Source organism: Streptomyces sp. NPDC019443 (assembly GCF_044389785.1).
Taxonomy (GTDB): domain Bacteria; phylum Actinomycetota; class Actinomycetes; order Streptomycetales; family Streptomycetaceae; genus Streptomyces.
Genome location: NZ_JBIRYJ010000024.1, coordinates 1 through 55,838, shown reverse-complemented (window position 1 = coordinate 55,838; position 55,838 = coordinate 1). Strand labels below are relative to the sequence as shown.

56 protein-coding genes are annotated in these 55,838 nt (G+C 70.3%); 31 read left to right on the top strand and 25 right to left on the bottom strand.

All coding sequences use genetic code 11. The features are described from left to right. Window positions 1-201: 201 nt before the first annotated feature. Window positions 202-387, top strand: coding sequence for a hypothetical protein (locus ACH492_RS37420; protein WP_398993491.1), 186 nt, complete (start codon window positions 202-204; stop codon window positions 385-387). A gap of 201 nt (window positions 388-588) precedes the next feature. On the opposite strand, the gene ACH492_RS37415 is transcribed toward ACH492_RS37420, so the two are convergent. Then, window positions 589-927 carry a hypothetical protein gene (locus ACH492_RS37415; RefSeq protein WP_398993490.1) on the bottom strand — a complete coding sequence of 113 codons (339 nt, stop codon included), beginning with the start codon at window positions 925-927 and terminating at the stop codon, window positions 589-591. Window position 928: 1 nt separating this feature from the next. Here ACH492_RS37415 and ACH492_RS37410 point away from each other — a divergent pair, with 1 nt between their 5' ends. Continuing rightward, entirely contained in the window at window positions 929-1,495 is a 567-nt protein-coding gene (locus ACH492_RS37410; protein ID WP_398993488.1) for a L,D-transpeptidase, read from the top strand. Window positions 1,496-1,519: 24 nt separating this feature from the next. Continuing rightward, window positions 1,520-2,383, top strand: a complete 864-nt coding sequence (locus ACH492_RS37405) for a hypothetical protein (protein WP_398993486.1) — start codon at window positions 1,520-1,522, stop codon at window positions 2,381-2,383. Window positions 2,384-2,407: 24 nt separating this feature from the next. Here the strand turns inward: ACH492_RS37405 and ACH492_RS37400 are convergent, their stop codons facing one another. Further along, window positions 2,408-3,529 carry a hypothetical protein gene (locus tag ACH492_RS37400; protein WP_398993484.1) on the bottom strand — a complete coding sequence of 374 codons (1,122 nt, stop codon included), beginning with the start codon at window positions 3,527-3,529 and terminating at the stop codon, window positions 2,408-2,410. A gap of 188 nt (window positions 3,530-3,717) precedes the next feature. Here ACH492_RS37400 and ACH492_RS37395 point away from each other — a divergent pair, with 188 nt between their 5' ends. From ACH492_RS37395 to ACH492_RS37385, 3 genes are all read left to right on the top strand, one after another. Further along, entirely contained in the window at window positions 3,718-4,137 is a 420-nt protein-coding gene (locus tag ACH492_RS37395; RefSeq protein WP_398993482.1) for a hypothetical protein, read from the top strand. Between the two features lie 284 nt (window positions 4,138-4,421). After that, entirely contained in the window at window positions 4,422-5,159 is a 738-nt protein-coding gene (locus tag ACH492_RS37390; protein WP_398993480.1) for an RNA polymerase sigma factor, read from the top strand. Next, entirely contained in the window at window positions 5,159-6,187 is a 1,029-nt protein-coding gene (locus tag ACH492_RS37385; protein WP_398993478.1) for a hypothetical protein, read from the top strand. Before ACH492_RS37390 ends, ACH492_RS37385 begins: the two co-directional genes overlap by 1 nt. A 197-nt stretch (window positions 6,188-6,384) precedes the next feature. Here ACH492_RS37385 and ACH492_RS37380 read toward each other — a convergent pair whose 3' ends face one another. Beyond that, entirely contained in the window at window positions 6,385-7,284 is a 900-nt protein-coding gene (locus tag ACH492_RS37380; protein WP_398993476.1) for a peptidoglycan-binding protein, read from the bottom strand. A 193-nt stretch (window positions 7,285-7,477) separates the two neighbouring features. On the opposite strand from ACH492_RS37380, the gene ACH492_RS37375 reads away from it, so the two are divergent. Both ACH492_RS37375 and leuE read left to right on the top strand, forming a co-directional pair. Next, window positions 7,478-9,058, top strand: coding sequence for a methylmalonyl-CoA mutase (locus tag ACH492_RS37375; RefSeq protein WP_398993475.1), 1,581 nt, complete (start codon window positions 7,478-7,480; stop codon window positions 9,056-9,058). A 76-nt stretch (window positions 9,059-9,134) separates the two neighbouring features. Next, window positions 9,135-9,788 carry a leucine efflux protein LeuE gene (gene leuE / locus ACH492_RS37370; RefSeq protein ID WP_398993473.1) on the top strand — a complete coding sequence of 218 codons (654 nt, stop codon included), beginning with the start codon at window positions 9,135-9,137 and terminating at the stop codon, window positions 9,786-9,788. On the opposite strand, the gene ACH492_RS37365 is transcribed toward leuE, so the two are convergent. Continuing rightward, complete coding sequence (locus tag ACH492_RS37365; protein ID WP_398993471.1) at window positions 9,775-11,202, bottom strand: FAD-dependent oxidoreductase; 1,428 nt, start codon at window positions 11,200-11,202, stop codon at window positions 9,775-9,777. The genes leuE and ACH492_RS37365 overlap by 14 nt on opposite strands. Before the next feature lie 29 nt (window positions 11,203-11,231). Between ACH492_RS37365 and ACH492_RS37360 the strand changes: the two genes are divergently transcribed. Further along, window positions 11,232-11,882, top strand: a complete 651-nt coding sequence (locus ACH492_RS37360) for a TetR/AcrR family transcriptional regulator C-terminal domain-containing protein (protein ID WP_398993520.1) — start codon at window positions 11,232-11,234, stop codon at window positions 11,880-11,882. A gap of 192 nt (window positions 11,883-12,074) precedes the next feature. On the opposite strand, the gene ACH492_RS37355 is transcribed toward ACH492_RS37360, so the two are convergent. Together ACH492_RS37355 and ACH492_RS37350 are read right to left on the bottom strand one after the other, a co-directional pair. Then, window positions 12,075-13,406 (bottom strand): alpha-2,8-polysialyltransferase family protein, encoded by a 1,332-nt coding sequence (locus ACH492_RS37355; RefSeq protein WP_398993469.1) that lies wholly within the window; start codon window positions 13,404-13,406, stop codon window positions 12,075-12,077. Continuing rightward, window positions 13,406-14,389, bottom strand: a complete 984-nt coding sequence (locus tag ACH492_RS37350; RefSeq protein WP_398993468.1) for a glycosyltransferase family 2 protein — start codon at window positions 14,387-14,389, stop codon at window positions 13,406-13,408. Before ACH492_RS37350 ends, ACH492_RS37355 begins: the two co-directional genes overlap by 1 nt. 187 nt (window positions 14,390-14,576) lie before the next feature. Here ACH492_RS37350 and ACH492_RS37345 point away from each other — a divergent pair, with 187 nt between their 5' ends. The 13 genes from ACH492_RS37345 to ACH492_RS37285 all read left to right on the top strand — a co-directional run bounded on the left by ACH492_RS37345 (window position 14,577) and on the right by ACH492_RS37285 (window position 28,781). After that, window positions 14,577-15,902, top strand: coding sequence for a DUF6716 putative glycosyltransferase (locus ACH492_RS37345; RefSeq protein ID WP_398993466.1), 1,326 nt, complete (start codon window positions 14,577-14,579; stop codon window positions 15,900-15,902). Between the two features lie 50 nt (window positions 15,903-15,952). Next, entirely contained in the window at window positions 15,953-17,260 is a 1,308-nt protein-coding gene (locus ACH492_RS37340) for a cytidylyltransferase domain-containing protein (RefSeq protein WP_398993464.1), read from the top strand. Between the two features lie 13 nt (window positions 17,261-17,273). Further along, the gene (locus tag ACH492_RS37335) at window positions 17,274-18,197 is read left to right on the top strand and encodes an N-acetylneuraminate synthase family protein (protein ID WP_398993462.1); all 924 of its coding nucleotides are present in this window, start codon (window positions 17,274-17,276) and stop codon (window positions 18,195-18,197) included. Between the two features lie 105 nt (window positions 18,198-18,302). Next, window positions 18,303-19,385, top strand: a complete 1,083-nt coding sequence (locus tag ACH492_RS37330) for a hypothetical protein (RefSeq protein ID WP_398993460.1) — start codon at window positions 18,303-18,305, stop codon at window positions 19,383-19,385. Between the two features lie 162 nt (window positions 19,386-19,547). After that, window positions 19,548-20,771, top strand: a complete 1,224-nt coding sequence (locus ACH492_RS37325) for an amidohydrolase (RefSeq protein ID WP_398993459.1) — start codon at window positions 19,548-19,550, stop codon at window positions 20,769-20,771. Between the two features lie 481 nt (window positions 20,772-21,252). Next, entirely contained in the window at window positions 21,253-22,299 is a 1,047-nt protein-coding gene (locus ACH492_RS37320) for a BMP family protein (protein WP_398993457.1), read from the top strand. Window positions 22,300-22,478: 179 nt separating this feature from the next. Then, a complete protein-coding gene (locus tag ACH492_RS37315; RefSeq protein ID WP_398993455.1) occupies window positions 22,479-24,071 on the top strand; it encodes an ABC transporter ATP-binding protein in 1,593 nt (530 codons plus the stop codon). Further along, the gene (locus ACH492_RS37310; RefSeq protein WP_398993453.1) at window positions 24,068-25,174 is read left to right on the top strand and encodes an ABC transporter permease; all 1,107 of its coding nucleotides are present in this window, start codon (window positions 24,068-24,070) and stop codon (window positions 25,172-25,174) included. Before ACH492_RS37315 ends, ACH492_RS37310 begins: the two co-directional genes overlap by 4 nt. After that, window positions 25,171-25,302, top strand: coding sequence for a hypothetical protein (locus ACH492_RS37305; RefSeq protein ID WP_398993451.1), 132 nt, complete (start codon window positions 25,171-25,173; stop codon window positions 25,300-25,302). Before ACH492_RS37310 ends, ACH492_RS37305 begins: the two co-directional genes overlap by 4 nt. Beyond that, window positions 25,299-26,564, top strand: a complete 1,266-nt coding sequence (locus tag ACH492_RS37300; RefSeq protein WP_398993449.1) for an ABC transporter permease — start codon at window positions 25,299-25,301, stop codon at window positions 26,562-26,564. The genes ACH492_RS37305 and ACH492_RS37300 overlap by 4 nt, the downstream gene beginning before the upstream one ends. Next, window positions 26,561-26,962 (top strand): cytidine deaminase, encoded by a 402-nt coding sequence (locus tag ACH492_RS37295; protein WP_398993447.1) that lies wholly within the window; start codon window positions 26,561-26,563, stop codon window positions 26,960-26,962. The genes ACH492_RS37300 and ACH492_RS37295 overlap by 4 nt, the downstream gene beginning before the upstream one ends. Window positions 26,963-27,067: 105 nt before the next feature. Further along, window positions 27,068-28,345 (top strand): thymidine phosphorylase, encoded by a 1,278-nt coding sequence (locus tag ACH492_RS37290; protein WP_398993445.1) that lies wholly within the window; start codon window positions 27,068-27,070, stop codon window positions 28,343-28,345. Between the two features lie 154 nt (window positions 28,346-28,499). Continuing rightward, window positions 28,500-28,781, top strand: coding sequence for an STAS domain-containing protein (locus tag ACH492_RS37285; RefSeq protein ID WP_398993443.1), 282 nt, complete (start codon window positions 28,500-28,502; stop codon window positions 28,779-28,781). Here ACH492_RS37285 and ACH492_RS37280 read toward each other — a convergent pair. The 3 genes from ACH492_RS37280 to ACH492_RS37270 all read right to left on the bottom strand — a co-directional run bounded on the left by ACH492_RS37280 (window position 28,778) and on the right by ACH492_RS37270 (window position 31,939). After that, complete coding sequence (locus ACH492_RS37280; RefSeq protein ID WP_398993441.1) at window positions 28,778-29,776, bottom strand: sigma-70 family RNA polymerase sigma factor; 999 nt, start codon at window positions 29,774-29,776, stop codon at window positions 28,778-28,780. The genes ACH492_RS37285 and ACH492_RS37280 overlap by 4 nt on opposite strands. Before the next feature lie 67 nt (window positions 29,777-29,843). Beyond that, a complete protein-coding gene (locus ACH492_RS37275) occupies window positions 29,844-30,512 on the bottom strand; it encodes a L,D-transpeptidase family protein (protein ID WP_398993518.1) in 669 nt (222 codons plus the stop codon). A 158-nt stretch (window positions 30,513-30,670) separates the two neighbouring features. Continuing rightward, window positions 30,671-31,939 carry an MFS transporter gene (locus ACH492_RS37270; protein WP_398993439.1) on the bottom strand — a complete coding sequence of 423 codons (1,269 nt, stop codon included), beginning with the start codon at window positions 31,937-31,939 and terminating at the stop codon, window positions 30,671-30,673. Between the two features lie 62 nt (window positions 31,940-32,001). On the opposite strand from ACH492_RS37270, the gene ACH492_RS37265 reads away from it, so the two are divergent. Next, window positions 32,002-32,955, top strand: a complete 954-nt coding sequence (locus tag ACH492_RS37265) for a LysR family transcriptional regulator (protein ID WP_307661516.1) — start codon at window positions 32,002-32,004, stop codon at window positions 32,953-32,955. Window positions 32,956-32,975: 20 nt separating this feature from the next. Here ACH492_RS37265 and ACH492_RS37260 read toward each other — a convergent pair whose 3' ends face one another. Further along, the gene (locus ACH492_RS37260; protein ID WP_398993516.1) at window positions 32,976-33,656 is read right to left on the bottom strand and encodes an alpha/beta hydrolase; all 681 of its coding nucleotides are present in this window, start codon (window positions 33,654-33,656) and stop codon (window positions 32,976-32,978) included. A 295-nt stretch (window positions 33,657-33,951) separates the two neighbouring features. On the opposite strand from ACH492_RS37260, the gene ACH492_RS37255 reads away from it, so the two are divergent. Both ACH492_RS37255 and ACH492_RS37250 read left to right on the top strand, forming a co-directional pair. Next, window positions 33,952-35,106 carry an adenosine deaminase gene (locus ACH492_RS37255; protein WP_398993437.1) on the top strand — a complete coding sequence of 385 codons (1,155 nt, stop codon included), beginning with the start codon at window positions 33,952-33,954 and terminating at the stop codon, window positions 35,104-35,106. 125 nt (window positions 35,107-35,231) lie between these two features. Beyond that, the gene (locus ACH492_RS37250; RefSeq protein ID WP_398993435.1) at window positions 35,232-35,636 is read left to right on the top strand and encodes an ATP-binding protein; all 405 of its coding nucleotides are present in this window, start codon (window positions 35,232-35,234) and stop codon (window positions 35,634-35,636) included. Between the two features lie 110 nt (window positions 35,637-35,746). On the opposite strand, the gene ACH492_RS37245 is transcribed toward ACH492_RS37250, so the two are convergent. From ACH492_RS37245 to ACH492_RS37220, 6 genes are all read right to left on the bottom strand, one after another. Next, on the bottom strand, window positions 35,747-35,947 hold the full coding sequence (locus ACH492_RS37245) for a PspC domain-containing protein (RefSeq protein WP_398993433.1): 201 nt from the start codon (window positions 35,945-35,947) through the stop codon (window positions 35,747-35,749). Window positions 35,948-36,041: 94 nt separating this feature from the next. Continuing rightward, window positions 36,042-36,611, bottom strand: coding sequence for a VanZ family protein (locus ACH492_RS37240; RefSeq protein WP_398993431.1), 570 nt, complete (start codon window positions 36,609-36,611; stop codon window positions 36,042-36,044). A gap of 109 nt (window positions 36,612-36,720) precedes the next feature. Further along, the gene (locus ACH492_RS37235) at window positions 36,721-37,362 is read right to left on the bottom strand and encodes a hypothetical protein (protein WP_398993429.1); all 642 of its coding nucleotides are present in this window, start codon (window positions 37,360-37,362) and stop codon (window positions 36,721-36,723) included. Next, complete coding sequence (locus ACH492_RS37230; protein WP_398993427.1) at window positions 37,359-38,927, bottom strand: ATP-binding protein; 1,569 nt, start codon at window positions 38,925-38,927, stop codon at window positions 37,359-37,361. Before ACH492_RS37230 ends, ACH492_RS37235 begins: the two co-directional genes overlap by 4 nt. Before the next feature lie 43 nt (window positions 38,928-38,970). Further along, window positions 38,971-39,648 (bottom strand): two-component system response regulator AfsQ1, encoded by a 678-nt coding sequence (afsQ1, locus tag ACH492_RS37225; protein ID WP_175257369.1) that lies wholly within the window; start codon window positions 39,646-39,648, stop codon window positions 38,971-38,973. A 130-nt stretch (window positions 39,649-39,778) separates the two neighbouring features. Then, on the bottom strand, window positions 39,779-39,997 hold the full coding sequence (locus ACH492_RS37220; protein ID WP_398993425.1) for a hypothetical protein: 219 nt from the start codon (window positions 39,995-39,997) through the stop codon (window positions 39,779-39,781). A gap of 603 nt (window positions 39,998-40,600) precedes the next feature. Here ACH492_RS37220 and ACH492_RS37215 point away from each other — a divergent pair. Further along, complete coding sequence (locus ACH492_RS37215) at window positions 40,601-41,335, top strand: SigE family RNA polymerase sigma factor (protein ID WP_356223015.1); 735 nt, start codon at window positions 40,601-40,603, stop codon at window positions 41,333-41,335. Window positions 41,336-41,712: 377 nt separating this feature from the next. Here the strand turns inward: ACH492_RS37215 and ACH492_RS37210 are convergent, their stop codons facing one another. Beyond that, the gene (locus tag ACH492_RS37210; protein WP_398993423.1) at window positions 41,713-42,354 is read right to left on the bottom strand and encodes a uridine kinase; all 642 of its coding nucleotides are present in this window, start codon (window positions 42,352-42,354) and stop codon (window positions 41,713-41,715) included. A 120-nt stretch (window positions 42,355-42,474) separates the two neighbouring features. On the opposite strand from ACH492_RS37210, the gene ACH492_RS37205 reads away from it, so the two are divergent. Beyond that, window positions 42,475-42,876, top strand: a complete 402-nt coding sequence (locus tag ACH492_RS37205) for a hypothetical protein (protein WP_398993421.1) — start codon at window positions 42,475-42,477, stop codon at window positions 42,874-42,876. Window positions 42,877-42,989: 113 nt separating this feature from the next. On the opposite strand, the gene ACH492_RS37200 is transcribed toward ACH492_RS37205, so the two are convergent. The 3 genes from ACH492_RS37200 to deoC are packed head-to-tail and all read right to left on the bottom strand — an operon-like array spanning window position 42,990 to window position 46,277. Next, the gene (locus ACH492_RS37200; RefSeq protein WP_398993419.1) at window positions 42,990-43,904 is read right to left on the bottom strand and encodes an aldehyde dehydrogenase family protein; all 915 of its coding nucleotides are present in this window, start codon (window positions 43,902-43,904) and stop codon (window positions 42,990-42,992) included. After that, window positions 43,897-45,333, bottom strand: coding sequence for an aldehyde dehydrogenase family protein (locus ACH492_RS37195; RefSeq protein WP_398993513.1), 1,437 nt, complete (start codon window positions 45,331-45,333; stop codon window positions 43,897-43,899). Before ACH492_RS37195 ends, ACH492_RS37200 begins: the two co-directional genes overlap by 8 nt. After that, window positions 45,333-46,277, bottom strand: a complete 945-nt coding sequence (gene deoC / locus ACH492_RS37190) for a deoxyribose-phosphate aldolase (protein ID WP_398993418.1) — start codon at window positions 46,275-46,277, stop codon at window positions 45,333-45,335. Before deoC ends, ACH492_RS37195 begins: the two co-directional genes overlap by 1 nt. A gap of 137 nt (window positions 46,278-46,414) precedes the next feature. Between deoC and ACH492_RS37185 the strand changes: the two genes are divergently transcribed. Continuing rightward, window positions 46,415-47,050, top strand: coding sequence for a PH domain-containing protein (locus ACH492_RS37185; protein WP_398993416.1), 636 nt, complete (start codon window positions 46,415-46,417; stop codon window positions 47,048-47,050). Between the two features lie 85 nt (window positions 47,051-47,135). Here the strand turns inward: ACH492_RS37185 and ACH492_RS37180 are convergent, their stop codons facing one another. The 4 genes from ACH492_RS37180 to ACH492_RS37165 all read right to left on the bottom strand — a co-directional run bounded on the left by ACH492_RS37180 (window position 47,136) and on the right by ACH492_RS37165 (window position 51,745). Then, entirely contained in the window at window positions 47,136-48,341 is a 1,206-nt protein-coding gene (locus ACH492_RS37180; RefSeq protein ID WP_398993414.1) for a hypothetical protein, read from the bottom strand. 135 nt (window positions 48,342-48,476) lie between these two features. Further along, window positions 48,477-50,171: a phospho-sugar mutase gene (locus ACH492_RS37175; RefSeq protein WP_398993412.1), complete on the bottom strand. Its 1,695-nt coding sequence runs from the start codon at window positions 50,169-50,171 to the stop codon at window positions 48,477-48,479. Window positions 50,172-50,374: 203 nt separating this feature from the next. After that, complete coding sequence (locus tag ACH492_RS37170; RefSeq protein WP_398993410.1) at window positions 50,375-51,205, bottom strand: purine-nucleoside phosphorylase; 831 nt, start codon at window positions 51,203-51,205, stop codon at window positions 50,375-50,377. A gap of 102 nt (window positions 51,206-51,307) precedes the next feature. After that, complete coding sequence (locus tag ACH492_RS37165; RefSeq protein ID WP_142214025.1) at window positions 51,308-51,745, bottom strand: gamma-glutamylcyclotransferase; 438 nt, start codon at window positions 51,743-51,745, stop codon at window positions 51,308-51,310. Between the two features lie 164 nt (window positions 51,746-51,909). On the opposite strand from ACH492_RS37165, the gene ACH492_RS37160 reads away from it, so the two are divergent. Both ACH492_RS37160 and ACH492_RS37155 read left to right on the top strand, forming a co-directional pair. Continuing rightward, window positions 51,910-53,349 (top strand): NAD(P)H-quinone dehydrogenase, encoded by a 1,440-nt coding sequence (locus tag ACH492_RS37160; RefSeq protein WP_398993408.1) that lies wholly within the window; start codon window positions 51,910-51,912, stop codon window positions 53,347-53,349. A 155-nt stretch (window positions 53,350-53,504) separates the two neighbouring features. Next, window positions 53,505-54,467 carry a DeoR/GlpR family DNA-binding transcription regulator gene (locus ACH492_RS37155; RefSeq protein ID WP_398993406.1) on the top strand — a complete coding sequence of 321 codons (963 nt, stop codon included), beginning with the start codon at window positions 53,505-53,507 and terminating at the stop codon, window positions 54,465-54,467. A gap of 240 nt (window positions 54,468-54,707) precedes the next feature. On the opposite strand, the gene ACH492_RS37150 is transcribed toward ACH492_RS37155, so the two are convergent. Beyond that, entirely contained in the window at window positions 54,708-55,319 is a 612-nt protein-coding gene (locus ACH492_RS37150) for a TetR/AcrR family transcriptional regulator (RefSeq protein WP_398993404.1), read from the bottom strand. A 100-nt stretch (window positions 55,320-55,419) separates the two neighbouring features. Between ACH492_RS37150 and ACH492_RS37145 the strand changes: the two genes are divergently transcribed. Then, complete coding sequence (locus tag ACH492_RS37145; protein ID WP_398993402.1) at window positions 55,420-55,566, top strand: hypothetical protein; 147 nt, start codon at window positions 55,420-55,422, stop codon at window positions 55,564-55,566. Window positions 55,567-55,838: the final 272 nt, after the last annotated feature.

Genomic DNA, 55,838 nt, shown 5'->3' with positions numbered 1-55,838 from the left:
GGGATGCTCATCGCCCTCACAGACAAGAGGCCCGGGTCCGCCCTCGCCAGGCACCGGGCCTTCTGCCGGAACGGACTTCCGGTGGTGCCGGCCCCTGTGGTTGCACAGGCTTGGCGGGGCGGGGCGGCGCGGGCTCATCTCGCCAGAGCGCTCAAGGAGTGTGCGGTGGTGTGTTGCTACACGGACACGGAATGGCGGCGCGTGGGCGAGCTGATCGGGAGGGCGGAGCTGCCTGCCAAGAAGCGTCCCGATCCCGTTGACGGGCTGGTCGCGCTCACCGCGCTGCAGATCGGTGCCGCGTTGGTCGCGACGTCCGATCCCGGGGACATTCAGGCGTATCTGAATCAGCTGCCCGGCGCGGAGCCGATCATTCCCGTAGGTATCTGAGCACGTCGGACGGTGGCGGGGCCGGTGGACACCGAGACCATCGGATGCGGGGCGTCAAGTGACGGATGAATTCGGGCGCTTCGCCGGAACGTCCGCGGGGATTGGTCCGAAAGGTCCTCAGGTTCGCATCCTGGCGTCGGCTTGGTATATAACCAGCCAGATTTCCCCGCGTTCGGCCGACCACGACCAGCAACCGAAGGATTACATCGTGCTGCCCTCGTCCCGTAGGTTCTCCGCCGCACTGGCTGCCACCGGCGCGCTGTTCCTGGTGTCGGCGTGCGGAGGCCAGGGCGAGACTGCCCCGGCCGCGGATGTCGCAGCCAGTGCCGAGAGCGCGGCGACGCCGGACGTGTCCACCTCGTCCGCCTCTCCGAGCAGTTCCCCTTCCGCTTCGGCTTCCCCCTCCGCCTCTGCGTCCGCGTCGCCGTCCGGCAGCGCGTCGCCATCCTCCAGCGGCTCCCGCGCCGCGGCGGCCGGCGGTGCGGAGAAGGGGCAGTCCTCCGCGGCACCCGCGGCGCCGAACTTCCCCGTTCCGGTCAACGTGGGCAATGCCACCCAGGTCATCACTGTGAAGGCGAGCGGCTCGTACGCCACGGTGACCGCCTGGGCCAAGGGTTCGTCCGGCTGGAAGTCGGTCATCTCCGACAGCGGCCGGGTCGGGTCGAACGGCGTTGTCGATGGCGCCACCCGCAGGCAGAGCACTTACACCACGCCGTCGGGCACCTACACCATCACCGAGGGCTTCGGCGTTGAGTCCAGCGGCACGAGCATGCCCTACACGCGGGTCAACTCCAGCCACTGGTGGGTCCAGGACCCCGAGTCGAAGTTCTACAACCAGATGCACACCGAGGCCGGGGCCGACTTCCCGCTCACCGAGAGCGGCGAGCGGGGCAGCGAACACCTCATCAACTACCCGACGCAGTACGCCAAGGCCCTGGTCATCAACTTCAACCGCTGGCCGGCCACGCCGGGCCGCGGAGCCGGGATCTTCCTGCACGTCAACGGCAAGGGGGCGACCGCGGGTTGCGTATCGGTGCCGCGCGGCACCATGGACCGGATCATGGGCTGGATCAAGCCCGGCGCGCACCCGCGCATCGCCATCGGCTGACCCGCCGGCCGAAGGAGCGTGAACATGCGAGTGAACTACAGACTTGCCGCGCTGATCATCCCGCTCTCCGTTTCGTTGATCGGTTGCTCTGCGGAAGGGGAGCCGACGGAGTCGGTCGAGTCGGCTGAGTCCACGAGCCCCGGAGTAAAGACAACGAAGCCTGCGAAGCCGGTCACCGCAGAGGACTTTCTTGACCGAGCCGAAGAGGCGATGTCAGCCCAGGGCGGCTGGACGTTCGCGGTGAAGGGCAGTGAGAGTCTCGTCTTTCAGGGGCAGACGAGCGCCGCTTCTTACGAAGCCACCGTGAGGCGGACCCAGGCCCCTGCGGCTTTCCATTCCTCAGGGTTCGTCATCAGTAGGGGGAAGCGTAAGCCTGAAGAGATCTTTGTGATCGGTGGTACGCAGTACGTCAAGGAAGGAGGGGACGCCTGGAAGCACGGCCCCGTCTCCGACCCGGACATGAAGAACAAAGTGGAAGACCCTGTGGCTGCCATAGGGGAGTTCAGGAAGTACCTACAAGAGTCGGGGGATGACGTCACGCTGACCAAGGCGGGAGGGAAGATTCGACTCCAAGTCCGCTCCGGTTCACGGAAGTTGTCGGAGGTGAGGGACCGGTCCTTTGCCGAGAAGGTTGTACGCGAGCTGAAGCCGACCCTGAAGCAACTCCAGAAGGCCGGGGTTTCAGCGACCGAGGACCAACTCACCCTGTCCCGGCTGGAGGAGACGCTGATCCTCGACCCCGAAACGTACAGAGTCGAATCCCACCGGTTCCGTTTCGGTTTTCTGATCCCCTATCGCGGACAGGACATCACCTATGGCCAGGATGTGAACGAGGAGAACGGGGGGGTGTTCGACGGGCGCATCGAGCTTCCTACAGGGGTGAATTGAGCGGGGAGAGACGTTCCCTCACGGCTACTCAACGTCGGCCAACGGCTCGAAGTCGATGTGGTCCAGCGGGTCTTTCACCCGGCCGAGACTCGGCAGGCCCTCCGTGGCGAACCGGCCGCGCAGCCACTCAAGCAGGGTCTCGGTGAGCCTGCCGGTCAGCGGCGGGCCCTGTTCGGCGTGGCGTGGGTAGACGATCAGCGGCCAGTCGTCCGGTGTGGGGCCCTCGGTGAGCCAGCCCAGTCGGTCGCCGTCGATGGAGTCGGCGAACGGGAGGAAGCCGCCCGGCTCCGGCCAGACCGCCAGCGGCTGGAACTGCGGGTGTTCGGCGCGCAGTCCACGGTAGGCGTCGCAGACCCACCTGACCTCCTCGGCAAGTCCGTGCTCGCCGGTGCTCAGAGGGGCGCTGACTCTGAGCCAGTTCGTCCAGCAGCCGCCTCCGTACGTCTCCATCAGGGTCACGTACTCCGCCGGCAGCCGCGTGCCGAGGTGCTCGTACAGCCACTCCCATGTGCCGTCTCCGAGAAACGGCTTTCGCGGCGGCGGTACGAGTGCGGTCAGCGCCGCCAAGCCCATGCCCTCGGTGAGCGCGGCGCGCTGCTGCGGGGTCGGTGCCGGGCGCGGGACCGGCGGGGTCCACGGGCCGGGGTCGACTTCGGTCAGGAAGGCCGTGCGGCTCGCGCTCGGCCGGAGGCCCTCGCCGATGAGCGTGGTGAGGGTGGGCAGCAGTGGAGTGCTGTAGCGGTGCCAGGGGTCCGCGCCCGCGCGAGCCCCGTCCTTGTGGAAGGTGACGACCGGCCACTCGTCGGGGTCGTCGGACGCCGTGGTGTCCCAGTACAGAAGGTCGCACATCCGGGTCTCGCCCCACGGGAGCAGTCCCTCTGGCGCCTCCCGCCGTGCGCCCTCCAGCCAGTTGCCGTACTCGAACCAGCCCGCCCTGGCGCACGGTATGTGCAGCCAGAGGAACTCCCCGATGTCCAGCGGACCGTACGCGGAGGCGATCGCCTTGTAGTCGGCGGGCAGCCGCAGTCCGAGCCAGGACTCGACGGTGTCCCAGTCGACGGGGACGGGGGCGGGAGCCGGGGCGGCGGCGGCCGGGGGTTGGCCGAATAGTTCCGCGAAGGCGGTGACGTATGAGGCCGGTGTCATGGGGCGCATCCTGGCACGTTGGCGTGAATGGTGAGGGTGGACGACGCCCGAGCCGTGAAAATGGTTGTACGGGTGGCTTGAACTCATGCGTGAGAACGAACACTTCAGCTTGGCGTGATGTTCTTCATGCACATGCCGCTGGGTCTGGCATGGATACGGACTTTGGAGTGCTGCCAGGTGCTGCCGAGATGCGCGTCTATGCCGCCGGGGTCGTCGACCGGCTGACGGCGCGCAGCCGGCTGCCGCTCGACTACTCCGTTGCCAGTCTGCGGATCGTCGACTTCATGGTGGACGGGGTACGGCGCGGCCGTCCGGAGATCGGGCGGGTCGCCGGGCTCCTCCAGGGCCTCGGGGCGTACGCGGGAGAGGTGATCGTCCGGCGGGCCGGCGCCCGGTGGGTGGACCTGGACCCGGAGCAGCGGGAGCTGTTCGGCCAGCCGGTGGGGATCCGGATGCCCGACGGGCGCGTGTGGAATCCGCTCGGCAAGGTGGTCAACCGCTTCGAGCTGGGCGGCCCGGAGGAGTCGATGCAGCGCTTCTATCTGCTGCTGCACGGGCGGGCGCGCAAGGCCGCCGCGCCGGATGCCCCATCGGTCGTGTGCTGCTGACGGAGCGGCCCTGACGTAGAAGGAGCGGCCCCGGACGTAGAAGGACGACCGGGGCCGCCACCCCCCACAGGAGAGGCCCCGGTCGTCTTTCGCCGGGGCGGCAGAGCCGCCCCGTACTTCTCTCAGCGCCGAGCGTGCGGTTTCTGTCACACCCCGCTGTGTCGGCACGTTGTTGCTGGTTGTACAAATTATGGACGTGGCACCCTGCAAGCACGTAGCGTGCTGATTCGCGCAGGGCGGCGCGGCAGTGATGACCAGCTGCGATTTCAGGACAGGTTGGGGTAGTGCTGGGGGACGACGCGGAGTTGACCGCCGCGGTGCTCGCGGCACAGGACGGGGACGAGAGTGCCTTCCGTACTGTGTACCGCGCCGTGCACCCGCGGCTGCTCGGCTATGTACGCACTCTGGTAGGCGAACCGGACGCCGAGGACGTCGCGTCCGAAGCCTGGCTGCAGGTCGCCCGCGACCTCGACCGGTTCAGCGGCGACGCGGACCGCTTCCGCGGCTGGGCCGCACGGATCGCCCGCAACCGCGCCCTGGACCACATACGCATGCGCGGCCGTCGCCCCGCCGTCGGGGGCGACGAGACCGAGCTCACCGGCAAGGCAGCCGACTCGGACACCGCTGACGAGGCCATGGAGGCTCTCGCCACCGGCAACACGATGGCCCTCATCGCCCAGCTGCCGCAGGACCAGGCGGAGGCCGTCGTTCTGCGCGTCGTGGTCGGCCTCGACGCGAAGAGCGCGGCCAAGACGCTGGGCAAGCGGCCCGGCGCGGTACGCACCGCTGCGCACCGTGGGCTGAAGAGGCTGGCCGAGCTGCTGGGCGAAGAAGCCGCCCCGGCCCTCAGCGAGGACACCGCGCCGGCCCTCTGCGAGGACGGCGGCGAAGCGGACCACGTAAACCCTGGTGCCGACCGCGCGGATCTGAACGGCGTACCGCCGCAGCGCGGCCCCCGACCGGGCGCGACGGCACCCGCCGGTGTGACGCATTCACGCCTGCGGACGCAGAAGGACATGTGATGGCCGACGAGCGGTACGAGTGGCTTGACAGGGAAGCGGCGGAGCGGCTGCTGCGCGGTGAACCGGTCGAGGCCGCCGACGAACACGCCCGTATCCAGGCCGCGCGACTGTCCCGAGAGCTGTACGGAATGGGCAGACCCAGCCACTCCGGCTACTTGGACGGCGGTGAAATGCCCGGCGAGGCGGCCGCATTGGCCGCGTTCCGGAAGTCCAGGGCAGACGCCGACGCGCCCGCGGGGGACATGCTCGGGACCGTACGTCTCACCCCTTCCACGCGCTCCGCTTCCACGCACCGCGCGCCCCGCACGATCTTCGCCCGCCCGGTGCGCTTCGGGCTTGTCGCCGCGGTGGCCGGCTGCGCGCTCGGCGGCGTCGCCGTCGCCGCGGGCACGGGCTTCCTGGGGTCGCCCTTCGGCGGCGATCCGCAGCCCGCGTCCTCCGTCTCGGCCGCCGCGACCCCGGGGCCGCTGGCCTCCGAGTCGCAGACCGGCGGGGGAACGGTCGCACCACCGCCGATCGCGGGCTCGCCCAGTACGCCACCGGTGTCACCCCCGGCGAGTAACGGCGGCGAGCAGCCGGACCCGTCGAGCGGCGCGGACGGCGGCTCGGGCAAGCGGCAGGGCGACCCGGACGACAAGTCCCCCGACCAGAACGCCGAGTCGTACCGCAAGTCGGTCGACGCCTGTCGCGACTACCGCAGTGGCGACATCGCACCCGACCGCAAGCGGCAGCTCGAGGAGGCGGCCAAGGGGGCGAGCCGGGTGGAGCGCTTCTGCGACCGGCTGCTCGACGGCGACACCAAGGGCGGCGGCAAGAGCGACGGTGGCGGCGACAGCGGTGGCGGCGACGACGGCGGCGACAGCGGTGACGACGACGGGAAGGGCCACGGCGCCCCCGCCTTGGAGAGCCACTCGGGCGGCGCTTCCCTGCCGCCCGTCTCCTGGGCGCCACTGCCCGCGGAGCCCGCGCCCCTGCCGTCCGAAAGTGCATCCCTGCCTTCGTCCGGCGTTGCCCTTAACGCATTCTGACCTGCGATTTCCCGGCAGTGACGATTTTCGGCCGCCCAGGTGTGACGTTTTTTGAAGCCACGGCGCAGTAGAGAGTGAGCCGACTGGTCATCGGCTGCGCCAGAGCCGGGGTTCCCCCCGTACCTACGGCTCGGCGCAAACGGCGCGGGCGGGACACGTTCCCCCGGTCCTGCCCGCGCCACATTCACCCCTCGCGCTCACCAATAGATGACGACGCGGTCACCGTTGCGGACCTGCGCGAAGAGCGAGGCGAGCTTCCCCTCGTTCCGGACATTGACGCAGCCGTGCGAAGCGCCGTTGTAGCCCCGCGCTGCGAAGTCCGCCGAGTAGTGCACCGCCTGGCCGCCGCTGAAGAACATCGCGTACGGCATGGGCGTGTGGTAGATCGACGAGACGTGGTGCCGTGACTTCTGGAAGACGCTGAAGGCGCCCTCACGCGTCGGCGTGTACTGCGAGCCGAAACGCACGTCCATCGTCGACTGCACCTTGCCGTCGATCACCCAGGAGAGCGTGCGGGTGGTCTTGCTGATGCACATCACCCGGCCCGTCTTGCAGCGCGGGTCCAGCTTCGCCGACGGCTTGTTGACGGTCCTGCCGTTCAGTTCGTCGCGCGTCGGCTTCTTCGTCATGGCGAGCAGCTTCTGCCAGGTCACGGCGTCCGTGTCGCCCGTCGTCGACAGCCCGCGCTTGCCCTGGAAGCCCTTGACGGACGCAACCGTCACGGGACCGTACGTGCCGGTCGGGGTGTCGTCGAACCAGCCGATCTGAGCCAGCCTGGCCTGCAGCTCGCGCACCCGCTCGCCCTTCGAGCCGCTCGCCATCAGGACCTCGGGCTTCGCGGTCGTGGCGGACTCGCTCGGCTTCGCCGACGGCGTGTCCGGGTCCGACGTGGAAGGCGTCGGCGTCGATGTGTCGCCCGGCGCGGGCGCGGTGCTGCCCGGCTTTGCGTCGGCCGCCGGCCGGCCGGTGGCCGCCTGCGCCATACAACCGGTGGTCACGGCCAGTACGGCGGCCGCGGCGAGCGTTCTGCGTATGACGGTTCTGCGTATGCCGGCTCTGCGTATGACAGCTCTATGTATGACGGCTTTCCGAAGCATGTACGTCCCCCCTGTATTTCCTGTGCCTCATGAGACAGATTCCCGCTCTGCCCGGTTGCGCAATCCCGCGCATTATGGGGAAGAAGCTGTGAGGAAGGCCCCAGCGCGTGGCCCTCCACCCGTACCGGGCCCGCCGCTACAGTCCGTCGCGAGGGTCGGTTACCAACGAGTAGCTTCAGTGGAGGCACACATCATGGCGCGCGAGTCCGAGTCGGGACTGCCCATCGAACCGGTCTACGGGCCGGACGCACTGGAGGGGTGGGACCCGGCCGAGAAGCTGGGCGAGCCCGGCTCGTACCCCTTCACCCGCGGCGTCTACCCGACGATGTACACCGGCCGTCCCTGGACGATGCGCCAGTACGCGGGCTTCGGCACCGCCGTCGAGTCCAACGCCCGCTACAAGGACCTCATCGCCCACGGCACCATGGGCCTGTCCGTCGCCTTCGACCTGCCGACGCAGATGGGGCACGACTCGGACGCGCCCATCGCGCACGGCGAGGTCGGCAAGGTCGGCGTCGCCATCGACTCGCTCGACGACATGCGGGTGCTGTTCGACGGGATCCCGCTGGACAAGGTCTCCACGTCGATGACGATCAACGCGCCGGCCGCGCTGCTCCTGCTGCTGTACCAACTCGTCGGCGAGGAGCAGGGCGTCCCCGCGGACAAGCTCACCGGCACCATCCAGAACGATGTGCTCAAGGAGTACATCGCCCGCGGCACGTACATCTTCCCGCCCAAGCCCTCGCTGCGGCTGATCGCCGACATCTTCAAGTACTGCAAGGCCGAGATCCCGAAGTGGAACACCATCTCGATCTCCGGCTATCACATGGCGGAGGCCGGGGCCTCGCCCGCGCAGGAGATCGCGTTCACGCTCGCGGACGGCATTGAGTACGTCCGTACGGCCGTGGCCGCGGGCATGGACGTGGACGACTTCGCGCCGCGCCTGTCGTTCTTCTTCGTCGCCCGTACGACGATCCTGGAGGAGGTCGCCAAGTTCCGTGCCGCGCGCAGGATCTGGGCGAAGGTGATGCGCGAGGAGTTCGGTGCGAAGAACCCCAAGTCGCTGATGCTGCGCTTCCACACGCAGACCGCGGGTGTGCAACTGACCGCGCAGCAGCCCGAGGTGAACCTGGTGCGGGTGGCCGTCCAGGGGCTCGCGGCGGTGCTCGGCGGCACGCAGTCGCTGCACACCAACTCCTTCGACGAGGCGATCGCGCTCCCGACGGACAAGTCGGCCCGGCTCGCTCTGCGTACGCAGCAGGTCCTCGCGTACGAGACGGATGTGACCGCGACCGTCGACCCGTTCGCCGGCTCCTATGTCGTGGAGAAGATGACGGACGAAGTGGAGGCGGCGGCGCTGGCGCTGATGCAGCGGGTCGAGGACCTGGGCGGCGCGGTCAGCGCGATCGAGCACGGCTTCCAGAAGAACGAGATCGAGCACAGCGCCTACCGCATCGCGCAGGAGACCGACAGCGGCGAGCGCGTCGTCGTCGGCGTCAACCGCTTCACGCTGGATGCCGAGGAGCCGTACGAGCCGCTGCGCGTCGACCCGGCGATCGAGGCTCAGCAGGCGGAACGGCTTGCGAAGCTGCGGGCGGAGCGCGACCAGCAGGCGGTGGATACGGCACTGGCCGCGCTGCGGAAGGCCGCGGAGGGCACGGACAACGTCCTTTACCCGATGAAGGACGCGCTGAAGGCGCGGGCGACGGTGGGCGAGGTGTGCGACGCGCTGCGCGCGGTGTGGGGCACCTATGTCCCCACGGATGCGTTTTGAGCGGATCCGGCACGCCTCATTCCGCGATACGAAAAGCAAAGGCGGAGTGTCGTACCCATGTGCGACACTCCGCTTCATGCTGGGTGTTACCGATATGACGACCTACCTCGTAGGCCTTGTTCTGATCATTCTGCTGCCGGGGCCGAACTCCCTGTACGTACTCTCGGTCGCCGCACGCCGTGGTGTGCGCACGGGCTATACGGCCGCCGCCGGTGTGTGGTGTGGCGACGCCGTGCTGATGGTGCTGTCCGCGGCGGGCGTCGCCTCGCTGCTCCAGGCCAACGCCGTGCTCTGCGGGATCGTGAAGTTCGCGGGCGCCGGCTATCTGACCTGGCTGGCGATCGGGATGCTGCGCGCGGCCTGGTCGATGTGGCGCACCCGGCGCGAGCGGACGATCGAGGAGCCGGCCGCGGACGGTGCTTCCGCGGCCGAGCGGCCCTTCCGCAGGGCCTTTGTGATCAGCCTGTTCAACCCGAAGGCGATCCTCTTCTTCATCGCCTTCTTCGTGCAGTTCGTCGATCCGGGCTACGCCTACCCCGCGCTGTCCTTCGTGGTGCTCGGTGTGCTCGCGCAGCTGGCGAGCTTCCTCTATCTGACTCTGCTGATCTTCACCGGCACCCACCTGGCGGCCGCGTTCCGCCGCCGCAGGCGCCTGTCGGCGGGAGCGACGTCGGCGGCCGGCGCGCTGTTCCTCGGCTTCGCGGTGAAGCTCTCGCTCAGCAGCTCCTGACCCGCTCCAGCCACTCGGTCAGCCCCGCCGCGGACTCGCCCGCCCAGCCGACATAGCCGTCGGGCCTGACCAGGAAGAGCCCCTTTCCGTACGGCTCGTAGGCGTCGATGCGGTGTACGTGCACCAACTGGCCGTCCAGCGGCGGAAGTTCCGCGTCCGTGCCGATCGCGAGCAGCGTGAAGTGCGGGCCGCGGAAGAGGTCGAACAGCCGGGTCCCGCCGGGCAGCGGGCCGTCCGGGGCGCGGTCGCCCGCCTCCAGCGCGCCGCCGGCCCCGATGCCTCCTGAAGCGAGCGGGCCGCCGCGGTAGCCCAGGCCGAGCTGCATGGTGGCCGCGCCGCGCTGCTCCTCGCCGCGGTGGATGCGGGTGGACAGGCCCAGAATCTGTGCGGCGACGGGCAGCCGCTCCTGTTCGTAGGTGTCGAGCAGCGCCTCGGGCGCGCCGTGGCGCAGCACCTGGCCGAGCTTCCAGCCGAGGTTGTACGCGTCCTGGACGCTGGTGTTGAGGCCCTGCCCGCCGGCGGGGGAGTGGATGTGCGCGGCGTCGCCCGCGAGGAACACACGCCCCTCGCGGAAGCGGTCGGCCATGGCGGCGCGCGGCCGGAAGTCCGATGCCCACAGCACCTCGGTGACCTCGTCCGCGGCCAGATGGCTGCGGGCGGCCACCAGCGCCCGTATCCCCGCGGGTGAGGTGTCGGGCCCGCCTTCGGTGAACTGGCCGATGAGCTGGAAGTCGTCGGTGCCCGGCAGCGGGCAGACGGCGAGGTGGCCGGTGCCGTCGCCGGGGAAGATGTGCCAGCTCAGACGGTCCAGCGATGGGATGCGGACGTCGGCGACGAGCATCGGCGCCGGGTCGACGTCCTCGCCGGTCATCGGGATGCCGAGCGCCCGGCGCACCGTGCTTCGGCCGCCGTCGGCGGCCACCGCGTACGACGCGCGGATCTCCCCCGTCGAGAGCCCGGCCGTCACCGTGTGCGCGTCCTGCCTGATCCCGGTCAGGGCGGTGCCGAAGGCGACGCTGCCGCCCAGCTCCGTCAGGCGCGCGTGCAGGATCTGCTGGGTGCGCCACTGCGGGAGCAGCCAGGGTTCTGTATACGGTTCGGCCTCCGAGGGCGCGGGCCGCTCGAACATGTCGTGCTCGCCCTGCCGGGCGCCGTCCTGCCAGATCATGCCGACCGGGGCCCGGCCGCCGGATGCGAGGACCGCGTCCACGACCCCGAGGTCGTCGAAGACTTCCATGGTGCGCGGCTGGATGCCCTTGCCGCGCGATCCGGGGAAGAGCGCGTCCGACTGCTCGACGACGAGGGTACGCACGCCGCGGCGGGCCAGATCGCAGGCGAGAGCGAGCCCGGTGGGCCCGGCCCCGACGACGAGGACGTCCACGTCCTTCGCTTCCTTAACGCTGTTAAGTTCCATGGTTCGGAGGATGCGCTTAACGCTGTTAAATTGTCAAGGTGGCTACGGAACGACTCGACCGGATCCGGGTGGCGAGCACCGCCCTGCGCCTGCTCAACGAAGTGGGCCTCGAAGGGCTGACGCTGCGCGCCATCGCCAAAGAGCTCGACGTCAAAGCCCCCGCGCTGTACTGGCACTTCAAGGACAAACAGGCGCTGCTCGACGAGATGGCGACCGAGATGCTGCGGCGGATGGCGGCGGACATCCAGGAGTCGGACCCGTCGGCCGACTGGCGCGCGGGCCTCGCCGCGGCTATGCGAGGGCTGCGTAAGCATCTGCTGCGCTACCGCGACGGCGCGAAGGTCTACAGCGGCACTCATTTCACCGACATGAGCTACGCGGGACCGATGGAGGCGCATCTGCGCATGCTCACCGGGGCGGGTTTCACCCCGGCGGCGGCCGCGCGCGCCTGGCTCACCGCGTACAGCTACACGATCGGTTACGTGATCGAGGAACAGGCCATGGGCCCGGACCCGGCGACCGGTACGGAGGGCTACGACCTGGCGGCGCGCGCCGAGCGGCTGGCCGAGTATCCGCTGGCCGCGGCGGCGGGCGAGGAGATGTTCGCGGGGCGCGATGCGGGGTTCGAGGCGGGGCTGGCGGCGGTGGTGGCGGGGGTGGGGGCGGTGCTGCTGGGCTAGCGCCTGCGGCGGGCCTGTTCCCCTACCTTCCCCCTACGCCCTGGCGGGCGTGGGGGGGACCCCTTTCCTGAGGCTCCGCCCCTGACCCCGCTCCTCAATCGCCGGAGGGGCTGACAAAGTCAGCCCCTCCGGCGATTGAGGACAACGCCCGAAGGGCGTACCGGGGTCCGGGGCGGAGCCTCAGGAAAAACCTCAGCCCAGCGCCACCCGCTTCAGGCGGCGCGCCCGTCGCACCACCCTGCGCACCGCCGCGTTCCGCGGCACCGGAATCCCGCCCGGCAGACCGAGCACCGTCAGTCGGCGGCGCTTGAAGTAGCGCCAGGTGTGCGAGTCCAGGTGGCCCCTGAGATAGCTCTCCGCCGCCGCGCGCAGATCCGGCCTGAGCTGCGCCTGCATCGCGAAGCCGACCGTGTTGAGCAGGCCGGTCACCGTCTCGTCCGCCTTCCTCGGCGCGCCCGATTCGCCCTCCGCCAGATCGGGCAGCAGCGCGTCGACGATCGTCAGCGGAATCCGGTTGCTGTTCTGGTACGGCGTGAGCCGGTCGAGAAGCGGCTCGGTGCCGATCCGGGCCACCGGGATGCCGTAGAACGTGCTCGCAGTGAACAGCGCGGTCGAGAAGCAGCCTGCCACCAGTGCGGGCCGCAGCTGACGGTAGAGCACTTCGGCGATCAACGGCCGGTCCAGGACGGTCAGTTCCGCCTCCAGCTTCTCCGCCTCACGCTCCAGCGTGCGCGTCCAGGAAGCCGGGGCCGTGGGGTGCGGCTTGAATACAATCCGGCGGTGGCCGAGCGCGACCGCGCCCCGCACCATCCGGACGTGGAGGGCCTCTTCCTCCTCGGGCGTGATGATGCCGAGCGCCGCGAGGTACTGGCCGAGCAGCAGGGCAGGGCCGTCGTCCGCCGCAGTTCCCGCGCCGGGTGCCACATCCGTGACGGCGTCGGAGAGTTCGGCGACGACCTTGACGAACGCCTCCGTCGGGACGACCTGCGGCTGCGCCCCGAACTCCGCGAGCAGCAAAGGCTTCAGGCCCGGCACGAGGTCCAGGTGGAACAGCCTGCGCACCCGCTCGCCGACCAGCGGGTCGATCTTGCTGCGGGTCGGTCCGTAGCTCATCAGCCCGTCCGCGTACACATCCAGCGTCGCGTCCGGGAAGAGCTGCGCGATCGCCAGCGCCGGGTTGACCTGGATGGACTCGACGGCCAGCTCGATCCGGTCGTCACCGAGGTCCCACAGCATCCGCAGATACCGCTCCCACAGCGGGCCGTCGTCCGAGCGCGGGGCCCAGCCGCCCGGATGAAAAGGGGAGATCGCCTCGTTCCAGGAGAGCACCCCGTCGAAGCGGCCGCGCAGCTGCTCGAAGCCGGGCATCGTGTCCAGGGAAGGCGAAGTCTCCGGTGTCGCCGCGTTGTTGGCGACCAGCAGGAGGCGCCGGTCGGCGGTCGCGAAGCAGCCGCTGTCGATCGCCGCGGCCAGCGTGGCGGCCCCGTACAACGAGGACGCGTAGAAGATCTGGGTCGTACGCATCAGGCCGCTGCCTCCCCGGAGAGCGGGGTGGGGCGGCGGCGCAGCCTGCGCAGCCTCGATGCGCGCTCGACGTCCATCGAGTCGAGCGCGTCCTTCAGAATGTCCTGCGGCATCCGCTTCAGGGCCGCCGCGCTCATTGCACGCAATTTCCGCGCCACTGCGGGTTCGAACCTCTCTACTGATCCCAAGTGGTGGGAAATGACGGCACAGTACGTTCGCACGGCTTTTGGCAACAGCCGAGCGGAATCCGGATCCATCGCCGTTTCTTCGAGTACCTGGTCGAATGCCCGGATGAAATCAAGCTGGCGAATGTCACCAATTTGTGTCAGGGATGATGCAACGCCGCGTCGGTAGAAGATCCCCAAGTGGCTGATCGCGGCAAAAGACTCGGCCTCGCGGTGCAGCCGCCAGATCCACGGCCGGTCCTCGGCGGTGCGCAGCCCGTGCGTGAAATGCAGCAGCCCGCGCTCCGCGAGCCGCCGGTGGTACATCCCGGCCCAGGCGAAGGGGTAGTCGACGCCGGTCGACCGGTCGGCGGGCAGTATCGCGTCCCGCGGCCGCAGCACCTCTCCGCGCCGGCCGACCGGGACGCGGTGGACCGTGCGGGCCCTGGCCGTGCACTGGACATGGTCGGTGCGGACGAAGTCGCAGCCGAGCTCCTCGATGGCCGTGAGCAGGCGCTCGTAGTGGCCGGGCGCCAGCCAGTCGTCGCCGTCGAGGAAGGTGAGGTACTCCCCGCTCGCGGCGTCGAGGCCGGTGTTCCGCGCGGTGGCGAGGCCGCCGTTCTGTTCATGTCTGATCAGCCGAGCCCCCGGAACCTCACGCTCCGCGCGCTCCAGGATCTCCGGCGTCCCATCTGTCGAGCAGTCGTCGACAAGCAGGAATTCGAAGTCCTCGCGGGCGTTCGCCTGGAGACTTCTCAGGGTGTCGGGGGCGTATGTCTGCACGTTGTAGAACGGCACGATGACGGAGAGCTTAACCACCCGCGTGAGGTTAGGCCGAGACCCGGCATTCGTTCTGTCGCTGGGAGGGATGGCGGGTGAACGCAGGGCGGCGAGTCCGTTAACCAGCTTGATTCATGGGCATTTTCGCCAACCGTAGACGCGCTGTTAACCAGCTGTTGTGGTCGAGTTGGGCCGTCAAACGGAATGCCTTTCTAACGTCCTCGGCGTGCCATCAAGTACAAGCGAGGCCGTACGGGTCGCCGTACTCGCCGACTCCGACACCCGGTGGAAATGGGGCGCGCTCACCGCGCGTCGTATCGCCCCCGCCGACGCCCCGGACTCCATCGAGCTGAGCGGCTTTCTGCTGCGCGGCCGGGCCACTCCCACGGCCCGCCAGCTCGCCGAAGTCAAAGTGCGCGCCGACGAGCTGCGCGAGGTGACCGGGAACGAGTTCCTGCGGGCGATGAAGGACGAGCCGTACGACGTGGTCGTGCTCTCCCTCGTCGGCGGCGCGGTCCAAGCCATGCTGCACGGGCTCGCCGCGCTGGCGCTGCCCCGCAGGCCCGTCGTCGTCACCGGCTATGTCGGCGTCGTCTACGAGAAGCTCGCCGACGGCCTGCTGCTGCGGCACGGCGCGGACGTCGTCCTCGCCAACTCACGGCACGACGCGGACCGGTTCCGCGCGGTGTACGAGGGCGTGGGCGCCGATGCCTCGTCCGTCACCGAGGCCGCGCTGCCGTTCCTCGGCGGCGCGCCCTACGAGGCCGCGGACGACCGCGACACCGTGGTCTTCGCCGCTCAGCCCTCCGTGCCCGAGTCCCGCGCCCACCGGACCTATCTGCTGCGGCGCCTGGTCGAGCACGCCAGGCTCCATCCGCACCGCGAGGTGCTGCTGAAGCTGCGCTCCAAGCCCGGCGAGCACACCACGCACCTCGAAGAGCTGCCGTACCAGAAGCTCGCCGACAAGCTGCCCGGCGGACTGCCGCCGAACTTCAAGCTGGTCTACGGGCACATGGGCGAGGTCCTCGACCGCACCGACCTGCTGGTGACGGTCTCCTCGACGGCCGCCCTGGAGTCCCTGCACCGGCGCATCCCCACCGCGGTCCTCAGCGACCTGGGTGTGCGCGAGGCGCTCGGCAACCACCACTTCCTCGGCTCCGGGCTGCTGACCTCCTGGGACAGCCTGGACGGCGGCCACCGGCCCGCCCCCGACCCGGACTGGCTGGCGCTGCAGGGCGTCGCCGCGGACGGTACGTACGACACGGCCTTCGACGCCGCCCGCAAGCGCGTCGCCGAGCTGCTCGAGCAGCCCGAGCTCCCGCCGATCGCGCCGTACTACACGCCCGCCACCGCGCCCGGCTATCTGCCCGGCATCCTCGCCCGCCACCACCTGGCCCCCGACGGCACCCCGCGGCCGGGCGTGACCCCGAAGGCAGAGGCCACCGGCATACGGCGCGTGGTGCGCGACGCCATACGGAACGCGGCGCGCGGCGCGTACCGCCACGGCGTGCAGCGCGTCGCCCCCGTCATCCGCCGGATGGGCGAGCTGTGACCCCCGCCGCCCCGGGCGCCTCCCCTCAACTCCCGTACTCAGGAGCACAGATGACCGTTCTCGCCGTGATTCCCGCCCGTGGCGGCTCCAAGGGCGTACCGGCAAAGAACCTGGCCCCCGTCGGCGGCGTGCCGCTCGTCGCACGCGCCGTCCGCGAGAGCCTCGCCGCCCGCCTGGTCACCGATGTCGTGGTCTCCACGGACGACCCGGACATCGCGTCGGCGGCTCGCGGCGCGGGCGCCGAAGTGGTGCTGCGGCCGGCCGCGATCGCCGGGGACACCGCCACCAGCGAGGCGGCGGTGCTGCACGCGATGGACGCGCACGAGGCGATGCACGGCGCGCCCGTGGACGTGGTCCTGCTCGTCCAGTGCACCAGCCCCTTCCTGACGCGCGCCGACGTCGAGGGCGTCGCCGCCGCGGTCGTCGAGGACGGCGCGGACAGCGCGGTCACCGTGGCCCCCTTCCACGGCTTCGTCTGGCGCGAGCAGGGCTCCGACTCCGGCGCCGGGCAGCCCGCCACGGCGGCCATCGGCGCCCAGCGCGTCGGCGGCTCCACGGCAGTGCTCCTCGAGACCGCCCCGGCCCGCGGACACGGCGTCAATCACGACGAGTCCTTCCGGCCGCGCCGCCAGGACCGGCCGCAGGACTTCCTGGAGACGGGAGCCGCGTACGCGATGTCCGCCACCGGTTTCCGCGAGGCCGGGCACCGCTTCTTCGGCCGCACTGCGCTGGTGCGTACCGACCCCGCCCGCGTCCTCGAGGTCGACGACCCGCACGACCTCGCCAGGGCCCGCGCGCTCGCCCCGCTGCTCGACATCTCCGCGCTGCCCACGCGCGACGACGTCGACGCCGTCGTCCTGGACTTCGACGGCACCCAGACCGACGACCGCGTGTACATCGACGCGGACGGGCACGAAACCGTCGCCGTGCACCGTGGCGACGGCCTCGGCATCGCGCATCTGCGCAAGGCCGGCCTGGAACTGCTCATCCTGTCCACCGAGCAGAACCCGGTCGTCGCCGCCCGCGCCCGCAAGCTCCAGATCCCCGTCCTGCACGGCATCGACCGCAAGGACCTCGCACTGAAGCAGTGGTGCGAGGAGCGCGGAGTCGCGCCGGACCGGGTGCTCTACGTCGGCAACGACGTCAACGACCTTCCGTGCTTCAACCTCGTCGGCTGGCCCGTGGCCGTCGCGAGTGCGCACGGCTCCGTACGTGCCGCAGCGCGTGCCGTCACTGCCACGCGCGGCGGCGAGGGGGCGATCCGCGAGATCGCCTCCTGGCTCCTCGGCCCGACTCTCAACACCCCTGCGAACACCCCAGACACCCCTGCCACCTCCCACAACTCCCCCGAGAAGTAAGGAACGACCCCTCATGAGCACGTCCCGTCTGCGCACCCTCGGCACCAAGACCGCGGGCCCCGGTCACCCCGTCTACGTCACGGGTGAGATCGGCATCAACCACAACGGCGACCTGAACAACGCCTTTGCGCTCATCGATGCCGCCGCCGACGCCGGCTGTGACGCGGTCAAGTTCCAAAAGCGCACCCCGGAGATCTGCACCCCGCGCGACCAGTGGGACATCGAGCGCGACACCCCCTGGGGCCGGATGACGTACATCGACTACCGCCACCGTGTGGAGTTCGGTGAAGACGAGTACCGCCAGATCGACGCGCACTGCAAGAAGCGCGGCATCGACTGGTTCGCGTCCCCGTGGGACACCGAGGCCGTCGCCTTCCTGGAGAAGTTCGACGTCCCCGCCCACAAGGTCGCCTCCGCGTCGCTCACCGACGACGAGCTGCTGCGCGCCCTGCGCGCCACCGGCAAGACCGTCATCCTCTCCACCGGCATGTCCACGCCGAGGCAGATCCGGCACGCGGTCGAGGTGCTCGGCAGCGACAACATCCTGCTCTGCCACGCCACGTCGACGTACCCGGCGAAGGCGGAGGAGCTCAACCTCCGCGTCATCAACACCCTCCAGGGCGAGTACCCGAACGTCCCGATCGGCTACAGCGGCCACGAGACCGGACTGCAGACCACCCTCGCCGCGGTCGCCCTCGGCGCCGCCTTCGTCGAGCGCCACATCACCCTCGACCGTGCCATGTGGGGCTCCGACCAGGCCGCCTCCGTCGAGCAGGGCGGCCTGCAGCGCCTGGTCCGCGACATCCGCACCATCGAGACCGCGCTCGGCGACGGCGTCAAGAAGGTCTACGAGTCCGAGCTCGCCCCGATGAAGAAGCTGCGCCGCGTCGCGGGCGTCGTCGCCGAGGGCGGCGACCGCGAGCCGGCCCAGGTCTGACAGGCCTGGCGCCGTGCTGTGCCTCCCCGGGGGCGGGCCCCCGGACCCCCTGTCCCACAAGCAGGCCAGCGGGCTGGCCGACCCGGCACCACGAGGTGAAAATCGGTGAACCTCGCCTTTGTCGAGAGTCCGGTCCAGCTCCTGAACGTCCTGGAGTGGGCCCACGCACAGCACGGTGCGCCGCTGACCGGTGTCCCGACCCAGCCGGCAGGCCCGGCGGGCACGGCACGGACCGGCGCCGCCGACCTCACGGTGGTTGTTCTGTCGCCCACCGACCCTATGTCGCGGGGCCAGCTGCGCCGCATGGCGGAGCTGGCCCGCGACGAGGGGTACACGGTGCGCTGGCAGGAGGCGCGCGGCCGGGCGGGCGCGCCGCTGAAGACGGTGCGCGAGCTGGCCCCGCTGCTGCATCGCGCGGAGCGCATCGTCATCGGGGACCCGTTCTCCCGCTACGTACAGCTGCTGCTGACGCTGGTCGGCAGCAAGGATCTGACCGTGGTCGACGACGGCACCGCCACGATGGAGTTCGTGGCACAGCTCGCGCGCGGCGAGAAGCTGGTGCGCTGGCACCGGCGCGGCAGGCGGGGGCCGCGCGAGCTGGTCCTCGCGCCGGTCACCTTCCTGGCCCGCCGCCGGCTCACCCCGTCGCGCAGCCGCGATGTCGAGGTCTTCACCTCGATGCCGGTCGAGCCGCCGCAGGGGATCACGGTCACTGAGAACCGGTTCGGCTGGACCCGCTCCAGGTTCGGTCCGCCCAAGATCACTCGGGGCGCGGACCTGGTCGGGACGTCGCTGGTGGAGACGGGGGTGGTCGACCCGGACCAGTATGTGGAGGCGGTCGCGGCCCTGGCCCGTACTCACGGCGCCACCCGCTACTTCGCGCACCGCCGCGAGAGCTCGGAAAAGCTCCACCGCCTCGCTGTCGAGACGGGCCTGGAGATAGTGCGCCCGGACCTGCCGCTGGAGCTGATCGCCCGCCGCGGCCCGATAGGGGCCACGGTCCTCAGCTTCCCCTCGACCGTGGTGCACACCCTGCCGCTCGCCCTGGTGGGCACCGGAATCAGGGTCGCGGTCTGCGACATAGCTCCCGAATGGCTCAGGGACAGCGCCTCCCCACGGGCCCAGGGGTTCCTGGCGGGGGTCACGGGGACGGCTCAGGATGTGCAGCGGCTGCCCGCACCCGCTTGAAGGCCTGATCTGCCGGGCGAGAAGAAGGAGTGAGTTTACCCACACGGGTGGACAACCATGCACCTCGGGGCCGTCTTTCCTTCCCCTATCGGGCTGAACTTTTGTTGATCAGTGGCCAGTTGGACCCCACCTGGGCTTACTCTTCAACAGGTGAACCAACTCATGTCCCCCGAGTCAGACGCCGACCTGCGCGGGGAAGCCGCACTGCCCGGCACGCTGTCTGAACCGCTGCGCGCCGAGCTGATTGCCTTCCGCCGCGACCTGCACATGCACCCGGAGCTCGGCAACCAGGAGTTCCGCACCACCGCCGCGCTCAAGGCCCGCCTGGAGCAGGCCGGCCTCTCGCCGCGGGTGCTCGCCATCGGCACCGGACTCGTCTGTGACATCGGGACCTGGGACGGGGTACGTCCGCTGTTCGCAATCCGCGCCGACATCGACGCGCTGCCCATCCCCGACACCAAGACCGGGGTGCCCTACCGCTCCACCGTCCCCGACCGCGCCCACGCCTGCGGGCACGATGTGCACACCACCACGGTCCTCGGCGCCGGGCTCGTCCTCGCCGAGCTCGACCGGCAGGGTCTGCTTCCGCAGCCGGTCCGGCTGATCTTCCAGCCCGCCGAGGAAGTGCTGCCGGGCGGCGCGCCCGACGCCATCGAGTCCGGTGTGCTGGACGGCGTCGGCAAGATCATCGGGGTCCACTGCGACCCCAGGGTCGACGCGGGTGTCATCGGGCTGCGGTCCGGACCCATCACCTCCGCCTGCGACCGGCTGGAGGTCACGCTCGACGGCCCCGGCGGTCACACGGCCCGCCCGCATCTGACCACCGACCTGGTCACCGCGGCCGCGAACGTCGTCACCGAGGTCCCGGCCCTGCTCGCCCGCCGCGTCGACGCCCGCTCCGGCCTCGCCATCACCTGGGGCCGCATCGAGGCGGGCCACGCGTGCAATGTCATCCCGCAGCACGCCGAGCTGTCCGGAACTGTTCGCTGCCTCGACCTGCCGGGCTGGCGCGCTGCCCCCGACCTGGTGCACGCGGCCATCGACGAGATCGCCACGCTGCACCGGGCCAAGTCGCAGGTCAACTACATTCGCGGGGTCCCGCCGGTGGTCAACGACCCGGTGGTGACCGAGCTGCTGCGCGACGCGCAGACCGCGCGCCGGGGATCGTACGCAATCGAGGACACCGAGCAGAGCCTGGGCGGCGAGGACTTCTCCTGGTACCTGGAGCATGTGCCCGGCGCGATGGCGCGACTGGGCGTGCGTACGCCGGGTGACACGACCCGGCGCGATCTGCACCGCGGCGACTTCGACGCCGACGAGCGCGCGATCGAGGTCGGTGTCGAGCTGTTCACGGCCGCGGCCCTGATCGACGGGCTCCCCGCCTGAACCGAAGAGGGCGGTAGGGCGCCCGTGATTCCGCGGGTGCCTTCCATTGCTCCGGCGAGCGGAAGCGGCCGGTCCGGCGCAGTGCGACACAGCGAATCGTCCCCGATTCCCGCTGGGTGAGAGTCGAAGTTCCGCGCGTTCCCACGTGCTGAACCCTTTGCGGGAGCCGCTCTGCGGAATAGAGAATCCCGCTCATTCGCCGTGCCGGATGTCGCGAAGGCGAGACCTCCCCGGCTCAAGGTGGGTCACTGCCGGTGACCGTGCGATGTGCTTCATGTAGCGAAATGTGTCCGGAATATGGATCATGTGAAGTATGTGAGCTATATGGAAGAACGTCGGCCATGCGTAACCGCGAAGTCCGCCACGCGTCGATCCGATAACGACTGATGAACGGGTCTTTAACTGACATCTACGCGCGTTACGATCGCCGCGAACGCAGCGCCGGAAGTGGCGCTTTCGGCCAGGTCTAAGGAGCCTTTCCGTGCGCCGGATCACCAGGATCGCCACCGTGGGCATCGCCTCCGCGGCTCTCGCACTCTCCGCCACCGCGTGTGGCGGCAAATCGTCTTCCGAGGGTGGCTCGGACAAGGGCGCCACCGCCGCCATCGCCTACGACATCGGCGGCCGTGGCGACCAGTCCTTCAACGACGCCGCCTACGCCGGTCTTGAGAAGGCCGAGAAGGACCTCGGCATCAAGGGCACCGAAGCCGAGCCCAGCGAGGGTGAGGGCGACCCGGACAAGGTCCAGCGCCTCACCGAGCTGGCCCGGGCCGGCAATAACCCCGTGATCGGCGTCGGCTTCGCCTACGCTCCGGCCATCGCGGAGGTCGCGCCGAAGTTCCCGAAGACCACCTTCGGCCTCATCGACGACACCTCGAAGACCGGCAAGAACATCGCCAACCTGGTCTTCAACGAGGAGCAGGGCTCCTACCTGGCCGGTGTCGCCGCCGCCAAGGTGACGAAGTCCAACACCGTCGGCTTCATCGGCGGTGTCGAGACCCCGCTGATCAAGAAGTTCGAGGCGGGCTTCGTCCAGGGCGTCAAGGACACCAACAAGAGCGTCAACGTCAAGGTCCAGTACCTGACCCAGCCGCCGGACTTCGGTGGCTTCTCCAAGCCCGACCTGGGCAAGGCCGCCGCGCAGGGCCAGCTCGACGCGGGCGCCGACGTGATCTACGCCGCCGCCGGTCTCGCCGGCTCGGGTTCGATCGAGGCCGCGGCCAAGGCCAAGAAGTGGGCCATCGGCGTCGACTCGGACCAGTACAACCAGAAGGGTCTGGCGCCCTACAAGGAGTACATCCTCACCTCGGTGACCAAGGATGTCGCGGACTCCGTCTACAACCTGATCAAGTCGGTCAAGGACGGTAAGCCGCAGTCCGGTGAGGTCCGTTACGGCCTCGCCAAGGACGGCGTGGGCCTGGCCGCCTCCAACCCGGCCTACACCAAGCTGACCGAGGTGACCGCCGCGGTCGACAAGGCCAAGGCCGACATCACCGCCGGCACGATCAAGGTCAAGACCGCTCCGTAACCGCGCGGCCCGGAACCGAAGGCCCGCGGGTCCGGAAGGACGGCGAACAGCCGCCCTCCGGACCCCGGGCCGGTTTCCGGCCACGGGTTTTCCATATTCGCCGGTGCTACGCGCGTAGATAGCTCTCTGACGCGGTAACTTCGCCCCGCCCCCTGCCTCCAGCCAGTCCGCCTGCCCCCATGCTCCTTTCCCGCCAAGGAGAGTGCGTCATCAACGCGTCCAGCCCTCCTGCCGCCGTAGAACTGCGCGGCATCACCAAGCGCTTCCCCGGCGTCGTCGCCAACCACGACATCGACATCACCGTCGGCAAGGGCACCGTCCATGCCCTCGTCGGTGAGAACGGTGCCGGCAAGTCGACCCTTATGAAGATCCTCTACGGCATGCAGAAGCCGGACGAGGGCACCATCACCATCGAGGGCGACCACGTCACCTTCTCCAGCCCGGCCGACGCCATCGCGCGCGGCATCGGCATGGTCCACCAGCACTTCATGCTGGCCGACAACCTCACCGTGCTGGAGAACGTGGTTCTCGGCGGCGAGAAGCTGTACGGCATCGGCGCCCGGGCCCGTAAGAAGATCAAGGAGATTTCGGACGCGTACGGGCTGAACATCCGCCCTGACGTCCTGGTCGAGCAGCTCGGCGTCGCCGACCGCCAGCGAGTGGAGATCCTCAAGGTCCTCTACCGCGGCGCCCGCATCCTCATCCTCGACGAGCCCACCGCCGTGCTCGTCCCGCAGGAGGTCGACGCGCTCTTCGACAATCTGCGCGAGCTCAAGGCCGAGGGCCTGACCGTCATCTTCATCTCGCACAAGCTGGGCGAGGTCCTGTCGGTCGCCGACGAGATCACGGTGATCCGCCGCGGCACGACGGTCGGCACCGCCGACCCCCGCACCACCACCACGAAGCAGCTCGCCGAGCTGATGGTCGGCAGCGAACTGCCCTCGCCGGAGACCCGTGAGTCGACGGTGACGGATGTGCCGATGCTGCGGGTCTCGGACCTCAGGCTGACCGTGACCGACCCCGACGGCGTCATCCGCGAAGTGCTCGCCGGGATCACGTTCACCATTCACAAGGGTGAGGTCATGGGCATCGCCGGTGTCGAGGGCAACGGCCAGACCGAGCTCATCGAGGCCCTGATGGGCATGCGCGACCCCGACGGCGGTGTGATCACCCTCGACGACACCGACATCTCGCACGCGCCGACCCGCAAGCGCCGTGAGGACGGCATCGGCTACATCCCCGAGGACCGCCACCGGCACGGTCTGCTGCTGGAGTCCCCGCTCTGGGAGAACCGCATCCTCGGCCATGTCACCGAGCGCCCCAACAGCAAGAAGGGCCTGCTCGACCTCAAGGGCGCCCGCGCCGACACCGAGCGGATCGTCCGCGAGTACGACGTCCGCACCCCCGGTATCGAGGTCACCGCGGCATCCCTGTCCGGCGGCAACCAGCAGAAGCTGATCGTCGGCCGCGAGATGAGCCACGCGCCGAAGCTGCTGATCGCCGCCCACCCCACCCGTGGTGTGGACGTCGGCGCGCAGGCGGCGATCTGGGACCAGATCCGTGAGGCGCGCCACGAGGGCCTCGCGGTGCTGCTGATCTCCGCCGACCTGGACGAGCTCATCGGGCTCTCCGACACCCTGCGGGTGATGTACCGGGGCCGGCTGGTCGCGGACGCCGACCCCGCCGCGATCACCCCGGAGGAGCTGGGCTCGGCCATGACCGGCGCCGCCACCGGCCACCTTGAGCACGACGAGAACGGTGAGGGCCGATGAAGAAGTTCGACAAAGACCGGCTGATCCTGGGTCTCGCCGGCCCGGCGCTCGCCCTGGTCGTGGCCTTCGCGCTCACCTCGGTGGTGCTGCTCGTCTCGGACCGGAATCCGGTCGAGCCGTACCAGCTGATGTGGGAGAACGCCGAGTACACCGACGTTCAGGTACTGATCCTCAATCAGGCGGGTACGTACTACCTCGCCGCCCTGGCCGTCGCCATCGGCTTCCGGATGAACCTGTTCAACATCGGTGTGGACGGCCAGTACCGCCTCGCGGCGATGCTCGCGGCGGTCGTCGGCGCGTCCGTGGAGCTGCCGGGTCCGCTCCACATCCTGCTGATCGTACTTGTCGCCATGTTCGTCGGCGCCTTCTGGGCCGGAATCGCGGGCATTTTGAAGACCACCCGCGGGGTCAGCGAGGTCGTCTCCACGATCATGCTCAATGCGATCGCCACCAGCCTGATCGCGTGGATGATCCTGCCGGCCAACCTCGGTGTGCAGCCGGAGGGTTCCAACGACCTGACGACGGGTGAGATCTCCGAGTCCGGCTGGTTCCCGGGCGTGGACGTCGACGGCGGAGTCATCTACGGCTTCACCTTCGTCGCCTTCGCGCTCGGCATCGTCTACTGGTTCGTGCTCAACCGCACCCGCTTCGGCTTCGACCTGCGCGCCACCGGCGCCAGCGAGTCCGCCGCCCAGGCGAGCGGCGTCGACGCCAAGAAGATGGTCCTGACCGCCATGCTGATCTCCGGCGCGGTCGCGGGTCTGTCCGGTCTGCCGCTCCTGCTGGGCCAGACCCACACGTACAGCCTGAGCTTCCCGGTCGGTGTCGGCTTCACCGGCATCACCATCGCCCTGCTCGGCCGCAACAACCCGGTCGGCATCTTCTTCGCCGCACTGCTCATCTCCTTCCTGGAGAAGACGTCGGCCTCGCTGGACCAGCACGGCTACGAGAAGGAGATCGCCACGATCATGCAGGGCCTGATCGTGATCTCGGTCGTCGTGTCCTATGAACTCGTCCGCCAGTACGGGCTCCGCCGTCAGCAGCAGAAGGTCGGCGAGGAGCTTGCCGCGCAGGCCCGCAAGAAAAAGGAGGTCGTTCTGTGAGCGACGCACGCGAGGCCGCCGGTCCGCAGACGGAGACGAAGGCCGCACCGCTGCGCCGAGCGGGCGGAGATGGGGGCACCACCCAGGCGTCAGCTCTGGGGGAGAAGGAAAGGAGGGAGGTCGCATGAGTACGAGCACCGTCTCGATGGCGAGCACCGCGCCCAAGAAGGGCGGCGGACGCCGCAAGCTGTCCCTGCCGGTCATCATGCTGATCATCGCGGCCGGCCTCGCGCTGTTCTCGCTGGTGCGTGTGATCAGCGGCGCGAACGACCTCACCTCCGTCGGCCAGGTCGCCGGCGCCCTCCAGCTGGCTGTGCCGATCGGTCTTGCGGGACTCGGCGGTCTGTGGGCGGAGCGGGCCGGCGTGGTCAACATCGGCCTCGAGGGCATGATGATCCTCGGCACCTGGTTCGGTGCCTGGGCGGGCTACCAGTGGGGTCCGTGGACCGGTGTCCTGGTGGGCATCGTCGGCGGCGCGCTCGGTGGCCTGCTGCACGCGATCATCACGGTGACGTTCAACGTCAACCACATCGTCTCCGGTGTGGCCATCAACATCCTGGCCGTGGGCGTCACCCGCTATCTGTCGAACTTCACCTTCGCCAATGCCGAGGGCGGCTCGTCCAAGCAGTCCCCGCGCATCGACCAGATCACGGAAATCACCATCCCGGGACTCTCGGACTGGCTGGCGGACGTCCAGACCAGGCACTGGTTCTTTATCTCCGACCTGGCCGGTGTCCTCGGTGGTCTGGTGACCAACCTGTCGCTGCTGACGGTCCTGGCGATCCTGCTGATCCCGGGCACCTGGTGGGTGCTGTGGCGTACGTCCTTCGGTCTGCGGCTGCGTTCCTGCGGTGAGAACCCGGTCGCTGCCGAGTCCCTCGGCGTCAACGTCTACAAGTACAAGTACATCGCCGTCGTCGTCTCCGGCGGTCTGGCCGGTCTCGGCGGCGCCTTCCTCGCCATCGTGTCCACCGGCATCTACCAGGAGGGTCAGACCGGCGGCCGCGGTTACATCGGTCTCGCCGCGATGATCTTCGGCAACTGGATGCCGGGCGGCATGGCGCTGGGCGCCGGACTCTTCGGCTTCACCGACGGCCTCAAGCTGCGCGGCGGCGCCCAGAACGTCCACGCGATGCTGCTTCTGCTGGCGATCCTGCTGGTGGTGGTCGTGGTCTGGCAGCTGTACAAGAAGAAGTACCTGCAGGCCGTGATCGCCGCGGCCGTGTCCGCTCTGCTGTTCACCTGGTACTCGCTGACCGACGCGCTGCCGAGCCAGTTCGTGGACGCCGCGCCGTACGTCACCACGCTGCTGGTCCTGGCGCTGTCCGCGCAACGCCTGCGGCCGCCCAAGGCCGACGGCATGCCGTACCGCAAGGGCGAGGGCAAGTGACCGCCGCCGCCCGGGAAGTCGACTGGGGAGCTCTGCGCGAGCGGGCGCGCGAGGCCATGTCGCATGCGTACGCCCCCTACTCGGGCTTCCCGGTCGGCGTGGCCGCGCTCGTCGACGACGGCCGTACGGTCGTCGGCTGCAACGTCGAGAACGCCTCGTACGGCCTGAGCCTGTGCGCGGAGTGCGGTCTGGTCTCCGCGCTCCAGGCCACCGGCGGCGGCCGGCTGACCCATTTCACCTGCGTCGACGGCCGTGGCGAGATCCTGGTGCCGTGCGGCAGGTGCCGGCAGCTGCTGTTCGAATTCGGCGGCCCCGAACTGCTGCTGCAGACCCCGGAAGGGGTGCTCCCGCTCTCCGAGATGCTGCCGCAGGCCTTCGGGCCCGGGCATCTGCGCTAGCCCCTCGGCCTCCCGCTCCGGCGGGAGGCCGTTTTCCCTACTCTCTATGCGTGCAGAGGCGCGTAGAGCGCACATTGCGCGTACTGCGCACACTGGAGGACTTCCATGGACGCCATCTCCGTCATCCGCACCAAGCGGGACCGGGGCGAGCTGAGCCCCGAGCAGATCGACTGGGTCATCGACGCGTACACCCGCGGCGAGGTCGCCGACGAGCAGATGTCGGCGCTGGCGATGGCGATCCTGCTGAACGGCATGAACCGTACGGAGATCGCCCGTTGGACTGCCGCGATGATCGCCTCCGGTGAGCGCATGAACTTCGACGCGCTGTCCCGCCCCACCGCCGACAAGCACTCCACCGGTGGCGTCGGCGACAAGATCACGCTGCCGCTCGCGCCCCTGGTGGCCGCGTGCGGCGCCGCCGTACCGCAGCTGTCCGGACGTGGCCTCGGCCACACCGGCGGCACCCTCGACAAGCTGGAGTCCATCCCCGGCTGGCGCGCGCTGCTGTCCAACGAGGAGATGCTGCACGTCCTGGACTCCACCGGCGCGGTGATCTGCGCGGCGGGCGACGGACTCGCCCCGGCGGACAAGAAGCTGTACGCGCTGCGCGATGTCACCGGCACCGTCGAGGCGATCCCGCTCATCGCCTCGTCGATCATGTCCAAGAAGATCGCCGAGGGCACCGGCTCGCTGGTCCTGGACGTCAAGGTCGGTACCGGCGCGTTCATGAAGACCATCGAGGACGCCCGCGAACTGGCCTCCACCATGGTCGCGTTGGGCACCGACAGCGGTGTGAAGACCGTCGCGCTGCTCACCGACATGTCCACCCCTCTCGGTCTCACGGCGGGCAACGCGCTCGAGGTCCGCGAGTCCGTCGAGGTGCTGGCGGGCGGCGGCCCCCAGGACGTCATCGACCTCACCGTGGCCCTCGCCCAGGAGATGCTCGCCGCGGCCGGCATCAAGGACGCCGACCCGGCGAAGGCACTCGCCGACGGCTCCGCCATGGACGTCTGGCGCCGCATGATCGCCGCGCAGGGCGGGGACCCGGACGCCGAACTCCCGGTCGCCCGCGAGCAGCACGTGATCACCGCCCCGTCGTCGGGTGTCCTCACCCGCCTCGACGCGTACGGCATCGGCGTCGCGGCCTGGCGCCTCGGCGCGGGCCGCGCCCGAAAGGAGGACCCGGTCCAGGCGGGCGCGGGCGTCGAACTCCACGCCAAGCCCGGCGAGCCGGTGACCGCGGGCCAGCGCCTGCTGACCCTGCACACGGACACCCCGGAGAAGTTCGAGTACGCCCTGAAGTCCCTGGAGGGCGTGTTCGACATCGCCTCGTCGGACACGGAGTTCACCCAGAACCCGATCGTGCTGGACCGCATCGCCTGACGCGGCGCCCCGACTGGCAGGCCGATGAGAATCGGCCTGCCCCGCGGTCCACAGAGCAGGGACAGATCTGCCACCGCGACCGGACGGGACGTGAACCATGAGCCGCAGACCGGGTACGGCGATGAGTTCCGCCCGAAGGGGCAGTCTGCTCCGTGTGGACGCCACACGAGCGATCGTCGTGCGCATCGCCGGGAGAGTGACCCCGGCCGATGTGCCGTGCCTGTGCGAGGAGTTGAGCGTGCGGCTCACCGGTGCCGGGGCCACAGAGGCGATCTGTGACGTCGGCGGGCTCACCCATCCCAACCTCGCCGCCGTCAACGCCGTCGCCCGCCTCCAGCTCACCGCCCGGCGGCTGGGCTGCCGGTTCCGGCTGCGCGATGCCGGGCCCGAGCTGGTGGCGCTGCTGGACCTGGTCGGTCTGGGCGAGGTCGCCTAGCTCTCGGGCGCGCCCTCCTTGTCCAGCCGGGGCGGCAGGTCGAACAGCGGGAACCAGCGCTTGGTGTCCAGGAAGAAGTCCATCCCGCCGACCCTGCCGTCCGAGATCTCCAGCACGATCAGTGCCCACGGCTCGTACCCGTCGCCGGACTGGCTCGGGTGGTAGTGCGCGAAGGCCGGCGAGCCGTTCGCCACGGTCGGTACCAGCTTCGAGCCGCGGCAGACCTCGCCGACGCCGAGCATCCAGCCCACTATGTCGTCATGGCCGCGCAGCCACAGGTCGTACGGCGGCATCGACATCGTCGCGTCCTCGTGCAGCAACGCGGTCAGCGCCTTCATGTCGTAGCCCTCGAAGGCCGCGACATAGCGCTCCAGCAGCTTCTGCTGCTCCTCGTCCAGCGGGTCGGCCGAGTCGGTCGAGGCCGGCTCCGATTCGGCGAGCGTCGCCCGCGCCCGCTGCAACGCGCTGTTGACCGAGGCGACCGTGGCGCCGAGCAGCTCGGCCACCTCGCTCGCCTGCCAGGCCAGCACCTCGCGCAGGATCAGCACCGCACGCTGCTTGGGCGGCAGATGCTGCAGCGCCGCGACGAACGCCAGCCGGATGGTCTCCCGCTCCACCGCCGTCTCCGCCGGGTCGGCGGCAGACCGCAGCACCCGCCCGTCCGGCACCGGCTCCAGCCAGGTGATCTCCGGGCGGGAGGTGAGCTGTGCCTGGGCCACCGGCGTGGCAGCCGTGAGGTCCATCGGGCGGGCCCGGCGGTTGCCGGCGTTGAGCATGTCCAGACAGACGTTCGTCGCGATGCGGTAGAGCCACGACCGCAGCGACGACCGCCCCTCGAACTTCTCGAAGTTCCGCCAGGCCCGCACCATGGTGTCCTGGACGGCGTCCTCCGCCTCGAAGGCCGAGCCCAGCATGCGGTAGCAGTAGCCGGTCAGCTCCCGTCGGTACTGCTCCAGCCTGGAGTCCAGGTCCTGCGTCGCTCCCAGATCACTCATCGGGTCCACCCCTGTCGCCCTTGGCACCAGCCGTTCGGAACCTACAGGAGGGGACTGACAATGCGGATCAGGTTCCGGGCTTGCGCCCGTAGACGTAGACGTCGTCGCCGTTCTTCAGCAGATTCCAGTATGCCTTCGCGTCCGCGGGGCGCATATTGACGCAACCGCCGGAGCCGGGCGGGTTGTACATCGACTTCGTGGTGGAGTGGAAGGCCTGGCCGCGGTCGAAGAACTGCGAATACGGCATCCGCACGTTGTAGAGCGTCGACCAGTGGTTGATGCTGCGCCAGTAGATCTTCTTCGCGCCGGTCCGGGTCTCGGTGCCGTTCTTGCCGGTACGCACCGGCACCGGGCCGTATTTGAGGTGCTTGCCGTCCTGGATCCAGGTCAGCTGGCGGGTCAGGTCGACGCAGGCGATACGGCCCTTGTTCGTCGGGCACTTGCCCGCCTTGTTCGGGGTCTTTCCGGCCGCCCGCTGCGCGAGCATCGTGCTCATGGTGCGCCAGGTCACCGGCCCCGCGTAGCCGATCGTCGGGGTGATGCCGTGCTTGGCCTGGAAGGCGCGGATGGCCTTGCAGTCGGCAGTCGACTGCTTCCCGTCCACCGGGCGTCCCAGGAACTTCTCGACCTGCTTCTGGTACGGCCCCGTGGACGTCGTGCACGACGCGGCGTGCGCGGTCCCGCTGCCCAGTGCCACGGTCAGCGGGACCACCAGGCCGGTCAGTCCGAGCACGATGCCCGCCCGCCCACGTATGCCGCGCGTCCGTCTTGTTCCTTGTGTCCCGCCTGTGTCTGCCACAGCCACCAACTCCCCTTTGTGCACTACGCGATTGCGATCGCTCAGTGTTTGACGCTCGTCGGGGAGCAGGAGTTGCACGGATCCGGTGCGGAATCTCAGTGGCGGGCCGCCGCCAGGACCAGCCGGTGCTCGGCCCTGGCCACCCGCGTCCCGTACAGCGTGATCGATACGACGCCGAGGACCGCGAGCAGGCCCAGCAGGACCGTGCCCGCCCAGCCGCCGGAGTGGAAGGCGACCGCGCCGAGCGTGCCGCCCGCGCTGCTGCCGAGGTAGTACGCCGACTGGTAGAGCGCCGACGCCTGGGCGCGGCCCGTCTTGGCCGTACGGCTCACCGAGGACGAGGCGACCGCATGGCCGGCGAAGAAGCCCGCGGTGATCAGCACCAGGCCCAGCAGCACTGCGGCCAGCGACTGTGCAAGCGACAGCAGCAGGCCGCCCGCGGTGGTGGTGACCGCGAGATACAGCGCGCCGCGGCGGCCGAGGCGGGCAACGAGCTTGCCGGCCGCGGCGGAGGAGACCGTGCCGACCAGGTAGACCAGGAAGATCGAGCCGACGATGCCCTGGGGGAGGCTGAAGGGGGCCTCGACAAGCCGGTAGCCGATCACCGTGTAGACCGCGCCGAAGACGGTCATGAACAGTGCGCCGATCGCGTACAGCCGCAGCAGCAGCGGGTCGGCGAGATGGCCGTGTACGGTCTTCGCCAGCGCGCGCGGGTTCAGCGAACCGGGCGTGAAATGACGGGCCTTGGGAAGCATCGCGCGGAAGACCAGCGCGCACACCACTGCCATCAGGCCGACCGCGGCGAGCGCCGCGCGCCAGCCCCACAGCTGGGCCACCCAGCCGGTGACGATCCGGCCGCTCATGCCGCCGATGCTGTTACCCGCCACGAACAGGCCGATCGCGGCGACCAGCGCCTTGGGCCGCACCTCCTCCGCGAGATACGCCATCGCCGACGCCGGCAGCCCGGCGAGCGCAGCGCCCTGCACGGCACGCAGCGCCACCAGCCACTCCAGGCTCGGCGCGAACGGCACCAGCAGCCCGACCACGACGGCGACCGCGAGCGATGCGGTCATCACGGTGCGTCGCCCGTACCGCTCGGAGAGGGCGCTCATCGGCAGCACGCACAGGGCCAGTGCGCCCGTCGCGGCGGAGACCGTCCAGCTGGCGGCGCTCGCGCTCACGCCGAAGTCGGCGGAGACGGCGGGCAGCAGCGCCTGCGTGGAGTAGAGGAGGGCGAAGGTGGCGACACCGGCGGCGAAGAGCGCGAAGCTCATGCGGCGGTAGCCGGGGGAGGAAGGGGCGAGGCGATGGTCGGAGTCGGCGCCCGCAGCGGTGGCGGGCGCCTTGGTACTGGCAGGAGGCATGCATCGAACGTAAGGCTTGGTATTTCATGCGTCCAATGCATGGAATGGCGATAATCGTTCCCATGGTGCATCAACACAGCTCACAGCCGCGGCTGTCACCGAGCAGTTACGAAGAAGACATCACGCTGCTGCTCGCTCCGCGCCTGGCGTACTTCGCCGGAGTGGCCCGCCAGGAGCATGTGACCCGTGCGGCGCAGGAGATGGGCGTTCCGCAGTCGACACTGTCGCGGGCGATCGTGCGGCTCGAGGAGGATCTGGGCGTCGTGCTGTTCGCCCGCAAGGGCCGTACGGTGTCGCTGACGCCGGCCGGCCGGACCTTCCTCACCTCCGTGGAGCGGGCGCTCGCGGAGGTGGAGCGGGCGGCGGAGTCGGTGCAGGCGGACGCGGATCCGGCGGCGGGGAAAGTGGCCTTCGGCTTTCTGCACACGATGGGCTCGGAGACCGTGCCGGGGCTGATCCGGGCGTTCCGGGCGGACCATCCGCGTATCCGCTTCACCCTCGTCCAGAACTACGGCGAGGCCATGATCGAGCGCCTGCGCGCCGGCGACCTCGACCTCTGTCTGACCTCGCCGGTCCCGGACGCGCCCGACCTGGTCGCCCGCCGCCTGGACGAGCAGCGGCTGCGTCTCGTCGTGCCGGACGACCACCGCCTCGCCGCCCGCAAGCGGATCCGCCTCGCCGAGGCGGCCGACGAAACCTTCGTCACCCTCGAACCCGGCTACGGCCTGCGGCGGATCACCGACGACCTGTGCGCGGAGGCGGGCTTCACGCCTCGCGTGGCCTTCGAGGGCGAGGAGGCGGAAACCCTGCGCGGCCTGGTCGCGGCCGGCCTGGGCGTGGCACTGCTCCCACCCCCGGCGGTGGCGCGCCCGGGCGTCGTCGAACTGACGGTGACGGCCCCGCGTGCGGTCCGCGAAATCGGCGTCGCCTGGCTGGACGGCCATCCTGACACCGCCCCGGTGGCGGAGTTCAAACGCTTCCTGCTGTCACGCCGGGGCCACCTGCTGCCGGACTGACCCGCCTACCGCCGCCGCGTTCACCGCCGCAGCGACCGCCCGAACCCTCCCGCCAGCGGCATCCGCAGACCCAGCGGCGGCGGGGCGGCGAGCGCGTCCGCCACCGGGCGGGCGTAGGCACGCGTGAACAGCGCGCCCAGGACGAAGTCCGACGCCAGGGCCTGGACTTCGCCCTGGTGTTCGCGCAGTGCGTGGCCGTCCGAGTGGACCTCGAAGCGGCAGGTGTCGCGGTTCGTCTTCTTGGCTCGCTCCGCCAACCGGTAGGACAGCTCCGGGTCCGTACGCGCGTCGTTCGTACCGTGCACGATCAGGACCTGGCGTCCCGCCAGCTGCTGCACCGGCTCCGGGGCGGCGGCCACATCGTCCTCCGGCAGCCAAGGCGCCAGCGCCAGTACGGAGTTGACCGCAGGGTGGCCCGCCGCGTGGAGTGCCGCGCGGCCCCCCATGCCGTGGCCCGCGAGGCAGACGGGGACGTCGCCGTAGCGGCGTACGACCTCCTCCACCGCCCAGGTCGCGTCCGCCGCGAGGTGCGCGTCCGTGCCGTTCCAGCCGCGACAGCGGTAGCGGACCGTATGCACGAACAGGCCGTCCTCGCGGCCGGCCCTGGCCAGCGTGCGGCCGAGTGGCAGCGCCGCGGCGTACGACAGCGCCGAGGGCTTGCGTGCCGACTCAGGCTCGCCGTCCGGCAGGATCAGCACCACCCCGCCCACGGCGGAGTCGGCTCCCAGCGCGCGTCCGCCGGCCGCACGGCCGAGACGGGCGCACGGCGGCGTCCGGGTCCCTCGCGCTCCCCTTGCCACGGTCGCCTCGCGGCGGGTGTCCGCTCCGCCGGCCGCCTCGGCCGGACGCCCCCACCACAGGGGCAGTGCGTGGTGTGCCATGGCAGAACAGTCTCAGAAGTGCAGGTGTACTCCACCCGTCCGCACGGTCACTGTTACGTATCGACGGGGGGTGTGAGGGGGCGCTCTCTACGCGCGTAGGGGCTAGAGTGCGCAGATGACGAGCCAGACCCTCAACACGCCCACCGCGGACCAGGTCCGCCGCGCTCCGAAGGTGCTCCTCCACGACCACCTCGACGGCGGGCTGCGTCCGGGCACGATCATCGAACTCGCCCGCGAAACGGGCTATGAATCGCTTCCCGAGCACGAGCCCGACAAGCTCGGCATCTGGTTCCACGAGGCTGCCGACTCCGGCTCGCTGGAGCGCTACCTGGAGACCTTCGCGCACACCTGCGCCGTCATGCAGACCCGTGACGCCCTCTTCCGGGTAGCCGCCGAGTGCGCGCAAGACCTCGCCGAGGACGGCGTCGTCTACGCCGAGGTGCGGTACGCCCCCGAGCAGCACCTGGAGGCGGGACTCACGCTCGAGGAGGTCGTCGAAGCCGTCAACGAGGGCTTTCGCGAGGGCGAGCGGCTGGCCCGCGCGAGCGGCCACCGCATCCGCGTCGGCGCCCTGCTGACCGCGATGCGGCACGCCGCCCGCGCCCTGGAGATCGCCGAACTCGCCAACCGCTACCGCGACTCGGGCGTCGTCGGCTTCGACATCGCCGGCGCCGAAGCCGGCTTCCCGCCCACCCGCCACCTCGACGCCTTCGAGTACATGAAGAGGGAGAACAACCACTTCACGATTCACGCGGGCGAGGCCTTCGGACTGCCGTCCATCTGGCAGGCGCTCCAGTGGTGCGGCGCGGACCGCCTCGGGCACGGGGTGCGGATCATCGACGACATCGAGGTCGCCGACGACGGCAGCGTGAGGCTCGGGCGGCTCGCCGCGTACGTAAGGGACAAGCGCATCCCGCTGGAGCTCTGCCCGACCTCCAATCTGCAGACCGGGGCTGCCGCCTCGTACGCCGAACACCCCATCGGGCTGTTGCGCAGACTGCACTTCAGGGCCACGGTCAACACCGACAACCGGCTGATGAGCGGAACCAGCATGAGCCGCGAATTCGAGCTGCTGACCGAGACCTTCGGATACACGCTCGACGACATGCAGTGGTTCACCGTCAATGCGATGAAGTCGGCGTTCATTCCTTTCGATGAACGACTGGCGATGATCAATGACGTGATCAAGCCGGGATACGCCGAATTGAAATCCGAATGGCTGTTTCGGCAGACCGCCACGACCAGCGATTCTTCCTTCGGCGAGAGCTGATCGCGGATGCGCCGAAGCGGCCGGGATCGTCAACACTCGGCCGCTTCGTGGTGTTTGCGGCCGCCGCGCGGGGCTGGCTAGCTTGCAGAGCCGCTCAATATCCCCGTCCCAAGGACTCATCACTGATGAAGCAGTCTGCTGCCAAGACTCTCGGCATCGCCGCTCTCGGCGCCGCCTTCGCTGCTGCCGCCGCGGGCACTGCCTCCGCCGCGCCGACCGCGCTCCCCGACTCCGCCACCTCGCTGGACACGGTCACCAGCATCCTGCCGGTCCAGGACGCCGTCACGAAGCTCCCGGCCGCCCCCGAGTCGCTGGCGGGCGGTCAGCAGGCGCTCATCGGCAGCGCGACCACGCTGCCGGCCGCCGTCCAGGAGGCCGCCGCCAAGGGGCTGCCGACGACCGACCAGGCCGCCCCGGTCTCCGGCCTGCTCGGCGGCCTCCCGGTCGGCGGCGCGGCCGGTGGTCTGCCCGGTGGTCTGCCCGGTGGTCTGCCCGGTGGTCTGCCCGGTGGTCTGCCCGGCCTCGGCTGACGTCGGCTGACGTACGCCGGCAAGTGTGGGGCGCACACCCGATTCGGGTGTGCGCCCCACTTTGCTTGTGCCGGGAGGTACCGCCAGGCGGTGAAGTATCAGACGGTGAACTACCAGGCGGCGCCGGCGGTCTTCTCCGACGGCAGCAGCGCCCACATCGCCAGGTAGAGCAGGAACTGCGGCCCGGGCAGCAGACACGAGAGCACGAAGATCACACGCATCGTGGTCGCGGAGGTTCCGAAGCGCCGAGCCAGCGCTGCGCACACTCCACCGATCATGCGTCCGTCTCGGGGGCGGGCAAGTGCGGCCATGGTGGGCTCCTTCGCGAGAACCGTTCGTGGGAGCAGCTCCGTCGTGCTCCCGATGACTCCATGGTGGCCGAGCGAAGGGGGTCAAAGCGTCGCTCTACGGTGCGATCCCGACCCTGGGAATCGTCGGGGTAGCCCCCTGAGGCGCCTCATCCCGCAGCAGGGCCCCGCGGCGCTGCCGGGAGGAGCCAGCAGCCGCCCGCTCCTGCCTGCGACGGAGGCGGGCCCGGCCCGCGGGCACCACCAACAGATGGGCCAGGGCCACCCCGGCCGTGTTCAGCAGCAGCGAGTCCACGTCGAGCACCCGGCCGGGCACCCCGGTCTGCAGCAGCTCGATGCCGAGCGACAGCAGGGCTCCGGCCGCGATCGTGCGGGCCAGCGAGGCCAGGGGCGAGACGGTGAGCCGGCCGCCCGCCATCGGCAGCAGTATGCCGAGAGGGGCCAGCAGCAGCAGTCCTTCGCCTATCCGGCGCGCGGCCTGAACGGAACCCAGCGCCAGGTCCGCCTTTATCCCGGCGAACGGCTCGAGATTCGTGGCCGTCACCCACACCACGTCCAGCGGGCGCAGCGTCAGCCATGCGACGAGCAGCAGATGAGCGAGGAGGAGGATGACCCCCGCCGCGCGGAAGCGGATGGCGGCACTGCCGACCGGACCTTGACGCTGCACGCCCCCCAAGACGCATGCTGCGCGCGAATCGGTTCCGCGCGGCGTCAAGAGGAACCCGGTCGGCAGCCCAGGGGGAGGCCTACGACGCGTACGGGGAGAGCTACGACGCCTACGACGAGGGGAGCGGACCGAGGGTTGGCACGGCCTCGTCGGGCCGCTCCTTGGTCCCGGCGGAACACCGGTACCCCCGCGGCGCGTACTCCCCGGGCCCGCCCAGCAGCACCGAACCGTCCGTAGAGGCCGTCCTGCTCTCCGCGAAGGTGCAGACGATCTGGGCGAGCGCCGCCGTCGGAAGGTCCTCCGGCTGACGGCTCAGCCGCAGCGTGCCCGCGGGATCGCCCTCGCGCGGCCCGCTCAGCGTCAGCGGCCCGCGTACGTACGTGGCGAAGCCGGCCTCGTGCTCCGGCGACGACGGCTCCTCCTGGAGCTCGTCGAGGAGCGCCTGCGCGACCTGTACGCGGCTGTCGACGGCCTTCCCCTCGGGAATCCGGGCCGTACGGTCCACGGACTCCAGCTGCGAAGCGCAGACCAGGTAGACGCGGACCGGGACGCCCTGTGGCTGCGCCTGCGGGGTTACGTTCTCGCCGGTCACCTCACAGGGCACGCGCGAGGGCGCGGGGCCCGCGTCGACCGGCACCTGGGTGGGCCGGATCCCGCAGCCGCCGAGCACGACGGCGGTCGCGAGCACGGCCAGAGTGGCTGCCGTGCGCCGGGCACGGGCACGGGTGCGGGTACGGCCGTTCGGCGTCACTGCGCGTCTCCCTCTCCCCGATCGCGGTTGCGCTCTTCGCCACCGTCCGCGTCCGCATCCGCGTCGTCGTGCCCGTCGCTGTCCTTCAGCGACGAGGCGTCGCGCGGCAGCCGCAGTACGAACACCGCGCCGTCGCCGTCCGCGGAGTTCGCCGCGATGATGTCGCCACCGTGGATGTGCGCGTTCTCCATCGCGATCGACAGCCCCAGACCGCTGCCCTCGGAGCGCGGCCGCGAGGCGCTCGCCTTGTAGAACCGGTCGAAGACATGCGGCAGTACGTCCTCGGGGATGCCCGGCCCGTGGTCCCGTACCTCGATCAGCAGCTCGTGGTCGACCGGCCGCACCGACACCCGTACCGGCGAACCGCCGTGCTTGAGGGCGTTGCCGATCAGATTCGCCAGAATCACGTCGAGCCGGCGCGGATCGAGCCGCGCCATGATCCCGCGCTCGGCGTCCAGCTCCACCGCGTCCAGCCAGGCACGTGCGTCGATGCAGGCGGTGACCTGGTCGGCGACGTCGACCGTGTCCACTACGAGCCTGGCCGTGCCCGCGTCGAAGCGGGTGACCTCCATCAGATTCTCGACGAGGTCGCCGAGCCGCCGGGTCTCGCTCACCACCAGGTTCACGGCGGGCGCGATCATCGGGTCGAGGCTGTCGGCCTCGTCCTCCAGCACCTCGGTGACGGCGGTGAGCGCGGTCAGCGGGGTGCGCAGCTCGTGCGACATGTCGGCCACGAAGCGGCGGCTGGACTCCTCCCGCGCGCTCATGTCCGCGACCTTCTTCTCCAGCGACTCCGCCGTCTTGTTGAACGTCCTTGCCAGCTCGGCGAGTTCGTCCGTGCCCGAGACCCGCAGCCGGGTGTCGAGCTTGCCCTCGCCGAGCCGGCGGGCCGCCTCGCCGAGGCGGTGCACGGGCTTGAGTACGGTGGTGGCCGCGGCCTGCGCGAGCAGCGCGGAGCCGACGAGGGCGAGCGCGGTGGCGATCCCCAGCGACCAGGCGAGCGAGTTGAGGTCCTGGCGCTCCTGGTCCAGCGACTTGAACAGATAGCCGGTCGGACCACCGCCGATGATCCGCGTGCCGCCTACCAGATAGGGCTTGCTGCCGCGCTGGGTGCGCTGCCAGTAGAGGTGGTACGGGACGGAGTTGCCCGCGCCGACGCCCTGCCGCTCGTTCACCGCCTCCTGCAGCTTGTCCGGCACGTCGTCGAGCGTGAAGCTGTCCGGGTCCGATGCGCCGGCGATCGGCTTGCCCTCGGCCCGCTCGCCGATGAGCAGCACGCTGTAGCCGGAGTTGCCGCCGGCCATCTGCTCGGCGGCCTTCTGCAGCTCGTTCTGCGTGGGGTGCAGCGGCAGCGCGGCGGCCCGGTTCTGCATCTCCTGGCGGAAGTCCCGGAGCGCCGAGTCCTGCGTACGGGTCAGCACGGCTTCGCGGTTGAGCCAGTACGCGATGCCCGACGCGGACACGGCGGCGGTCAGCGCGACCAGGGCGAAGACGACGACGAGACGCAGCCGCAGGCTCGTCCAGCGAAGTCCGGCGAGGATCGCGCGCTTTGCGGCACCGCTCACCGAGGGGTTCCGTTCCTGTGGGCCGTCACCGTGTGCACATGTCTCACTGCGGGACGTCCAGCCGGTAGCCCACGCCACGCACCGTACGGATCAGGGTCGGTGAGGACGGCACGTCCTCCACCTTCGCCCGCAGCCGCTGCACACACGCGTCGACCAGCCGTGAGTCGCCGAGGTAGTCGTGCTCCCACACCAGCCGCAGCAGCTGCTGCCGCGACAGGGCCTGTCCGGGCCTGCGGCTCAGCTCCAGCAGCAGCCGCAGCTCGGTCGGCGTGAGCTGCAGGTCCTCACCGTTCTTGGTGACCGTCATCGCGGAGCGGTCGATCACCAGCGAGCCGAAGGTCGCCGAGTCGGTGGACTCCCGCTCTCCGCGCCGCAGCACCGCGCGGATCCGGGCGTCCAGCACACGGCCCTGTACGGGCTTGACGACATAGTCGTCCGCGCCCGACTCAAGGCCCACGACCACATCGATGTCGTCGCTGCGCGCGGTGAGCAGGATGATCGGCAGTTGGTCGGTCCGCCTGATCCGCCGGCACACCTCGAAACCGTCGATCCCGGGCAGCATCACATCCAGCACGATCAGGTCCGGCCGCTGCTCGCGCAGCAGCTTCAGGCCGTCCTCGCCCGTCGCCGCGGTGGCCACTCGGTGGCCCTGGCGTGACAGCGAGAGTTCGAGGGCCGTGCGGATGGCGTCGTCGTCCTCGATCAGCAACAGGAAAGGCACGGAGGTCATTCTGGCCCATTGGGGTGCCGGAGTTCGACCGTTGGGGCCCTCTCACACGACTCCTCCGCTTGTGAGAGGCGTTTCGAGCGCTTTCGGGACGGGTGGGAGAGGGCGTTACCGGAGGGTTCCGTCAGAAGATCTGGACCCCGGGGCTGCCGTGCAGCGCAGGCGGACCGTCCGGTGGCCGACGGTACAGCGCGGCCTTCGCGTCCTCGCAGCTCTCGCCGATGGAGCGCCGGGAAGCCAGCGAGCGGTAGAGCTGGTCGGCGAACGGCTGTGCCTGGCCGTCGTCGATGAGGCACGGCCAGCTGATCACCGACGGGATCGTGACCGCGACGGTGTCGGCCATGGGGTAGGAGTCGCAGAAGCTCAGCACTGCGAGGCGGGGCGGATGCCGAGCCCGGGCGATCTGTTCGCAGAACGCTTCCTGGCTTACACAGAGCCCCCCGTCCTCCTCGCTGAGGAATACGCCGTCGAAGGACCTGTGCGCTGCGAAGTGCAGGACGGCCGGGCTGTGCCGGTCAAGTGCGGCGCAGATCTCGGGGAGCCCGGTGCGAGGCGGCCCGGTCGCATGGCCGCGTGCAGGAGCCGCCTCCGCTGTTCGTTCCAGCGGGCCGCACCACTGGGCGTCTGCAGAACGCTGCCACCGATGCCGGGTACGACGATCACAAGATGGTTGAGCCGTTGCATGACGATCCCCCGTCTCGCCCTACGCCGTGACCTCGTGGCGGACCAGGGGTGACGGCCGTTTGAAGAGTCGACGATAGCGCCGCGGCACCAAGGCGGTCAGGGCTTCGACGATTCGCCAATCCGTGCGGTGTCACGGTGCAGTTGAGCGTCGGGCGGGCCCTGTGACAGGTCTGTGACAGTCGACGGACAGCGCCATGAAACTGCCGGGGCAAGCTTCTTGGCACACGGACAGAAGCTGACTCCACTCGACGGGGGGCGCGAGATGAACGCACTGCACAGCACCAACTCAAGCGCAGTTGTCACGCGTCTCCACGACGTCGTGAGGAGCACGGAGAAGTCCGGCGCCGTGAACGGGCGGGGGTGCGTTCGCGGCGCCGGGCGTCAGCACAAGCCGTCGTACATGACGGTGGTTGACGCACCCGTGGGGGGCAGCGGGGCCGCGTACGGGGAGGCAACGGGGGAGCGGACGAGCCTTTCGGAGGCGGAGTTCACCGCCTACGTGCAGGAGCGCCGCGCCTCCCTGTACGCGACCGCGTACCACCTGACCGGTGACCGGTTCGAGGCGGAGGACCTGCTGCAGAGCGCGCTGTTCTCGACGTACCGGGCCTGGGACAGGATCAGCGACAAGGCGGCGGTCGGGGGCTATCTGCGCCGCACGATGACCAACCTGCACATCAGCGCCTGGCGTCGGCGCAAGCTCAACGAGTACCCGACGGAGGAGCTGCCGGAGACGGCGAGCGACACCGACGCGATGCGGGGTACGGAGCTGCGCGCGGTGCTCTGGCAGGCGCTGGCCAGGCTGCCCGAGCTCCAGCGGACGATGCTGGTCCTTCGCTACTACGAGGGCCGCACCGACCCGGAGATCGCGGAGATCCTGGACATCAGTGTCGGCACGGTGAAGTCGAGCATCTGGCGGTCGCTCCGCCGGCTGCGCGAGGACGAGGTCCTCAGCTTCGGCCGTGACGAGGAAGAGTCCTTCGGCGAGCTGGTGGCCTGAGGGTAACGGGGGGAACGGGGCCGCTGTTTCGGGGGAGACGGCGGGATCGGGGGCCGCTGTTTCGGGGGAGACGGCGGGATCGGGGGCCGCCGTTTCGGGGGAGACGGCGGGAACGGGGGAACCACGGGGTCACGGGGGACCACGGGGGAAACAGAGCGGGACCGGACAGGCCGGGGGGTCTTGTCCGGCCCCGCACTTCATTTTTTTGCGCCTCTCGCACCGTTCGGCCCCAGGGGCCACCGGTCCCGGTTGAGGCGACGGGGCCCGCGCAGCGGAAGCCTGGGCAACGTGAGCGTGCGGCGCGAAGCTGCCGCCACCGGGGGCGCGGGATACCCCGCACCCCACCATCAAGGGCGGGCGACTGGGAACGACCCCCGTTACGCCAACGTCCGCGCCGCAGGCGACCTTCGGCAGCGGCCCGCGGCCGCCGCCGCCAAGCGGCCCAGGGCCTCCTCCTTGCCGCAGGGGTGCGCTCCCAGGCTCGTCTGGCGGGCCACGATGCCACGTTCCGCGCGCATCAGGCGCCAGCCGCGGCGGAGCAGGAAGCCCACCGACTTGCGGCCCTCGCGCAGGTCCCTGGCCAGCCGGCGGCGGAACGTCGTCGACGGGCGGCCGCGCAGGCACAGCGCGTCCGCCAGCACGCCCAGTTCCTGGCAGCGCTCGACGATGTCCGCCGCGAAGATGCCCTCCGCCACGAACAGCGGCGTGCGGTCGATGTCGAGCGCCTCCGTGTCAACGCGTGCGCTCGTGGCGATGTCGTACACGGGGACGGTCGTACGTCCCGTACGGCACAGCTCCACGATCGCCGCCACCGCCGCATCCGCGTCCCAGGACCCTGGGGAGTCCCAGTCGATGTCCGTACTGCCCGTGACGAGCGGCAGCGTCGGGTCGCCGGCCTCTTTGTAGAAGTCGTCGAGGCGCAGCACCGGCAGGCCGGTGCGGGCGGCGAGGGACGACTTTCCGGAACCTGAGGGGCCCGCGAGCAAGACGACGCGGGTCGGGATGGGTTGGGAACTCACGGGAGACAAGTGTGCGGCATTGACCCGGGCAGGGGACCCCCCGGGGCAGCGGTTGGTATCGGGAGTGCCGACTCAACTACTCTGCGCACTCACACGATTACTCACATAGGCAGGAATCCCATGGCTCGTCATGCAGCTTCGAACAACCAGCGGCGCGCTCTGCTGCGCGTCGGCGTGACCGTCGCCGCGGCGGGTGCGGCCATCGGCGCGGGAGGTGCGGCGGCGCAGGCGGCGCCCATGCCGCCGGTGGGCGCCCCCCTGGCATCCGGGCAGTCGGCGGACGACCTCAATGTGCCTGCCGGGGTCGGGCACGCGCTGCCGGGCGCGCTGGCTCCGGTCAAGCGCCTTCAGCTCGACCCGCTGGCGAACACCGGCGTCGACCCGCTGAACAACGCCGTGGGCACGCAGATCGCGGACTTCAAGCCGGTGAGCACCGCGATGGTGACGGACCCGGTGGCCAAGGGCGGTGCGCTGCGGGACCTGCCGCTGGTCGGGCAGGCGACGGCGCTGCTCCCGGGCTGAGCCGCGCGCACAGGAGAGCCCCCTGCCGCCGGACGGGACGGCAGGGGGCTCGGTCATGGGGCCGGGTCGGCCCGGGGGGTGGACGGTCCGGGCGCCCGGACGGTTCGGGCGGGTCAGTACGCCGAACCGGACGCGCCGAGCGAGCCCGTCGGGTGCCAGACCGTCTTGGTCTCCAGGAAGGCCGTCAGGCGCTGGGTGCCGGGGTCGACCGAGAAATCCACAGCCTGTGGACGAAGGACGCGCTTGAGGTTGTCCGCCGCCGCGATCTCCAGCTCCTTCGCCAGTACGTCATCGGCACCGGTGAGGTCGATGGCGTTGACGTCCTGGTGCGAGGCCAGCGGCGTCGCGATCTCGGCGGTCCGGCCCGAGAGGACGTTGACCACGCCGCCGGGGAGGTCGGATGTGGCCAGCACCTCGCCGAGGGAGAGGGCCGGGAGCGGGGACTTCTCGCTCGCGACGACGATCGCCGTATTGCCAGTGGCGATCACCGGGGCGAGCACCGAGACCAGGCCCAGGAAGGACGACTCCTGGGGCGCGATGACGGTGACCACGCCCGTCGGCTCGGGGGTGGAGAGGTTGAAGAACGGGCCCGCGACCGGGTTCGCCCCGCCCACGACCTGGCCGATCTTGTCCGTCCAGCCCGCGTACCAGACCCAGCGGTCGATCGCCGCGTCGACGACGGCCGCCGCCTTCGACTTGGACAGGCCCTCCGCGTCCGCCACTTCGCGTACGAACTGCTCGCGACGGCCCTCCAGCATCTCGGCGATGCGGTAGAGGATCTGGCCGCGGTTGTACGCGGTCGCGCCCGACCAGCCGCCGAAGGCCTTGCGGGCCGCGACGACCGCGTCACGTGCGTCTTTGCGGGAGGAGAGCGGGGCGTTGGCCAGCCACTTGCCCTTGCCCGCCGCGCCAGCGGCTGATGTTTTCGCCGTCACCTCGTACACCCGGCCGCTCTCGGAGCGGGGGAACTTGCCCCCGACGTACAGCTTGTAGGTCTTGAAGACGCCAAGACGAGACACGTCAGACATCGAGGTAGGCCTCCAGACCGTGACGGCCGCCCTCGCGGCCGAAGCCCGACTCCTTGTAGCCGCCGAAGGGCGAGGTCGGGTCGAACTTGTTGAACGTGTTGGCCCACACCACACCCGCGCGGAGCTTGGCGGCGACCGCGAGGATGCGGGAGCCCTTCTCCGTCCAGATTCCGGCGGACAGGCCGTACTGGCTGTTGTTGGCCTTGGCGACCGCCTCGTCCGGCGTACGGAACGTCAGCACCGACAGCACCGGGCCGAAGATCTCGTCGCGCGCGATCCTGTGCGCCTGCGTGACATTCGTGAACAGCGTCGGCGCGAACCAGTAGCCGGAACTCGGCAGCTCGCACGCCGGCGACCAGCGCTCGGCGCCCTCCGCCTCGCCCGTCTCGGTCAGCGCCTTGATACGGGCCAGCTGCTCGGCGGAGTTGATCGCGCCGATGTCGGTGTTCTTGTCCAGCGGGTCGCCGAGGCGCAGCGTGGAGAGGCGGCGCTTGAGCGAGTCGAGCAGTTCGTCCTGGATCGACTCCTGGACCAGCAGGCGCGAGCCCGCGCAGCAGACCTGGCCCTGGTTGAAGAAGATGCCGGAGACGATGCCCTCGACGGCCTGGTCGATGGGGGCGTCGTCGAAGACGATGTTCGCGCCCTTGCCGCCCAGTTCGAGGGTGACCTTCTTGTCGGTGCCGGCGATCTGGCGGGCGATGGCCTTGCCGACGGCGGTCGAGCCGGTGAAGGCGACCTTGTTGACGTCGGGGTGCTCGACGAGCGCGGCGCCACTCTCGCCGTATCCCGGAAGGATGTTGACGACGCCCTTCGGCAGGCCCGCCTGTCGGCAGATGTCCGCGAAGAAGAGGGCGGAGAGCGGGGTCGTCTCGGCGGGCTTCAGCACCACGGTGTTTCCGGTGGCGAGCGCCGGGGCGATCTTCCACGCGAGCATCAGCAGCGGGAAGTTCCAGGGGATGACCTGGCCGGCGACGCCGAGCGGGCGCGGGTCGGGTCCGTACCCGGCGTGGTCGAGCTTGTCGGCCCAGCCCGCGTAGTAGAAGAAGTGCGCGGCGACGAGGGGGAGGTCCGCGTCGCGGGTCTCCTTGATCGGCTTGCCGTTGTCGAGGGTCTCCAGGACGGCCAGCTCGCGCGAGCGCTCCTGGATGATCCGCGCGATGCGGAACAGGTACTTGGCGCGTTCCGTGCCGGGCAGCGCCGACCACTTCTCGAACGCCTTGCGGGCCGCCTTCACGGCGCGGTCCACGTCCTCGGCGCCGGCCTGGGCGACCTCGGAGAGGACTTCCTCGGTGGACGGGGAGACCGTCTTGAAGACCCTGCCGTCCGCGGCGTCGGTGAACTCGCCGTCGATGAAGAGGCCGTACGACGGCGCGATGTCGACGATCGACCGCGATTCGGGGGCGGGTGCGTACTCAAAAGCCATGGTGATCAGTCCACCGTCACGTAGTCGGGGCCGGAGTAGCGGCCGGTCGCCAGCTTCTGACGCTGCATCAGCAGGTCGTTCAGCAGGCTCGACGCGCCGAAGCGGAACCAGTGGTTGTCCAGCCAGTCCTCGCCGACGGTCTCGTTGACCAGGACGAGGAACTTGATGGCGTCCTTGGTGGTGCGGATACCGCCCGCGGGCTTCACGCCGATCTGGATGCCGGTCTGCGCGCGGAAGTCGCGCACGGCCTCCAGCATCAGGAGCGTGTTGGCCGGGGTGGCGTTGACCGCGACCTTGCCGGTCGAGGTCTTGATGAAGTCCGCGCCGGCCAGCATGCCGAGCCAGGAGGCGCGGCGGATGTTGTCGTACGTGGAGAGCTCGCCGGTCTCGAAGATGACCTTCAGCCGGGCGGGGCCGGCGGCCTCCTTCACGGCCCTGATCTCCTCGTACACCTTCAAGTATCGACCCGAGAGGAAGGCTCCCCGGTCGATCACCATGTCGATCTCGTCGGCCCCGGCGGCGACGGCGTCGCGGGTGTCCGCGAGCTTCACGTCGAGCGCGGCGCGGCCGGCCGGGAAGGCGGTGGCGACGGAGGCGACCTTGACGCCGGAGCCCTTCAGGGCCTCGGCGGCGACGGCGGCCATGTCGGGGTAGACGCAGACCGCGGCGGTCGCCGGGGTCGTGCGGTCGGTCGGGTCGGGATGGACGGCCTTGGCGGCGAGCGCCCGGACCTTGCCCGGGGTGTCCGCGCCTTCGAGCGTCGTCAGGTCGATCATCGAGATGGCCAGATCGATGGCGTACGCCTTGGCCGTGGTCTTGATCGAACGCGTCCCCAGCGCTGCGGCGCGGGCCTCCAGGCCGACGGCGTCGACGCCGGGCAGGCCGTGGAGGAAGCGGCGCAGTGTGCTGTCGGACGCGGTCACGTCAGCGAATGCGGGTACAGAGGGCATGGTCACAAGGGGAGCATATCTACGCGCGTAGCAACCTGTACAGGGGGGTCCGGGCGAAGGTTGCCCGAGGGAGGGCGGGCGGCAGGTGTCACCAGGCCAGGGAACCACGGCCGACGGCGTACGGCAGAATCGGAACCATGACCAGCCCCCAGCAGCCCGCCGAGCCCACCTACGCCGACCGGACCTTCCGGTCGCCCGGCGCGATGGTGGGCGGAGTGCTGCTGCTCACGCTCATCACGTGGATCTGCGGGGACGCGTTGTTCCGGGGCGAGGGGCGCACGCCGTGGCTGGCACTCGCCGCGGCGCTGCTGACCGTCCCGCTTGTGGTGGCGTTCACACTGCGGCCGGCGGTCTTCGCCAACAAAGACCGGCTGCGGATCAGGAACCCCTTCCGGACGATCACGCTGCCCTGGGCGGCGGTCGCGGATGTGCGGGCCGGGTACTCCAGCGAGGCGTTCACACAGGACGGTACGAAGTACCAGCTGTGGGCGATCCCGGTCTCGTTGCGGCAGCGCAAGCGGGCCGCGCGGCGCCAGATGCAGCACGCGCAGGACGACCCGCACGGGCGGACGTCGGTGAGCGCGGATGTCACCGACTCCAAGGCGCGGGTCGCGCCCGCGGACCAGACGGTCGCGGACCTGCGGGAACTGGCCGAGCGCAACGCCGCGCTGCCGGGTGCGCAGGGTGAGCCGCAGATCCGCTGGGCGTACGAGATTGTCGCGCCGGCGGTGGCTGGGGCGGCGCTGCTCACGGTGCTGCTGGCGATCGGCTGAGGGGCGGTTGACGGCGGATCGGTTGACGGCCGATCGGCTCGCGGTCGGCCGGCTCGCGGTCGGCGTCTGTGACCGCAGCCCCCGGTCACGGCGGGCCCTTCCACACCAGCAGCATGTACGCCCCCAGCCACGCCGACCACAGCGTCGCTGCTCCCAGCACCACCCCCACCACCGCCGTACGCCGCGCCCGCGCCAGCGCCCGTGCGACCGGCATCAACAGCGGGAAGCCCGGCAGCAGAAAGCGGGCCCGCGGGAAGTAGACGCCGCCGCTGCCGAGGACGACCAGCAGCAGCATGCCGCTGAAGACCAGCAGCGCGAGCGGCTGCCGCTCGGCGATGCAGAGCAGATACAGCCCGACCGACACGATCAGCACCACCGACACGATCACCAGGAACAGCTGAGGACGCGTCATGTAGACGAGCAGCTGCCGCAATTCGCGCAGCGTGCGCTCCCCGCCGTCCCACTCGTTCCGCCACAGCTTCTGTACGAGGAAGTAGCCGTCCACGCGGCCCACCCGCAGTCCCACCCACGCGACGTACGCCAGCCACCCCGCCGGCGCGATCAGCGCCCCCGCCAGCGCCGCCCAGCGCCCGCCCCGGCCTTGGCGGCAGGACAGCAGCGCGGCGACCGACACCGCCGCCGCCACCGCGATGCCCGTCGGCCTGGTCAGCCCTGCCAGCGTCGCCAGCGAACCCGCCCACAGCCAGCGCCCTGCCAGCACCGCGTACAGTGCCCATGCCGCGAGCGCCGTGAACAGCGACTCGGTGTAGCCCATCCACTGGACCATCGCGACGGGCATCACGCCCCACAGCACGGTGAGCAGGATTCCGACCCGTCGCCCGTACAGCCGGTCGCCCACCGCGAAGATGCCCCACGCCGCGACGAGCGAGAACCCGACCGCGAGCAGCAGCGCCACCGTCGCGCGCGAGCCGGGCGTGACCGCGGCGACGGCCTTCACCAGCACCGGATAGAGCGGGAAGAAGGCGAGGTTGTTGTCGTTGACGCGGGTGCCGAGGGCGTCGTCGTACCCCTGGTCGGCGATCTCCAGGTACCAGCGCGAGTCCCAGGAGGTGGCCAGCGTCGGCCAGATGCCGTGCCCCCGCACATGCGACCACCTGGAGAGAACCAGCAGCCCGAACAGCCGCACCGCGAGATAGCCGATCAGCGCCGGCGCGGCCCGTCGCAGCGACCGCGTCAGCCCGTCCCGTACGCCCGCCGGGCCACCGCCTCCCGGGGCCGGCGGCCGACGGGAGGCGGGGACGGTGGCTCGAACGGTCGCGGCGAGGGACACAGCGGCTGCTCCTGGGACTCGGCGTGCACTCGGCGTGCGCATACCGGCCCACCATTTCCCGGCCGGTCCGAAGGAGCGGCTGCCGCTGCCTCGACCCCGTACGAGATTCACTCGTACGGGCGGTCGTACGGGCGGTCAGATACCGGCTGCCGCCGCCAGGTCCCGCTTGATCTCTTCCAGGACCTCCGTCGCCCGCTCCCGCGCGGACGCCAGCTCGCTCGCGTCCGCAACCGGCACGACGACCTCCAGGTAGCACTTGAGCTTCGGCTCGGTGCCGCTCGGGCGGACGATGACGCGGGCATTGAACTCGCCGTCGAGGTAGTACCGCAGGCCGTCCGTCGGCGGCAGCTTGTCCGTGCCCCGGTTCAGGTCCTCGGCGACGGCGACCCGCAGCCCGGCGAGCACGGCCGGTGGCTGCTCGCGCAGCGCGCGCATCGCGTTCGCGATGATGCTCAGGTCCTCGACCCGCACCGACAGCTGATCGGTGGCGTGCAGCCCGTGCGCGACGGCGAGGTCGTCGAGCAGATCGGTGAGGGTGCGGCCCTGCTCCTTGAGCTCCGAAGCGAGCTCGGCGACGACGAGGGCCGCGGTGATGCCGTCCTTGTCGCGTACGCCGTCGGGGTCGACGCAGTAGCCCAGCGCCTCCTCGTAGCCGTACCGCAGGCCCTCCACGCGGGCGATCCACTTGAAGCCGGTCAGCGTCTCTTCGTACGGGAGTCCTGCCGCGTCCGCGATCCGCCCGAGCAGGGACGAGGACACGATGGACTCGGCGAAGGTGCTGTTCTTGTCCCGCGAAGACACCCCCTTGTGGACGAGGTGCGCGGCGAGCAGCGCGCCGACCTCGTCGCCGCGGAGCATCTTCCAGTCCGCGCCTTCGGGGACGGCGACGGCGCAGCGGTCCGCGTCGGGGTCATTGGCGATGACGATGTCCGGCCGGACCCGGCGGGCGGTCTCGAAGGCGAGATCCATCGCCCCCGGTTCCTCCGGATTGGGGAACGCGACGGTCGGGAAGGCCGGGTCGGGCTCGGCCTGCTCCTGTACGAGGGTGGGCGCGGGGAAGCCGGCACGGGCGAAGGCGGCGGTCAGTACGTCCTTGCCGACGCCGTGCATGGCGGTGTAGACGACGCGGGCGGTGCGGGGGGAGCCGGGGGTCAGCACGGCGTCCGTACGCTCCAGGTAGGCCTCCAGGGCCTCCTCGCCGAGGGTCTCCCAGCCGGTCTCTGCGCGCGGTACGTCGCCCAGGCTGCGGATCGCGTCGATCTCGGCGGCGATCTCCGCGTCGGCGGGCGGCACGATCTGCGAGCCGTCGCCGAGGTAGACCTTGTAGCCGTTGTCACGCGGGGGGTTGTGGCTGGCGGTGACCTCGACGCCCGCGGCGGCGCCCAGCTTCCTTATGGCGAAGGCGAGTACGGGCGTGGGCAGCGGGCGCGGCAGCACTGCGGCGCGGAGGCCGGCGCCGACCATGACGGCGGCGGTGTCGAGCGCGAAGTCGACGGACTTGTACCGGGCGTCGTACCCGATGACGACGAGCCCGTCGCCCTGCCCCTTCGCCTTCAGGTACGCGGCGAGCCCGGCGGCGGCCCGGATGACGACGGCCCGGTTCATCCGCATGGGCCCGGCCCCGAGCTCTCCGCGCAGCCCGGCTGTCCCGAACTGCAGCGTTCCGGCGAACCGCACGGCGAGCTCGTCGAGGTCCTGCGCCTCGATGAGCTTCCCGAGCTCGTCCCGGGTCTCACTGTCCGGGTCCTCGGCCTGCCACGCCCTGGCCCGCGCGATGAGGTCCTGCTGCACGGTTGGTCCGCCTCTCGTGTGTTTTCGTCCCCCGACCATTCTCGGGCGGGGTGTTGTTCCCCCACCCCGCCCCTTCCCGTAACCGGGGCTCCGCCCCGGACCCCTCCCCCTACGCCCTGGCGGGCGTGGGGGGACCCCACCTCAATCGCCGGAGGGGCTTGATTCCGGGCCGCCGCATCCCGCGCGTCGCGAACGCCCGCGCAATGGCCGCCGCACCCCCGCCCCCCAAACCAAGCGCACCGTCAGATGCGGTCCAGTACCCGCGTCAGCAGCTCGCCCATCCGCGCCGCCGAGTCCCGCCCCGCCTGCAGCACTTCCTCGTGGTTCAGCGGCTCGCCCGTCAGGCCCGCCGCCAGGTTCGTGACCAGGGAGATGCCCAGCACCTCCGCGCCCGCCTCGCGCGCCGCGATCGCCTCGAGGACCGTGGACATGCCCACCAGGTCGCCGCCCAGCACGCGGACCATGTTGATCTCAGCCGGCGTCTCGTAGTGCGGGCCGGGGAACTGCACGTACACGCCCTCCTCCAGCGACGCGTCGATCTCCTTGCACAGTGCCCGCAGCCGCGGCGAGTACAGGCCCGTCAGGTCCACGAAGTTCGCCCCGACGATCGGCGACGTCGCCGTCAGGTTGATGTGGTCGCTGATCAGCACCGGCTGGCCGGGCCGCATGCCCTCGCGCAGGCCGCCGCAGCCGTTCGTCAGGACGACGGTCTTGCAGCCCGCGGCGATCGCCGTGCGCACCCCGTGCGCGACCGCGGCGACACCGCGGCCCTCGTAGTAGTGCGTACGGCCCAGGAAGACCAGCACGTGCTTCGCGCCGATCCGGTACGAGCGGATCTTGCCGCCATGGCCCTCGACCGCCGGCGGCGGGAAGCCGGGCAGCTCGGTGACCGGGAACTCGGCCTCGGGCGTACCGAGCGCGTCGACGGCCGGGGCCCAGCCGGAGCCCATCACCAGGGCTACGTCATGCGTCTCGGTGCCGGTCAGCTCACGCAGGCGCGCGGCTGCGGCATCGGCTGCGGCGTGGGGGTCGGCGGTAGCGCCGTTGAGGTCCGGATTCACAGATGCGTTCACGCGGACGAGGGTAGCCGGTCATTCCCTACGCGCGTAGATGACGCAGCTCACGGTCTTTGGATCGTTGTCTTGTCGTTTCCGACAAACGGCGCGTCGCACGCACTAGCAGGGCCGCTTCCGCAGCTCCATCACATAGTCGTGCGGCGCCCCCGCCGAATCCGCCGCATCCGCGAGTTCCCCCAGATACCGGGCCGACGGCAGCCCGCCCTCGTACCCGTTCAGCACATACACCCAGGCCGGCTCCTCGCCGTCCAGCGTGTCCACCCGCACCCGCATCCGCCGGTAGATGTCCAGGCCGACGCCCTCCCAGCGGTCCATCGAGTCCTCGTCCATCGGGGCGATGTCGTACAGCGCGACGAAGACCTGCGAGCGCGGCGCCTCCACGATCGTGGCCAGCGCCCCCTCCCAGCCCATCTGCTCGCCGCCGAAGGTCAGCCGCCAGCCGTTGAGCCAGCCGGTGCCGCGCAGCGGGGAGTGCGGGGCGCGGCGGGACATCAGCCGCGCGTCGAGGTTGCCGGCGTACGCGGCGTAGAGCGACATGGGATCGAGGGTACGGGAGGGGCACGGGTTGTTGCCGTTCACCAATCGAGGGACCCGGGGCGGTGGCACTTGAACCGTGCGGGACAATGGGGGACGTACTGCGGTCCCATGGGGCCATCCCCCGAACCCGGCAGAACGTAACGAGAGCGCGAGGCGTAACCCCAGTGACCCGGATCGTGATCATCGGTGGCGGACCCGGCGGATACGAGGCGGCCCTGGTGGGCGCCCAGCTCGGCGCGGAGGTGACCGTCGTCGACTGCGACGGCCTTGGCGGGGCGTCGGTGCTGACCGACTGCGTACCGTCGAAGACCCTCATCGCCACGGCCGAGGTGATGACGACCTTCGACTCCTCCTACGAAGAGCTCGGCATCATCGTGGCCGACGACACCCCGCCGCTGGAGCAGGCGGCCCGCGTGGTCGGCGTGGACCTCGGCAAGGTCAACCGACGGGTGAAGCGGCTCGCCCTCGCCCAGTCCCACGACATCACGGCCTCCGTCACCCGGGCCGGCGCGCGCGTGCTGCGCGGCCGCGGCCGGCTGGAGGGTCAGCAGGCGATGGACGGCTCCCGGAAGGTGGTCGTGCGCGCCGCGGACGGCACCGAGGAGACGCTGACCGCCGACGCCGTGCTGATCGCGACCGGCGGCCACCCGCGCGAGATCCCGGACGCCCTCCCCGACGGGGAGCGGATTTTGAACTGGACGCAGGTGTACGACCTGGACGAGCTCCCCGAGGAGCTCATCGTGGTCGGCTCCGGCGTTACGGGCGCGGAGTTCGCCGGCGCGTACCAGGCGCTCGGCTCCCGGGTCACCCTCGTCTCGTCCCGCGACCGCGTGCTGCCCGGCGAGGACCCGGACGCCGCCGCCGTCCTCGAGGACGTCTTCCGCCGCCGCGGCATGAACGTCATGGCCCGCTCCCGCGCCGAGTCCGCCAAGCGCGTCGGCGACCGGGTCGAGGTCACGCTCTCCGACGGCCGGGTCATCTCCGGCTCCCACTGCCTGATGGCGGTCGGCGCGATCCCGAACTCCGCGGGCATGGGCCTGGAGGAGGCCGGGGTCCGGCTCAAGGACTCGGGCCACATCTGGACCGACAAGGTCTCCCGTACCAGCGCCCCCGGCGTGTACGCCGCCGGCGACGTCACCGGTGTCTTCGCGCTCGCCTCGGTCGCGGCCATGCAGGGCCGTATCGCGATGTACCACTTCCTGGGCGACGCGGTGCAGCCGCTGAACCTCAAGACCGTCTCGTCGAACGTCTTCACCGACCCGGAGATCGCGACCGTCGGCTACAGCCAGGCGGACGTGGACGCGGGCAAGATCGACGCGCGGTCGGTCAAGCTGCCGCTGCTGCGCAACCCGCGCGCGAAGATGCAGGGCATCCGGGACGGCTTCGTCAAGATCTTCTGCCGGCCGGGTACGGGGATCGTGGTCGGCGGCGTGGTCGTCTCGCCGCGTGCCAGCGAACTGATCCATCCCATCTCGATCGCGGTCGACAACAATCTGACGGTGGAGCAGATCGCAAACGCTTTCACTGTGTATCCGTCTCTGTCGGGGTCGATCGCGGAGGTGGCACGCCAGTTGCAGAGCCGGAAAACGACGGGCGAAGCGTGATGCGGGTGTGAACCCGAAGAATCCCGGGTACTCGGCGCACCCGGCGATCAACTACGGTTTCGCTCATACCACTTGGCGGCCCAGTGTGGGCGCAACTTCTGTTATTCGGCGCATAGTGCTGAAAACTATCGGCCGGTCAGGTTACTGTCAGTTTCGTGTTCGCTGCAGAACGTCGCCAATTGATCCTCGAAATGGTGCGTGCCAACGGGGCCGTGTCGCTCCGTGAGCTCGCCCGCGTCGTCCAGACCTCCGAAGTGACCGTACGGCGGGACGTGCGGGCGCTGGAGGCAGAAGGACTCCTCGACCGCCGGCACGGCGGTGCGGTACTGCCGGGCGGTTTTACGCGTGAATCCGGCTTTCCGCAGAAATCCTTGTCCGCGACCGCGGAGAAGACCGCCATCGCCGATCTTGCCGCGAGTCTCGTCGAAGAGGGCGAGGCCATCGTGGTCGGCGCGGGGACGACGACGCAGGAGCTGGCCCGCCGGCTCGCGCGCGTCCCCGGGTTGACCGTCGTCACCAACTCCCTGCTGGTGGCTCAGGCGCTGGCGCATGCCAACCGGGTCGAAGTCGTCATGACCGGGGGGACGTTGCGCGGCTCCAACTACGCGCTGGTGGGCAGCGGCGCGGAGCAGTCCCTGCAAGGGCTGCGGGTGTCCCGTGCCTTCCTCTCCGGGAGCGGGCTGACCGCGGAGCGCGGGCTGTCCACGTCCAACATGCTCTCGGCGAGCGTCGACCGGGCGCTGGTCCAGGCCGCCGCGGAGGTGGTGGTCCTCGCGGACCACACCAAGCTGGGCACCGACACGATGTTCCAGACGGTGCCCACGGACGTGATCACGCGGCTTGTCACCGATGAGCCGCCGACGCACGACGACCGCGCGGCGACGGAACTCCAGGCGCTGGCGGACCAGGGGGTCCAGATCGCGGTGGCCGGATCGGGTGCGGGGGGCGCGGGCGGTGACGGCGTCCCGACGGGTCGTCAGCCCCGCCGGGACGTCCCTCTCCCGGGCCAACGCCGCACCCGCGGGGGCGCCCCTCTGCGCGCGGCGTCGGGATCCCTGACCCCGGACCAGCCCCCAGCGGAACGCGCAGCAAGGGTGGCGGACCTCCGCCGCCGCTGAGGCCCGTGCCCGCGCCGCGCGTGGAGGTGTTGTCCCACCGGCCCGTCCAATGACTGCACTTGGCAGGGCGCACCCAGGGGGTCCGGTCTGTTCACTCGGGCGCGAGCCCGTCGTCGCGGCTGCGGGCAGGCACCCCACTCACGCGCCGGGGCTCCGCCCCGGACCCCCAGTTCGGGGAAGAAGCGGGGTGAGGGTGGGGAAAGGCTCCGCGCTGCGGAACCCCCGGAGCCCGGAACCCCCTCAGCCGTCCGTCTCCCCTTTCAGCCCCCGCAGCGTCAGCATCAGCAGCCGGTCCGCCAACTCCGGGTCCCCCGGGTCCTGTTCCGCCGCCAGCGCGATCGCGTTCGTCAGCTGCATCAGGTCCCCGATCGACACATCCGCCCGCACCGCGCCGCTCTCCTGCGCCCGCACCAGCAGTCGCTGGCCCGCCTCGCGCATCGGCACGCTGCACTCCGACAGTGCCGAACTCTCGTCGTGCGAAGCCGACATGAGCGCCCGCGCCAGGCCGCGGTACTCACCCGCATGAGTGATGATGGCGCGCAGCCACTCCACCAGAGCTCCGCACGGCTGCTCCGCCCCGGCGAGCTCGCGGGAGCGCTGCAGCAGTGAGGCCAGCGCGTCCTGGAAGACCGCGTTCATCATCGCGTGGCGGTTGGGGAAGTGTCGGTACAGCGTGCCGATGCCCACGCCCGAGCGGCGTGCGATCTCCTCGAGCGACGCATCGGTTCCGTGCTCGGCGAAGACGGTACGGGCTTCGGTGAGCAGTCGTTCGTAGTTGCGGCGCGCATCGGCTCGCATCGGCCGTGCCGAACCCGCCGCCGTACTCCCCGTACTCGTCGTGCTCGTCGCCATCGCGCCGTCCTCCCTGAGTCCGCCCCCGGATGTCCAGGATGCCATTGCGAAAACGGAGAGGGTCTCCGAATGTGGTCGTCCCCCTGGAGACATCGCCGCCATGTCCGAAGCGCTCGACGTGACCATCGTGAACATCGTGCAGACCATGCAGCAGGTCGGCGGCGCGCTCGGCCTCTCGGCGCCGGTGACGGTGTACGGGAGCCGCCGTGCGCGGCGTGGGCGGCTCAGGGCCCCACGCCATGACTGAGGGCTTCTCCGCGGGGCTGCCGGCGGCCGCCCATTCATGGCGTCGCGCTCGCCCTGCTCCTGCTGTCCCGCCCACCCGCCGACGGATCATGAACACACGTGTGGGGCCTGCCCGTTCTCACTCGAACGGGCAGGCCCCACACGTATGAACACAGCCGGACGGCCGGACGTCAGTCCTTGATTTCGCAGATGGTGGCGCCGGAGGAGATGGACGCGCCGACTTCGGCGGTCAGGCCCTTGATGGTGCCGGAGCGGTGGGCGTTGAGGGGCTGT

Excerpts from the sequence above, each read along its gene's own strand:
- ACH492_RS37185 (WP_398993416.1), top strand. The coding sequence starts at position 46,415 with ATGACCAGCCCCCAGCAGCCCGCCGAGCCCACCTACGCCGACCGGACC.
- ACH492_RS37335 (WP_398993462.1), top strand. The coding sequence starts at position 17,274 with ATGAGCACGTCCCGTCTGCGCACCCTCGGCACCAAGACCGCGGGCCCC.
- ACH492_RS37175 (WP_398993412.1), bottom strand. The coding sequence starts at position 50,171 with ATGGTCGGGGGACGAAAACACACGAGAGGCGGACCAACCGTGCAGCAG.
- ACH492_RS37385 (WP_398993478.1), top strand. The coding sequence starts at position 5,159 with ATGGCCGACGAGCGGTACGAGTGGCTTGACAGGGAAGCGGCGGAGCGG.
- ACH492_RS37315 (WP_398993455.1), top strand. The coding sequence starts at position 22,479 with ATGCTCCTTTCCCGCCAAGGAGAGTGCGTCATCAACGCGTCCAGCCCT.
- ACH492_RS37395 (WP_398993482.1), top strand. The coding sequence starts at position 3,718 with ATGCGCGTCTATGCCGCCGGGGTCGTCGACCGGCTGACGGCGCGCAGC.
- ACH492_RS37245 (WP_398993433.1), bottom strand. The coding sequence starts at position 35,947 with ATGGCCGCACTTGCCCGCCCCCGAGACGGACGCATGATCGGTGGAGTG.
- ACH492_RS37255 (WP_398993437.1), top strand. The coding sequence starts at position 33,952 with ATGACGAGCCAGACCCTCAACACGCCCACCGCGGACCAGGTCCGCCGC.
- ACH492_RS37365 (WP_398993471.1), bottom strand. The coding sequence starts at position 11,202 with ATGGAACTTAACAGCGTTAAGGAAGCGAAGGACGTGGACGTCCTCGTC.
- ACH492_RS37310 (WP_398993453.1), top strand. The coding sequence starts at position 24,068 with ATGAAGAAGTTCGACAAAGACCGGCTGATCCTGGGTCTCGCCGGCCCG.
- ACH492_RS37300 (WP_398993449.1), top strand. The coding sequence starts at position 25,299 with ATGAGTACGAGCACCGTCTCGATGGCGAGCACCGCGCCCAAGAAGGGC.
- ACH492_RS37205 (WP_398993421.1), top strand. The coding sequence starts at position 42,475 with ATGGCTCGTCATGCAGCTTCGAACAACCAGCGGCGCGCTCTGCTGCGC.
- ACH492_RS37355 (WP_398993469.1), bottom strand. The coding sequence starts at position 13,406 with ATGCGTACGACCCAGATCTTCTACGCGTCCTCGTTGTACGGGGCCGCC.
- ACH492_RS37405 (WP_398993486.1), top strand. The coding sequence starts at position 1,520 with ATGCGAGTGAACTACAGACTTGCCGCGCTGATCATCCCGCTCTCCGTT.
- ACH492_RS37145 (WP_398993402.1), top strand. The coding sequence starts at position 55,420 with ATGTCCGAAGCGCTCGACGTGACCATCGTGAACATCGTGCAGACCATG.
- ACH492_RS37215 (WP_356223015.1), top strand. The coding sequence starts at position 40,601 with ATGAACGCACTGCACAGCACCAACTCAAGCGCAGTTGTCACGCGTCTC.
- ACH492_RS37340 (WP_398993464.1), top strand. The coding sequence starts at position 15,953 with ATGACCGTTCTCGCCGTGATTCCCGCCCGTGGCGGCTCCAAGGGCGTA.
- ACH492_RS37325 (WP_398993459.1), top strand. The coding sequence starts at position 19,548 with ATGTCCCCCGAGTCAGACGCCGACCTGCGCGGGGAAGCCGCACTGCCC.
- leuE (WP_398993473.1), top strand. The coding sequence starts at position 9,135 with ATGCTGGGTGTTACCGATATGACGACCTACCTCGTAGGCCTTGTTCTG.
- ACH492_RS37220 (WP_398993425.1), bottom strand. The coding sequence starts at position 39,997 with ATGGCCGACACCGTCGCGGTCACGATCCCGTCGGTGATCAGCTGGCCG.
- ACH492_RS37200 (WP_398993419.1), bottom strand. The coding sequence starts at position 43,904 with ATGTCTGACGTGTCTCGTCTTGGCGTCTTCAAGACCTACAAGCTGTAC.
- ACH492_RS37280 (WP_398993441.1), bottom strand. The coding sequence starts at position 29,776 with ATGAGTGATCTGGGAGCGACGCAGGACCTGGACTCCAGGCTGGAGCAG.
- ACH492_RS37165 (WP_142214025.1), bottom strand. The coding sequence starts at position 51,745 with ATGTCGCTCTACGCCGCGTACGCCGGCAACCTCGACGCGCGGCTGATG.
- ACH492_RS37265 (WP_307661516.1), top strand. The coding sequence starts at position 32,002 with ATGGTGCATCAACACAGCTCACAGCCGCGGCTGTCACCGAGCAGTTAC.
- ACH492_RS37150 (WP_398993404.1), bottom strand. The coding sequence starts at position 55,319 with ATGGCGACGAGCACGACGAGTACGGGGAGTACGGCGGCGGGTTCGGCA.
- ACH492_RS37375 (WP_398993475.1), top strand. The coding sequence starts at position 7,478 with ATGGCGCGCGAGTCCGAGTCGGGACTGCCCATCGAACCGGTCTACGGG.
- ACH492_RS37380 (WP_398993476.1), bottom strand. The coding sequence starts at position 7,284 with ATGCTTCGGAAAGCCGTCATACATAGAGCTGTCATACGCAGAGCCGGC.
- ACH492_RS37400 (WP_398993484.1), bottom strand. The coding sequence starts at position 3,529 with ATGACACCGGCCTCATACGTCACCGCCTTCGCGGAACTATTCGGCCAA.
- ACH492_RS37290 (WP_398993445.1), top strand. The coding sequence starts at position 27,068 with ATGGACGCCATCTCCGTCATCCGCACCAAGCGGGACCGGGGCGAGCTG.
- ACH492_RS37250 (WP_398993435.1), top strand. The coding sequence starts at position 35,232 with ATGAAGCAGTCTGCTGCCAAGACTCTCGGCATCGCCGCTCTCGGCGCC.
- deoC (WP_398993418.1), bottom strand. The coding sequence starts at position 46,277 with ATGCCCTCTGTACCCGCATTCGCTGACGTGACCGCGTCCGACAGCACA.
- ACH492_RS37270 (WP_398993439.1), bottom strand. The coding sequence starts at position 31,939 with ATGCCTCCTGCCAGTACCAAGGCGCCCGCCACCGCTGCGGGCGCCGAC.